The organism is Yersinia sp. Marseille-Q3913 (assembly GCF_963892745.1).
In the GTDB taxonomy this organism is placed as follows: domain Bacteria; phylum Pseudomonadota; class Gammaproteobacteria; order Enterobacterales; family Enterobacteriaceae; genus Yersinia; species Yersinia bercovieri.
Window position 1 is genome coordinate 135,610 of sequence record NZ_CAWQAF010000011.1, and the last position, 57,671, is coordinate 193,280.

Below are 57,671 nucleotides of genomic sequence, written 5' to 3' on the forward strand. Positions count from 1 at the left end.
ACCGCTGTTCGCGCCACTGACCGCTAAATCGCCGCCGTTGATGTTCAACGTGCCCGTGCCAGTTAAGCCGCCTGTCGCAGTAGAGGTTCCGCCCGCCGCCAGATTCAGTGTGCCGCCAGCGATATTCAGGATGTTGCTGTTGGTCAGTACCCCGGTGCTGCTCAGTGCGCCGCCCGTGCCCAGAGCCACTGTACCGGCGTTGGTCAGTGCGCCTACCGTTTGCGTGTGGCCGTTGATGTTGGTTTGGGTATTCAACACTGTATTTAAGGCCGAAGTTGCCCCCAGCGCGTTATCGCTGCCCAGATTCAAAATGCCGCCATTCACTGAGGTGCTGCCAGTGTAATTATTAGTGGCATTGCTTAGTGTCATTTCGCTGTTATTAGTGCCGATAATCAGATTGCCGGCACCGATCAGTTGTGCCACTAAGGTGTTATCAGCATTCACCGCACCCGCAGAGGTGAGGGTCAAACTTTGCCCTAAAAGCAGCTCCAGTTGTGTCAGCATGGTGGCGATACTTAAGCCGCCACCCGCCCCCGTCAGCGCATAGTCATACAGCGCCTGCGCCACTGTATTACCCCCCTGAACCACGCCCTGACTACTGTCATTGCCCAGAGCATCACCGACAACATTTTGCAAGGTCAGTCGCGCCAACTCCTGCACATTCAACACATTGCCGCTGTTAATTAACTGAGCTGAATTGCCGGTATCCTGATCAAGCAAATTCCCGCCAGTACTCAGCGCGGGATCGACTCGAATGATGCTGTCATCCGTCACTGCCAACGTACTGGTACTGATTAAGCTCCCAGTAGCAAATGCGGCTAACCCACCGTTGAGGACAAAATTACCGATCGCCTGATTGCCACTATCCACTGCTACGGCAGTCCCCGCAGAAGCCACCAATGAAGCATTGCTCAGTGCGCTGGTATTCGTACCGCTCAGGTTAAAGATACTGTTTTGCATATCTACCGTACCGCCAAAGACGGTGCCAGTATTAACGCCAAAATTGAAGGTGTTATTGGTGGTATTCACGATATTCAGTATGCCAGTACCGGTCAGCGCATTATTAGAAACCGGCACTCCATTCAGGTTTAATGTGCCATTCAGTTCAATTGCTGTAGTACCCAACTGATTACTGTTGCTGGCACTTAGGATACCGCCCTGATTTATCTGCCAATCCCCGGCAAAAGCACTGGCCTGACTCAACAAAACATTGGCCCCGCTATTGACGATGGCCGAGCCATCCCCCGCCGAGACATGGCCTAAAGAAGCATTTAGCGTGCCATTGAAAGTACTGCCAAATAGCAGATCACTGGTGCCGTCAATATTAATGGCTCCACTACCGATATTAGTGTCAGACGCCAGCGTAATCTTGCTATTAGCCAGATTGATATTGGCAAAACCTTGCAGGGAAGTATCTGCTGCCAAGACATCCGTCGAGGCATTGATGTTCAGCGTATTGGTCCCAGCACCTGCATTCAGGGAACCTAAATAGGTACTGCCCAACGCCATGTCATTGATAGTAAAAGTATCATCGCCCGCACCGGTGCTAATGGATGAGACTTGTGCACCATTTTGAATCGTGACGCTATTATTCCCGGACCCCAAATTAATTGCGCCATTACTTTGCGAATTGCTTCCCAATAGCAAAGTATCATCACCGGCCCCCGTGGTTAATGGGCCGTTTAATATTCCATTATTATTGATGATGTTAGCTGCAGAATTAGCGAATGTGACAGCGCCACTTAGGCTACCGTCGTTGGTTAATGTATTCGCCGCTGTCCCGGTGAAATTAATCGCCGTCGCCCCTGTCGCGTTGATCTGGGTATTGGCGCCAATGGTGGTTGCCGTCACTACACCATCGGTCACCTGCAATCCGGTCCCTAGGCCGGGGGCCACGGTAATATTGAGATTGGCACCAGAAAGATCGACCCCACCGCCGCTGGCGTTTATCCCGATGCCATTGCCGGAAACATTGATATCCAATGCCGCCGGATTCAGGGCGCTGATCGCCGCGTTAGTCGTCGCAATGCCGTTACCTGTTCCGGTGACATTAAGGATGTTACGGCCATTGGCACTACTGGCGAAAGTCAAACCGTCCAGATTATTTAATGCCGTGCCGTTCGCGGTGTTAAGTGTGACGTGGCTCAATGCCAGATTGACACCCGCCGCTTTTGAGAAAGCAGCCCCTGAACCATTGAGATTCAAAATTAAATCAGCCAATGCATGATTACCACTCACGCCAGCAAATGTCAGCCCGGTCGCAGCCCCCGTGGTGGTGATAGTCCCTCCCACCAACTTCAGCAACGCATTAGACAGAACGCTAATCCCTATCCCAGCACTGGCATTGATAGTACCGCCGGTATTATCAACTGTAACCGTTTGCGCTGCACCAGCAGTGGCGCTTGAGGAGAGCGCAATACCTGCCGTAGAACTGTTAATAATGCCTTTATTCACGACATTAATTGTTGCTGTGCCGGTGCTAGTTGCGGATATCCCGGTTGCGGCAGTAATGATCCCTGCGGCTTTGTTTTCCAACAGAATCTGACCCGCAGTCGCCCCTGTACCGGCATGACTAGCAGAAATACCCGCGGTGACTGCATTGATGATGGCACCTGAGCTGATATATACCCCAGCGATATTTGCCGCACCGGTTTTGGTTGCCAAAATACCGACACTGCCAGCACCAGATAGATTAATTTTCGAACCGGCGGCCAGGTTATAGATGACGTTACCGTTTTGAGTCACCCCATTCCCCATCCCTCCGGTATTGCCCCCTCCCACGTTAGTCAGGCCATTACCCGTGGTATAAGCATTACCCGCAGTATTAGCGAGCTGTAATAGCGCGCCGCTACCAAAACCAGTAGAGGAGTTATAACTACCAATCTGAGCACCGTTATTACTCGCGCCAAAAACATTCTGATCGGAATTTAACACAAATTTAGCGCCATCTGCCAAGGTATATTGGTAGAAGCCATTCCCCAAAGACCCATTGGTTAATTGTGGTGTCGTAATGGAAACATCCGCTGTGCTGCTAAAATTGATTTGGCTGTTGGCGTTCGCTGAGTTGGTCCAGAATACTGCTGGGAAGCTACCTGTGGTTGCCGTTAAAACAAATTTGCCTGTAAATTTAATGTCGCTGGCCTGTGCCAACTGATGGTTAGTACCAAATGTTAAGGTGATAGGATTAGTAAAATCACCTAAAACCAACTGACTATTTAAGTTCGCTGCACCGCCTGCGCCGATCCCCCCCAAAACAGCCAACATACTGTCGGTCACGCTGCCAATATTATTAATAATAATATTAACCGCACTGGTACTCCCATCCATTTGGATGACGGTATTTCCTACTGCCGTTGAGGAGGTGAGTGCCGCCATATTGGATAAGGTAAAGGAGCCTGCTTCACCACCCCAAGCGGCGTTAGTTTGAGCATTAAATATAAACGAGGAGGTCCCTGTTATCAGCGAAAAACCACCGCCATCAATTACGAGATTTTTGCGGTTACTGGCGGCTTGGTTAACAGCGACATTACCGCTCATCGTAATATCGTTCAGTAACAAAATAGTGGTTGCAGTCCCACTGGTTAACGCCGAGTTAAATTGGGCGACAGTGTTTACTGCAACACAGCTAGACCCCATTGCAGCACAATCTGTGGCACTGATAGCGAAAGCTGGTTGAACACCCAACACCCCCATCACTACAGCAGCTAAAAGACTTATTTTTACGGAGGTAAATTTACCGAATAGACAGGAAGAAGATTGAGAGATTGAAGTCTGGCGGGTTGTTTTTGATTTTAGTTTCCCTTTGGCAAATTCACCTACCGCAACCCATATATTCAACGACACATTCCAGATAACTTTAAAAATTTCATTCATATAGGTCCTTAACAAATAAGTATTTGCTAATAAAAAGCATTAAAAAAACGCATATCTCTAGCCATATAACAGAAACAAATCTGTTATATAACGATTTGATAAGTAAGCGATTTCCTTATCAAAATAGAGAAGTGACAAGCAAGCTGCAAATCACATTGATAATAAAATTGTTTCATCATCGTATTTTATATAAATGGGAAGATAAAAGTTATCTATCACGCATTTTGTTAGCACTCATTATTTATACGGATATTTAGATATTAGAACAAGATCTCGTCAGTGAAGAAATATTTCGCAATAAGTCAATTAATAAAAATTAACCACTTAAATAATTATTAAACCAAGAATTAAAACCCAACAATGGCAGAGTTTTGAACTTTAAAACTAAAGCGGCGTAATTATGTAGCCATATGTTTTTATTTCTATTTTTATAAAAAGAGAATATTCCCGTAATTGCTGGGAATATTCCTACATAATTAAAAATATCATTCCTACAAAACATTCAGAAAATAACTCAATCAGATCTTTTAATTTAGAAAAACAGACACACCACGGCCTACATGAAAATAGAAATGAGTTATATATCAATACGTTACAAATAATAAAAATAATCGACAGAAGATAGCTCGGGAAAATGACATTAGTTATATTGACTAAATAAGTAGTCTCACAGGGCAGATGGCCCCGTTTTTATACCAAACCTAAAGGTATTCGGGGCATATTAAAATTTCTGGTTCGTCGAGCTCGATAGGATCTATTTTTTCAGCTGTAGTGTGGTCATGCAAGTTTGGCTCTCGGCATGGGTAGCAAAAGGTGATACTGCTTTAAGGCCCTGATAGCTCACTTCAATCGTCCCTTCGGTATTACGCGGTAACCACACACCAATAAAGCCATTTTGATAACTGGTTAGCTTATCCTGCATGATCACTTTCCCTGCCTTATCGGTAATCTTGACATCGAATGTCGTCTCCGCCATTTCACCACGGCAGCCGGACAAACTGTGATTAAAGCAAGGGTGAGTTTGGTTCACAAAAGGCGCAAATGAGAGATAAAATTTATCGCCCAGCGGGAAAGAGAATTGCTGTTGTCCATCAAATAATATCAGTTCGCTGCCCGTGATTGAGGCCGAATAAGGCAAAGGCCGCGCTTGTTTCGACTGATCAATGGCCTCAATCATCTGCTCAGTGGTTTTTCCGGCTAACCCCTGCTGAGCCAGAAATTTATTCTGGGCGGTGGCGGTGGATTGCGCGGAAGCAAAATGGCTAAACGTGATTGCGGCTAAAGCAACAATCGCCAACCGGGCAGCGGAAACGAAGGTCTTATTCATTGTGAGGGTCCTGTCGATAAGAGTCATAACATCAATATAAGTCACGATAATCTAAGCCCTCCCCTAAGGGGAGGGTCAAAGACAGATTTGAATAGAAAGGTAAGTGATTGTATAGAAATGGTTTTTATTGATTTAAATCAAATTTTAACCCTGATATTCCACACAGTGCTGATTAATCGATATCAGGATGTTGAGCAATAAGATTTTTACGCTTCTTCTCCAGCTCAGCGATTTGCTGATCAATATCTTCAATATTCTGTTCGATATTGTCATGGTGCTCCTGCAATATCTCTTTAGCTTCTGCCCGATCAGACGCAGCTGGCGTCGCCCCTTTCAGCGGCTTATTCGCTGTCTCCTTCATAAATATCCCAGTAACTAGCCCAATAAGTGCCACCACCATCAGATAATAAGCAGGCATAAAGAGATTTTGCGTGGTTTCAACCAACCATGCTGCTGCCGTTGGAGTCAGGCCAGCAACCAGCACCGAGACATTAAAAGCGATAGCCAAGGCGCTGTAGCGAATATGGGTGGGGAACATAGCCGGTAATATTGAAGCCATCACTCCGGTAAAGCAGTTAAGCAAAATAGCTAAAATCAGCAAGCCACAAAATATCAAACCGATAACGCCGCTATTAATCAGGATAAAGCTGGGGATCGCGAGAATAAACAGCCCGACACTGCCGAAAATAATAAAAGGTTTTCGGCCATATCTATCACTCATTAATCCCATGACTGGCTGGACAAATAACATCCCGAGCATGATGGCAATAATGATTAAAACGCCATGATCTTCTGAGTAGTGCAGGCTATGGGAGAGATAGCTCGGCATATAAGTCAGTAGCATGTAATAAGTGACATTGGTCGCAATCACGATGCCGACGCAAATAGTCAGGTTCTTCCATTGCTTGGTGAGGATCTCGCGGAAAGAGACTTTAGGTGGCTCGGCAATGCTGTTGCGCGAATCACTATCAATTTTATCCACATGCTGTTGGAAGGTCGGCGTCTCTTCGAGCGCATGACGCAGGTAGATACCAATCAGTCCTAATGGCGCAGCAATAAAGAATGGGATCCGCCATCCCCACTCAAGAAATTTGGCCTCGCCCACAATACTGGAGATCAGCAGCACCACTCCGGCCCCTAAAACAAAACCGGCAATAGAGCCAAAATCCAACCAACTGCCAAGGAAACCGCGTTTTCTGTCCGGTGAGTACTCAGCAACAAAAATAGCGGCTCCCGTATATTCGCCACCGACAGAGAACCCCTGCGCCAGTTTTGCCAATAACAGCAATATCGGTGCCCAAATACCTATCGAGGCATAAGAGGGGATCAAACCAATACAGAAGGTACTGACCGACATAATAATGATGGTGACAGACAGGACTTTTTGCCGCCCATATTTGTCACCTAATGCACCAAAAAATAGGCCACCGAGGGGGCGAACCAGGAAAGGAACGGAGAAAGTGGCCAATGCGGCGATCATCTGGAGACCGGGGTCAGCGCCGGGGAAAAATACCTGACCAAGTGCGAATGCAACGAAACCATACACCCCAAAATCAAACCACTCCATGGCGTTGCCCAGCGCCGCAGCGGTAATCGCTCTCTTCAATTTGGTATCATCAATGATGGTAATATCATTGATTTGCATCGGTTTAACACTCTTTCTTCTGAGTCCCATTTTTCTTCCTTATTTACTCTGTAGCTCCACGATATAAAGCCAAACCCATTGATAAATGGTAGTACCGATTAAGGGTTAAAAACTTTATTGTAGGTTTATAAGAATAGTTGTAAATAGAAGAGATGTGTAGGGTAAGTCGGCTATAAAACAGTAGAGTGGCTAATTGAATCACATCAAATTAGCCACAGCTTTGGCTTGCAGACATTCACCCGCATCATCCCCCAATGCCACCTGAGATTGGTGCACTAGGCAATTTAATAGTATTGGTGACATGGGTTAGCGCACAGGATTGGGCGGGGATCGCAAAACGGCTGATGACACGGCATTTCTTCGCCACCAGAATCAAATCCTGATTGCGCATGATTTTGCTTACTGCCGCCGCCATGGAAGCGCCTTCAATCGCCAGGAAGAACCAGATATCCCTATCAAAGCAATTTAACGGTAATAGTGCGGTCTAGGGCTAAGGCAAAGTTTGTACCAAATACGGGACACCCGCTAATTCGCGGATATACACGTACTTTTTATAAAGGAAATAGGTGCAATAACAGGAGTGAGGTACTGCTTATATGCATTTTCCGCGCTGTTTCGCGGCAGATGCACAAAGATGCAGCAGGGTCATTCTGGCTTTTCAGTGTGCTTGAAATCGATCAGCTTTCCTCTTCGCACAACAATGTCGCCCTCAATCATCATCTCTTTCACCATTTTATGGATCGCACTGCGGGATATATGATTCCTGGTCAGAATATAGCTATATATTGAGGTTTTCCTGCGGGTTGCTTCGTCCATTTCCCAGATATGTTTCAGATGCTCATTAATGATGCCATAGGTGTTCTTCTGCAAGATCATGTGCTCACGTTTGAAATATTCCTGCACTTGATCGGTAAGAATATCAAAAGCATGCATCCATAATTCATTACTATTAAATAACAGGCAAGCCTCACTGATTGAGATACCCCACATCTCACACTCAGTATTACAGCGGACATAATGGCTTTTAACCTCACTTTTCATTTGAGCCAATCCCAGCATAAAGGGGGCATCTTTGGTGATAGTGAGAACATCATCGTTGTAGCGATAGAAGGAGACACAACCTGCCGACAGAAAATAGATAGTGTCGTTATTTTTAAAATCAACACGTTGATTTTTCTTGAATTTTACATAGTGCGATGATTTGTGTTTTTCTATCTCATGACCAATAAACCTGGCCGTCTCTGATAATTGCTTATTCATTTAAGCTACTGCCCAATTTAATTACACTCATGATGGAGTATAGTAATTATCATACATTTTAATAAAATATTTTTCTATTCTTGAATAATAGCCAGAGTTAATCAACTGCCGAAATAAGCCGACATTGCTGTGAAGATGTTAACCTATAGGTGAATCGTTTTTCCTGAGCGCTTATAATTGCTTCGATATTATTTATTTGCTGATGTATATCAAGCAAATTGGCATTACTCTTTAACGCCAGTCGTTTCATGACTGCCCGTTTATGTACACTGACCGTTTTAGGATCAATAACCAGTTGGCGCGCAATATCCTTAACCGTCAGCCCCATGCAGTAGAGCTTCAAAACTTCACACTCCCGGCGGCTCAGACTGTTTTCCATAGTTAATCTTGTAGCTTCGACTCCTTTGACACCTTCCCAGTAACAGGTAAGGCACATGATATTGATTATCAGTTTTTTTATTTTTTCGGTGAAGTCGCTGGGTGAAACAGTGCCCGAAATAATATGAGCATCAAAACAGAGTGGCACTCTTCGCAGCCAATATTCAATATTGATATTATTGACGATCAATACCGCGTGACAGCACTCCCTGGAAAAAAAATCACTGTGCAATAAAAAGCCCGATGTCGATAAATCAATAATTGTTATGCTCCCACCACAATAAATACCATTTAAGGGTATTGATTTTATCAACTCATTAACACCTGCCGTTAAATAAGCATCCTGACTATAAACCCTGATTTTCATTCTTACCTTTGCCATACATTTCATATTAATAAAATATAATTTCTATTTCTGTAGACTAATTTTATGTCATTTAATTTGTGCTGGGAAAACATTAAAAAATACAGGTTATGTGTATTAGTGGACATTTTTTGATCTCCGCCATTGCCCGGATAGACCTAAAGAGGAAATCGTAACTGAATGAAAATAATCTGTTTTTGTCTTTGATGGGTTCTGACTTTAACAATCAGGAAATAGATAACTCACAGGGAGTGACCGAATTTAGATCAGAATAATTAAGTATTCCCCATCATAGAATATCTATAAAAGAGTGATCTTTATTCAACCAACCCCAGATGAACAGCGCCCTTTCCGACACTATTCATCCGGGGAGTGATTTTAGTGTTGCGAACCTTCATCCGAAGGCTGTTTGCGGGATTTGGTCCACTCCCGCAGCCGTTGAATATGCAGATAGAGCGCCGGAATAAACATGATCCCCACCGCAGTCGCCATCAACATGCCGCCAAATACGGTAATACCGATAATTTGGCGGCTCATCGCCCCGGCACCGCTGGCGAAAACCAGTGGCATCACGCCAAGAATAAATGAGATTGCCGTCATCATCACCGCACGAAAGCGCTGCCTGGCCCCATCCTGCGCGGCCTCAGCAATACTGGCCCCCTCCTCCCGTCGGGCTTTGGAAAACTCGACAATTAAGATGGCATTCTTGGCCGCCAGCCCAATCAGTAGCACCAACCCGATTTGCGCATAAACATCATTGGCAAAGCCCATCGCTGACAACCCGGCCACCGCACCACCCACGGCAAATACCACCGAAAGTATCACCACCAGCGGAATGCTCCAGCTCTCATACTGGGCGACTAAAAACAGATAAGCGAATACCAACGCCGCCAGATAAATAAGCATCACCTGCCCGCCGGTTTGCTGCTCCTGCCATGACATGCCACTCCAGCTATAGCTGTAACCTTGCGGTAAATTCTGCGCCAACAGGGCTTCCATCGCCGCCATGGCCTGCCCCGAACTGGCACCCTCTGCCGCCGAGCCGCTCACCGCAACCGATGGGAACTGGTTGAAATTACTGATAAATGGTGCACCGACTGACGGCGTCAGGGTGACCAAATTAGCCAAACTGACCAGCGCCCCATTATCACTGCGCACATTCAAGCTATTGATCTGCGCCGTGCGCTGGCGAAAATCCATATCATTTTGCAATTGCACGCGGAACATGCGGTTGTTCAAGGTGAAATCACCGGCATTCATCCCACCGAGCGAGGTCTGCAAGGTTTGGAAAATGCGGCTAACCGGCACCTGTAGCAGTGCGGCGCGGTCACGATCAATGCTCAAATTGGTTTCAGGTACTGAGGCGCTGAAGGTGGTAAATACCCGGCTCAGTTTCGGGTCCTGATTGGCGGCAAAAATAATCCCCTGACTGACCTGTGCCAGCTCTTGCGGTGATTGGCCCAGTAGCGCCTGAATGCGCAAATCAAAGCCAGAAGCACTCCCCAGACCGGCAATCGCCGGTGGGTTTACCGCCATAATCATCGCCGACGGAATGGCCGCTAAATTGGCTTGGATCGCAGCGAGCACCCGATCAATGTGTGGGCGCTGGCCCCAAGGTTTGAGCATTACAATGGCAAAACCTGCATTGGGGGCGTTGTTACCGCTGAGCAGACTGAAACCGGTGATTTTGATCACATCCTCGACGGCGTCGTTGGCAGTCACCTGTTGGTACATCTGATCCATGACCGTCTGAGTCCGATTCAGGGAAGCCCCATCTGGCAGCTGTAAGCTGACAAAGAAGTAGCCCTGATCTTCCTCCGGCAGAAATGAGGTCGGCAAGCGGGTATAGCCCCACCAGGTTGCCAGCCCTACCAGCAACAGCGCGGCAATACTGAATACTGCGCGGCTGCTGATACGGCCCGTCAATGAGACATAGCCATCACGGGCGCGATCCAGGCCACGGTTGATGCCACCAAATACCCCAGTGGTCGACAGCGTTCGCCGTTTCAGCAATAGCGCGCACAGCGCCGGACTGAGGGTTAACGCATTGATACTGGACAAAATAACCGCCGCTGAGAGGGTAACGGCAAACTGGCGATACAGCTCACCAATGATCCCCGGCAAAATGGCTATCGGCACGAATACTGCCATCAGCACCAGTGTGGTGGCGATAATCGGCCCCGCTATCTGGCTCATCGCCTGTTTGGTGGCTTGCGCTGGCGTCAGATCCGGGTCATTCGATAATAAGCGCTCGACGTTTTCCACCACCACAATGGCATCATCCACCACGATGGTTAGCGCCAAAATGATAGCGAACAAACTGAGGGTATTGGCTGAATAACCAAAGACATACAGCACAGCAAAGGTGCCGAGCAAGGAGACAGGAATTGTCAGCGCGACAATAAATGTCGCCCGCATACTTTGCAAAAACAGGTACACCACCGCCAGCACCACAATCAGGGTCAGGGTCAGTGAAAGGGCTATCTCATGCAGTGTCGCGGTGACCGGCAGGGTGGAGTCATAGTTGATTTCATAGGTCAGATCCGAGGGGAAGGAGGCCGACAGCCGCGCCATCTCATCGCGCACCCCATTCGCCACATTTAGGGCGTTGGCACCGGGCACCGGGTAGACCACTAAAAAGGCTGATTCCGTCTGGTTTTGCGCCGCACTCACCTGATAGTTTTGCGCCCCTAAAGCCACGCGCGCCACATCACCCAGACGAATCATCCCGCCCTGAGGATTGGTGCGAATAATCACATTGGCAAACTGCTGTGGGTCAGTCAGTCGCCCCTGCCCACTGATGGTTAAGGTCTGCTGTTGACCGGGCATCGACGGGGATGAGCCGATCTGTCCCGCCGCCGCCTGCACATTCTGTTGCTGTAGTGCGGCGACAATATCTTGCACGCTGACATTCAGCGACTCCATGCGTTGCGGATTCAGCCAGACGCGCATACTGTAATCGCGCGCGCCAAACACCTGCACATCACCGACACCATTAATACGCGCAATCGCATCACGCAACTGAATACTGGTGTAGTTGCTGACAAACAGGGCGTCATGAGTCTGTTTCGGCGAAAAGACACTGACCCCCAGCAGCAGGTTGGAGGCCCGCTTGCGCACTGAAATGCCGTTTTCATTCACTTCTGCCGGCAGTTGGGCGCTGACCTGAGAAATACGGTTTTGCACCTCAACCGCCGCCATATCGGGATCGGTGCCACTGGCAAAGGTAATACTGAGCTGATAACTGCCGTTATTGGCGCTGGTCGACTCCATATACAGCATATTGCTGACGCCATTGACCTGAGCCTCAAGGGGAGAAGCGACGGCTTGCGCCACATCACGAGCACTGGCCCCCGGATAGACGGCACTGACAGAGACCACTGGCGGCGTGATGTCGGGGTATTGCTCCACCGGGATCACATGCAGTGACACCCAACCGACAATGGTGATCACTAAGGCGATAACAATGGCAAACTTGGGGCGACGGATAAAGAAATGCAGCATCTGGCCTTCCCCTTAGTTCGCGGTCAGCGGTGTAGCAACCGTGGCGTTGACGGTCATGCCGGGGCGCACATGTTGTAGCCCCGCCACAATCACCCGCTCGCCTACTTTCAGGCCATCTTTCACTGCATATTGCTGCTCAAACTGCTCACCGAGGGCCACTGGCCGCACCTCAACTTGATCCTTATCGGTCACCACTAACACAAAGTGGCCCTGCTTATTCTGCTGTAACGCGGCAATGGGTATCGCCATCACCGATTTTGCCGTTTCTGCCGCCAGCGACACATTCACTACCCCACCGGGCAGCAGCAAATGCCGTGGATTGGCAAAACGGGTGCGGATCGTCACAGTGCCGGTCTGCTTATCGATTTGGTTATCAACGGATTCAAAAACGCCGCTGTCTGGGTACTGCTTGCCATTCGCCAGTTGAATACGTGGCGTGAAATTGCCAAACGCCAGTGTCGTATTATCAGCGGGGGTTCCCGCAGCGGATAACTGATAGGTCGCGGTGATGTAATCGCGCTCATTGACCGCGATAGCCACACGGATCGGATCAAGCTGGACGATACTGACCAAAGTACCGCTGGCGGGGTTAATCAGGCTGCCGACATTAAAGCGGCTGTGACCAATTTGGCCGCTGATCGGGGCGGTGATTTGGGTGAAACTGAGCTGTAACTGCTGAATTTGTAAGTTGGCCTGCGCCTGCGCCACCGCAGCACGGCTGATATCCCGCTGCGCCTGCGCTTCATCAACTTCAGCCTGGCTGACTGAGCGATTATTGCCTAACCGTTGCAAACGGGTGAGATTCACCTGCGCATGGTTGGCACTGGCGGTGGCGCTATCGAGCTGCGCCTGCGCCTGAGTGACTGACGCCTGATGCAGCGCGGGATCAATCTCATACAGCAGATCCCCTTGCTTAACCATCTGCCCCTCGGTAAATAGCCGACTGGCAATAAAACCTTCAGTGCGCGTTGTCACATCCACCGCTTGAATGGCTTCCACTCGCCCAAGATATTGCAGCGCAGTATCTGGCGTGGCAGAGGTCACCACCGCCACAGTCACTGCGGGCAGCGGCGTGTCGGCGGCCATCGCGCCGAATGTGCTGAAACTCAAGAACAGCGCAATAATATAAGGGGTCAGAGTGCGTCGCCGAGCAAATCGGATTTGCTGCACATCAGCCATTATCCTGTGACGAATCAATTTCAGTGTGGGCATGGTGGATTATTCCTTACTCTCGGCAGGATAATGTGTTTGAGTTCGGCTTTAATAAAGCTTCGCGGGATTAATAATATTCTGATGTCACTTTAACGTCTTAGGGTAAAAATTCCTATCACCGCCTGATGAATATTCCTCCACATCACACCGCCCGTAGATTAAACAGGTCATACCTCTATAAGATTAAGTCGATAATAATATAGGCTTTTTCTGAATTCTCTCTTTTTTGCTGAAAAAAGCAGCATCTGGACATCAAAATATTCTAAGCTCAAATTATATGTACACAGAAATATGCTAGCTTGTATTGCCTCAGAGTCATCGCTTCCTGCTGATTAAAAAAACGTTTTCATCATACTCACTATCAGCCCGAACTTCGTCAGTGCTAAGGGAATTCACCATGACAGACTCCAAGTGGCCGGAAACACGGGCAAAAGGGGACAATGTTTTCTTCGCGAAACAAACTTTACAGGCCATGGCCCTGTTAGTGGGAGCAACCATTATTATTGCTGCGGTGGGCATCATCTATATTGCCTCGCAGTTGAATGAGCAAGCGCAGTCCCAAAGCCGCTTTCTGGTAGAGAAAGCCTGGCAAATGCGCCAGGACGCCATAAAAGTTCGCATCAAAGATAATGCGTTTTGGGGCGATGCTTACGAGCATCTGCATGTCAAAGTGGACCCTGAATGGGCCTATGTCAGCCAAAATCTGGGGCCATCGCTGTATAACGATTTTCGTTATGAAGGCGTTTTTGTGGTTGATGGGCAGGGTAAAACCCGCTACTCCGTCATCAAAGGGCAGTTGGCGAATACCAGTTTGCCGGATTGGCTCGGCGAAGATATTACGCCCATTATTGATGTGGCACGCCAGCGGGCTGAACAACAATATATCGCGACAGAAACCATTGAAGTGGCTGGGCAGCCGGTGATCGTGGCCGCCGCGGCCTTAACCACCGGCAGTGACCCGCGCGTTAAATCAATCGCCGGTGCACCTTCTGTTTTAGTTTTTATCGATTTTCTGACCCAAACTGAGCTAAATGCCTTAGGCGAAGATTATGGCATCCATCAACTGCGCCCCCCTCGAGACAAAGAGGATGCCACCTCCAGCCCGTCAGTGCCGATATCCTCGAATGATAACAGTGCACTGGCACTGCACTGGAACCAAAATATGCCGGGGGCGCAACTGCTCAATATCTTGCTCCCGCTTCTGGCGCTGGTTGCACTGATCCTAGGGCTATCCGGCTGGCTGGTACTACGGCGTGCGATGTCCGAAGCGCAGATTGCCGATGAAAATAGAGCCGCCTTGATAGCCAGCGAAGAGCGTTTTCGTCATGTCGCCGAATCCGCCACCGACTGGTTATGGGAGACCGATGCCAATCTGCGCATCACCTATCTGTCTCAGCGGTTTTTAACCATTACCGGATTAAGTGTGGAGCAGTGGCTAGGGCGTAATCTGGACTCGCTGCTCAATTGCGACATTATTCCGCTCCGCTCCTGGCTGCAACATACCCATCTCACCGAGTCGCGCAATGAGCTGCAATGCACCTATTTCTCTGCCCAAGGCGAGAAACGGATCTGCCGTATTTATGCCAAACCCATTATCAAAAATGGCGAAACCATTGGTTTCCGTGGCACCGCATCGGATATCACCCGAGAAATAGAAGCGCAGGAGCGTATTCAGCACCTCTCTTTGCATGATGCGCTGACGGGTTTACCTAATCGTCTGCGAATGAAAGAGTTTCTGGAAAATAAGCTGCGAAATCTCGCCGCTGCAACACACCCGCTAGTCATTCTCAATGTTGATTTGGATAAATTTAAGCCGGTTAACGACACCTTCGGTCATATTGTTGGCGATAAGGTGCTGCATCAAGTCTCTGAGCGGCTAAGAAGTTGTTTGCGCGATCAAGATCTGGTGGCCCGTCAGGGGGGAGATGAATTCATTCTGATTATTACCGGCCTCTCATCCATCAAGGAGATTGAGCAGCTCTGCGCCCGCGTGATTACTCACATCGAAAGCCCTTACGTCGTCAATGATCAGGATATTTATATCAGTGCCAGCATCGGCATTGCGCTGGCTCCACAGGACTCCATGCAGGCCGAGGAGCTATTGCGCTTTGCCGATATTGCCATGTATGAAGCCAAAAACAGTGGCAGTAACCACTGGAGTTTCTACTCCAGTGAGATGAATGATCGGCTAATGCAGCGCAGTGAACTGGAGCGATTTTTACGTCAGGCCGTCAAACACAACGAATTCAGCCTCTATTACCAGCCGCGTTACCGCATCGAAGGTACGCAACTTACCGGTGCCGAAGCTCTGGTGCGCTGGAATCACCCGGTACTGGGGCTGCTGATGCCGGATCAATTTATTGCGCTGGCAGAAGAGACCGGGCTTATCACCTCAATCAGCGACTGGACCATGTTGCAGGCGTGTCAGGATGCCTCCACATGGCATCCGTCACTGATTGTTTCGGTCAATATTTCCGCCATTGAATTTCGTAGCCAGCGCCTGATCGAGCGGGTGCGACAAGTGCTGCTGCTTACCGGGCTACCCAGTCATCGACTGGAGCTGGAGATAACCGAGCGGATCATGATTGAAGATGCCGACGGGGCATTTAAGACCATGACGGCGCTCAAAGCCCTTGGTGTGCGCTTATCGATGGATGATTTTGGCACCGGCTACTCATCACTAAACTATCTGCGCCGCTTCCCGTTTGATGGGCTGAAGATTGATAAAAGCTTTATTGATGAGCTGGCTGAATCACATGAGGGGCAGTCGATTGTCGAGGGCATCATTAATCTTGGTCACGCGCTCTCCATGACAGTAACGGCAGAAGGGGTCGAAACCGAGGCACAACTGGGCTATTTACAAACACTGATGTGTGATGAAGTGCAGGGTTATCTATTGGGCAAGCCAATGAGGCTGCATGATTTATCGGTGCTTATCCGCAATGCCTATTACGACTAACTCCCGCGCCACCTAATACCGCTCAGTCTCGGGGCAATGACTATCGCCCAGCAACGCCACGGGCAGCCACAATCAGTGCTTGCCCCAAAGCTAAGCCACCATCACCAGCAGGTAGGCGCTGCGGCAGCAAGAGCTGGAAGTCGCTCAGCTGCGCGCAAAGCAACTCGCGCAGCAGTTGGTTGTGCAGCACGCCGCCAGAAAAGGCAATGGTATCAATGCCAAAGCGCTGAGCGGCCTGACGTGCCAGTGCGGCAAAGCCCTGCGCCAGCGCAAAGTGGAAAGCATAAGCCCGCTCAGCCGGAGAGGCATCATAGGCCAGCCATTGCTGCCAAAAGGTGGCTAAATCCAGTTGATTATCACGCAGTGGCAGAGTGACCGGCGGGACGGATTGGGCACTTCGCCCTGCCAGCGCTTCCAGCAAGCAAGCCGCCTCCCCCTCCCAGCTTATCGACGACGGAACAATATGCAGCGCAGCGGCGACCGCATCAAATAACCGCCCAGTCGAGGAGGCCAATGGCGCATTGATCCCGCGCTCAATGGCTCGCGCCAACACCGCCCCTTGCGGCTGCGCAATTGCCGCCGCTTCGGGTAACGACTGCCAGTGCGGAACAAAACGCTGCAACTGTGCTAGCAGGTTGCGCCACGGCTGGCGGGAGGCCAGATCACCACCGGGCAGCGCCACCGCAGGCAAGCCGCCCAGATATTCACAGTTGGCATAATCCACCAGCAAGCATTCACCGCCCCACAACTGCCCCTCAGCACCATAACCCAGCCCATCCAGCGCCAGACCAATCACCGCCCCGCCATCTCGCGGCCAGCCATGCTCTGCCAGACAAGCCACCAGATGCGCATGGTGATGCAGCACCGCCACACAGGGAATATCCCGCTGTGCGGCCCACTGTTTACCCAATTGGTGACTGACATAAGCGGGGTGGGCATCCACCACCACCGCCTGCGGAGTGAAGTGGTAAATCTGGCAAAACAGCGCCAAAAGCTGCTGCTGTTGCTGCGCGATATCGCTATCCGCCAGATCCCCCAAGTGCTGGCTTAAGACCGCGGTGTGATTGCGCAGCAGACAAAAGGTGTTTTTCATGTCAGCGCCCAGCGCCAGGATCGCCGGCTGTTGGCTAAATCCCGGAGGTAATTCACAGCTATCCGGCACGTAGCCCCGCGCACGGCGTAGCATTTCAGCCCCTTGTGCGGTGAAACGTACCAGTGAGTCATCAGCCCGCTGCACAATTTGCCGATTGTGTAACAGCCAGTGATCGGCGATATCACTCAGGGCGCTCAGGGCTTGCTCATTACTGAGCGCCGGAGGCTTGCCACTGCCATTGCCGGAGGTCATCACCAGCGGGCGCGCCACCTGTTGCAGCAACAAATGTTGCAGCGGATTGGCCGGTAGCATGACGCCAATTTCAGCTAATTGCGGCGCGACTGCCGCACAGAGCGGGCTGTTGGGCTGTTTCGCGACCAGGACAATCGGAGCCGCTGGGCTGCGCAGTAATCGGAGTAGTGCGTCATCATCAGCGCTTTGCACGCAGCGAGTCAGCCACTCCTCACTCGGTAGCATCACCGCCAGTGGCTTAGAGGGCCGCTGCTTGCGCCGTCTTAAACGGGCCACCGCAGCGGTATTAGTGGCATCCACCGCCAGATGAAAACCGCCCAAGCCTTTGATGGCGACGATCTCGCCCGCCAGCAGGGCTTGCGCGGCCTGCTCTAGCGCACTGAAGCCATGGGCCACGGCTTGCCCATTCGCCCCGCTCAACCATAGTTGTGGGCCACACGCCGCACAGGCATTGGGTTGGGCATGAAAACGACGATCGGCGGGGTAGTCATATTCTGCCTGACAAGCAGCACACAGCGGAAATTCGCCCATGGCGGTATCTGGGCGATCGTAGGGCATCCGGTGGATAATGGTGAAGCGCGGTCCGCAGTGGGTGCAGTTGATAAAGGGGTACCGGTAGCGACGGTCAGCGGGATCGTTCATTTCATGCAGGCAAGCAGCGCAGGTTGCCGCATCTGGCACAATTTGGGTGTCCATCTGCCCCGCCCCACTGTGGTGGATCACAAAATCCAGCGGCGGTTGCCCCCAGTGATAGGGGGTGGGGGTGATGCTGTCGATCTGCGCCAATGGCGGGCACTCTTGCGGCAGCGCACGCAAAAAGTCGGCCACCGCTGCGGATTGCCACAAGTGAATAGTGACGCCAGCGCTGTCGTTACTGACATCACCCCGCAGCCCGTAGCGGTGGGCAAGCTGCCAGATATAGGGCCGAAATCCCACCCCCTGCACCTTGCCTTTTACCCGCAGACAGAGGCCGTTTGTCTCCACATCACACTCCCACTGATAGTTAACTCTCTGCCGCTTAAAGGACTTCGGGATCAGCATATCCGGGGAAGCGGTTCATCGAGCGGCAGATCCAATCGCCGCGAGACACCAAACGCACCACATAAACGCACCTGTTGGCGTTCGGTTACTTGCCCGATCACTGCGGCATCAAGGCCCAGCGGATGGCGATGCAGTGCGGCCAATACCGCCTGTTGCGCCTCAGGGGCGACCACCAGCACCAGTTTGCCTTCATTGGCAAAGTTGAGCGCGTCCAGCCCCAGCAGTTCGCAAATCCCGCGCACCGCCGGTTTTAGCGGCAAATCCGCTTCGTTGATCTCCATGCCGCAACCACTGGCGGCGGCGAATTCATGCAAAATTGCGGTGACCCCGCCGCGGGTTGCATCACGTAGCGCCCTCACCCCCGAAATAGCACGCAGCGGCGCAATCAAGGGGGCCAGTAGCGCGCAATCACTGATAAGCTCCGCTTCCAGCCCCAGACCTTCCCGCAGGTTGAGGATGGTCGCGCCATGATCACCTAAGGTGCCGCTGACAATGATCCGATCGCCGGCGCGGATCATTGCGGTTCCCCACTGGATCTCGGCGGGGATCACGCCGATGCCGGTGGTGTTGATAAAGATCTTATCTGCCGCCCCGCGCTGTACCACTTTGGTATCGCCAGTGACTATCTGAATGCCCGCCTGCTGTGCGGTAGCGGCCATCGACTGCACAATACGCTCCAGGTCAGCCATCGGCAGACCCTCTTCCAGAATAAAGCCGCAGGAGAGATAGCGCGCCGTCGCGCCACTGACCGCCACATCATTGGCGGTGCCGCACACTGCCAGCTTGCCAATGTCGCCACCGGGGAAGAAGAGCGGATCAATGACGTAGCTGTCGGTCGAGATGGCCAGCCGATCCCCTTGCGCCACCAGATCCGCCAGCGCGATACGCGCCTGATCTTCCCGCTCATTCAGCGCTGGGTTAGAAAATGCCGTCAGAAACAGCGACTCGATCAAGCTCTGCATCGCCCGACCACCACTGCCATGGGCCAAGGTAATCTCTTTGTTATTCATTATGTTGTGGCCTGATTTGTCGATTTTGATAACCAATATTTATAGTTCAGAGACTAGCGGGGCGACTGCACCGATGGGCGCTCCGGCGACTTACGTCGCTACGACCCATTCGGCACATTTCCCCGCCGGTCAGCGTTGCCATAACTCTGATATCGAAAACTATCGATATTGATAGTAAGCGGAGCAAGCCCCCTCGGAGGAGACCATCAGCGCCCCAAATGCATTTTCTGGTGTACATTCGCCGCCGAATAGCGGGCATTGATCTGGCTTGCAGCGGCCGGTCAACACCTCGCCGCAACGGGATCGCGGATCATCGGCGACCCGCTGCTGTTGCGGGTTGAAGCGCAACTCGGCATCGAAAGCCTGATACGCTGGGCTTATCTGGACACCGGAGTCGGCTATCTCGCCCAAGCCGCGCCATTCACTGCTGGCTTTGGTGGTAAATACCTCTGCCAGTGCCTGTTGCGCCAGTAAGTTGCCACTGTCCGGCACAATGCGGCGATACTGGTTTTCCACCGTGCAGCGCCCGCTGACCTTCTGCTCCAGCAGCATCACCAGCCCTTGCAAGATATCTAGCGGTTCGAAACCCGTGACCACCAGCGGCTTACTGAATTGATCGCAAATAAAGCCGTATGGCGTGGTGCCGATCACCATGCTGACATGGCCGGGAGCCAGAAAGCCGTCGATGCGCACATCCGGCTGTTGCAGCAGGCTGCGCAGAGTGGGAATGATGGTGATGTGCTGGCAGAACAGAGTGAAGTTGCTCAGCCCGAGCCGCCTGGCCTGTTGCAGGGTTAAAGCACTGGCGGGCATGGTGGTTTCGAAGCCCAGGCCGAAAAACACCACTTCCCGCTCTGGGTTTTGCTGTGCCAGTGTCAGGGCATCTAGCGGCGAGTAGACCACGCGAATATCCGCGCCGCGCCGCTTGGCATCTAGCATTGAGCCATTACGCCCCGGTACGCGCATGGCGTCGCCGTAGGTGCAGAAAATCACCTCCGGATGGGCGGCAATTTCAAGGCAGCTGTCGATACGCCCCATCGGCAACACACATACCGGACAACCCGGCCCGTGGACAAACTCTAGCCCGTCCGGCAGCAGTTGATCGAGGCCAAACTTGAAGATAGCGTGGGTATGACCGCCGCACACCTCCATGATCTGCAACGGCAAGTGCTGTTGATCCGCCAGTTGCGGCAGTAAGTGTTCGATCCGCGCCAGTAAGGCGTTCACCAAGGCGGGATCGCGGAACTCATCAACGTAGCGCATCACCAGCCCCGCTTACCATATCGTCCAGATCCAACCCAACCGCCTGCATATGGGCCAGCGCGGCCAGTGTTTGCCGGGCTTCCTCTTCATCGAGCAAGCTCATGGCGAAACCGACATGCACCAATACCCATTGGCCGAGTAGGGCCGCAGGTGATCCATCGCACACTAGCGCGATATTGATCTCACGTTTTACGCCGCTCACTTCCACCCACGCCAACTGGTGGATATCCTCACCGACAGCCACAATTTTACCGGGTACGCCTAAGCACATCGCTGCGCCTCCAGCCACTCCAGCCACAAGTCCATCCCCTCGCCGCTACTGGCGGACAGGGCAATCACCTGAATGTTCGGGTTCACCTGGCGGGCATAGGCGATGCACTGCTCAATATCGAAATCCAGATAGGGCAGCAGGTCGATTTTATTGATAATCATCAGGGTGGATGCAGCAAACATATGGGGGTATTTCAGCGGCTTATCTTCACCTTCGGTCACTGAGAGCACTGCCACTTTATGGCGCTCACCCAGATCAAAGCTGGCAGGGCAAACCAAATTGCCAACGTTTTCAATAAATAGCAGGCTGTCATTGCTCAGACCCAAGCGGTGCGCGGCATCATGCACCATCTGCGCATCCAGATGGCAGCCTTTGCCGGTATTGACCTGGATCGCCGGCACCCCAGTGGCACGAATGCGCTCGGCATCGTGGGTGGTTTGCTGATCGCCTTCAATCACCGCGCAAGGCACCTGCCCTGCCAGCCGTCGCAGGGTGGTGGTCAACAAGGTGGTTTTGCCGGAGCCGGGGCTGGAAACCAGATTCAGCGCCAGAATATGTTGCTCAACAAAATGCTCACGGTTATGGCTGGCTAAATGGTTATTTTTGCTGAGCACATCTTGCTCGATTTGCAGCAAACGGCGCTGACCCATCCCCGGCGCATGGCTACCGGCCTCACCCTGCCCGTAATGCAGCCCTTGCTGATCGGCATGTAGCTGCGGGGTAAAAGGCTCCACGGCGGGCGCATCAGTGTCGTCGGGTTCAGAGAAAGTCAGCGGCTCAGGGGCTTTGTCATGCTCAGGGCCTTTGCCATGATAGTGGTGATGGACATCGCCTTGATGGTAGTAATAGTGGTGATGGACAATGACTGGCTGTGTGCCTTTGGCGACATATTTGTGTTTATGCTTATGCTGAATGTTTGCCGCCTTGGTATCACTGTCGTGCTGGTCATGATGGTGGTCATGATGGTGGTGGCCGTCATGATGGTCGTGGTGGTGACTGTCATCGCCCTCGATTTTTCTCTCGCCGCTGGCGCAACCACAAGTGGTACACATAGGAACTCACTCCTTCAGAATTATTCCACTTCTATCTGTTTCACCTGCAAATTGCCGCCACTCTCTACTTGCAGAGCATGGCTGCCGCAATGCGGGCACCCGGCATCGTGCCGTTCAATCTCTACGCTGGCGCTACACTCCCAGCACCAAGCCATTGCCGGCAGGTAACTGAGATGCAGTTGGCAATCGGCGGCCAGTGTCTGGCGGCTAGCGACATCAAAACTGAATCGCAGGGCGCTCTCTTCAATGCAAGAGAGCGCACCAATCTCTAGCCATACTGCGGTTATCCGTTTGGCACCGTGGCGCTGCGCCTGCTGTTCAATCAGCTCTAGCGTGCTGAGGCATAAGCTGATTTCATGCATGTTGATTCTTTATTTGGCTAACTTTATTAAACAAAGCTCGCCGCCGTGGATTGGCAGGGCCGTCGGCATCTACCACCGGCAGTGAGAGCGCCATGCGCGCACTTTGCTCTGCCAGTTGCAGCGCCCGTTCCGCACTGAGGGTGGTATCCAGTGGCGACATCAGCGAGCGACTCAGGTATTGGCCACAGCCCGCCACTTCGCTGACGGTAAAACCGATGGTGCCGCAAGGTAGCGCTAGCATCAGTCGCTCGCCCACAGCGCGGCGCTGCCAGCTTTGATCTGGCCCCGGTAACACCACTAAACTCAGCATCCACGGCGTCAAGAGCGCGCCAATCCACTGCTGCTCAAATAGCTGAAATCCACAGGCCCGCAGTGGGATGTGGTCACGGTAAAATGGCAAACCGCGCATCGACTCAGCGGCTATCTGACCAAAGCGGCTCTCCAGCAACGCCGCCGGATTGTGTTGATGGCCGGTAATCACATCAGACATGACTCTCTTCCCGTCGGTTGAGGGTGACGCCACTGGCCCGCAGCGCCGCCAGGATCTGTTCCAGTGCCAGTTCCATTGCTTGCGTCACGGTCGAGGTCAGGCCGATCCCCGGTGCCAGTGACTCCGGCACCACGCCCACCAGTGTCAGTTGGCGCGGGAACTCATCAGTCAGTTGCAGTGCCATCAGCACATCACATAGCCCCAATTGATGGGGCGACACTTTGCGGCTAAACATGGCGGGGATCTCTTTATCACGCAGCACTGCGACACTGCCCGGCGGCTGGCCGGTTAACACCGCATCAGCCACAATCAGATGATCGCGATCTGCCATCGCCTCCATTAGCTCCAGACCGGCCGTGCCGCCATCCAGCACTTCGACGCCCGCAGGAATGGTAAAGCGCTGCTCCAATGCTTCCACCAGACGCACTCCCACCGCTTCATCGCTAAGTAGCAAATTACCTATACCTAATACCAAAATCCCCATCACAGCACCTTGACTTTGGTCACTTCGTTGCCCGTTGTATCAACAATATGTACAGCGCAAGACATACACGGGTCGAATGAGTGAATGGTTCGCACCACCTCCAGCGGTTTGGCGGGATCGGCAATCGGCGTGCCCACCAGCGCTTGCTCGTAAGGCCCCGGTTCGTCGTTATAGTTACGTGGCCCGGCATTCCAGGTGGAGGGCACCACCGCCTGATAATTGGCGATTTTGCCGTCCTTGATCACCACCCAGTGCGACAACATGCCGCGCGGTGCCTCTTCAAATCCGACACCACGTATTTCCCCAGTCAATGGGATATCCGGCTTGATAAAGGTCTCCACATCACCGGTGCCAATATTGGTGACCAGTGCCGTCCATTGCTGCGCCAGCGTTTCATGTAGCACGCAGCAATGCACCGCACGCCCAATAATGCGGCCCAGTGTTGAAGGTAACTGTTCGGCAGTGATCCCCTGCCCGCTGAGCTGTTGATAGGCCGCGCCAATATCGCTGAAGTGCTGCTTGGTTGGCCCATGGTCTGCCGCCATGCCGCACATCAGCCACGCCAGTGGCCCCACTTCCACGGTTTTGCCGTAGAAGGTCGGCGCTTTGACCCACGAATATTTGCCATCTTCCTGCCAGCCGGTGTAATTCGGGTTGGTTTTACCCTCCCATGGCGCGAGCGGTTCGTCGTCCTGATACCAGGCGTGCTTGCCGCTTTCGGCAATGCCTTTGATCAGGTAAGGATCGTTGTGATTAGCAATCGGGCGGAAACTGCCATTTTCCAAATACCCGCCCGGCAGCAGGAAGGTTTCACCTTTGCGATCTGTCGGTAGCTCCGGCACGCTGAGGTAGTTATCCGCCCCTTTGCCCAGATGGAGCCAGCCCGGATAGTGAGCGGCGATCACCGCCGTATCCACCTTGTAAACCTGCTCGATAAAGCTGCCCAGACGATCAATGAAGGATTTCACCAGCATCAGGCGCTCCAGATTGAGCACGCTCGGCATATCCAGATTGATCGGGTTAGCCACGCCACCTACCGCAAGATTCTGAATATGCGGGGTTTTACCGCCCAAAACGGCCACAATGCGGTTAGCATCGCGCTGACACTCCAGTGCTTGCAGGTAGTGCGCCACCGCAATCAGATTCACCTCTGGCGGCAACGCCATCGCCGGATGGCCCCAATAGCCGTTGGCAAAAATACCCAACTGCCCGCTGGCAACCAGATCTTTGATTTTCTGCTGCACGCGGGTGAACTCTTCGGCGCTGTTCAATGACCAACTGGATAGGCCGCTCAACATGGCGGCTGCCTTTTGTGGCGAGGCTTGCAGCGCAGAGGTGACATCCACCCAATCCAGCGCCGACAGTTGATAGAAGTGCACGATATGGTCATGAATGCTATGGGCCGCCAGGATCAGGTTGCGGATATGCTGCGCGTTAACCGGCACTTCCATCCCCAGCGCGTTCTCCACCGCACGCACCGAGGCGATGGCATGAATGGTGGTACAGACGCCGCAAATGCGCTGCACAATCATCCAGGCATCGCGCGGATCGTTGCCCTGTAAAATCTCCTCCATGCCACGCCACATGGTGCCGGAGGACCAGGCCTTGATCACCTTGCCATCCTCAATTTCGCAGTCGATCCGTAGGTGTCCCTCAATGCGGGTGACGGGATCAATGGTGATGCGTTGGCTCATGCTTTACCTCTGTTTGATTACTCTTATGTAACTGTCCGTGAGCGGGAAGCACCGGCAACAGCCGAATCAATAAAATGTAGGCGCAGACCTCAATGGCGACGAAGCCGATTGAGATCAAAATTTCACTGGTGGTGGGGAAGTAGTTGTAGCCACCGCCGGGGTTGAAGGCCAGCAACGAGTAGTTGAGCCGCCACAGTGCCGCGCCGCCAATCATGCAGAGCGCGCCGATAAAGAGTAAGCGGCTATCCTCTCTGGCGCGCCGAATACGGAAGATCAGCAGCGGCAGGGTCATCAGCACGATTTCGGCCCAAAAGGCGATGGCGTAGCGGTCAAAATGCCACAGATAATCGGTTTTATGGCGCACCATGACTTCACCGAGGCGCAGCAGCACAAACAGCAGCAGGAACAGATCTATGATGGTGGTTAAGCGGGTGAACAGCGGCGTTTCATTGGCCCCTCGCCCGCGCAATCCCGCCTGTACTAAGGATCCTTCGAAAATGACAATCGAGAAACCCAGAATGGCGGCAGTCAGCAGGGAGAACAGCGGCAGCATCTCATAACTTTGCCACAGGGGGTGGATCTTGGCGCCCGCAGCAATCATCAGTGACCCCATGGAGGACTGATGCATGGTGGGCAGCAGCGCACCGAGGGCGATGATAAAGAACATCACTTTGTTCAGCCGCTTCAGCGAGACTTTCCAGCCGAGACGCTCGAACAGGGCGGGCGCAAACTCCAGCGCCATCACGCCGATGTAAATCGTCATACAGACGGCGGTTTCGAACAGCACCGAGTTGACGTTGAAATAGCCGGGAATGAAGAAGTAGGGCAGGTTCCAGTAGCGGCCCACGTCAATGGTGATCGACAAACCGCCGAGCGCGTAGCCAAACAGGCTCGCGAGCAGTGCCGGGCGTACCAGCGGGTGATACTCACCACGGTTAAACACGTAAACCGCCCACGCCAGCGCCCAGCCGCCACAGGCAAGACCTGTGCCGACCAGTAAGTCGAAGGCGATCCAGATCCCCCACGGGAAGCCGCCATTCAAATCACTGACAGACCCCAGCCCAAGCACCAAGCGCTTGCCTATCAGCAGCGCGCAGAGCACCACAAAGGGCGCTAACAGCATCACTGGCCAACTGACCAGCCACCCACCCAGTGGACTGGATTTATGCATCGTCATCGCGACTTTCCTTTTTGTTCTGCGTCTGCGGCTTACCCTGGCTCTGTGGCGGCTCCTGACTATCATCTTCTTTGCGCTCATCGCGGGTATTGCGATGCACCAGTGCCGTGACACCCGCCAGTACCGCCAGCGGTAGGATCATGCCTTTGTACAGCGTATGCTGGACATGCTCAGAGCGCGCGCCAGTCGCCAGTTCTGCCAGTGGCGGCAAATCGAGTTTCTCGGCCGGGATCCCCGCCAGCACCAAGACCTGTGTGCCGCCGCCCTCTTTTTCACCATAAACGTGCTGATCATAGTGGGCGACCGGGTGCTCGTAGGGGTCGTTGGCACTGAGTGTTTGACGCGGGAAGCGGTAGTTTTCACCCGGTTTCAGGGTCAGCCGCCGTTGCGCCTCAGACAGCAACTCCTCACGGGTGCCGAATATCACCGCACCGGTTGGGCACACTTCGACACAGCCGGGTAGCCCGCCTTTGTCCAGCCGCTCCACCCCTTTCTGATTGCACAACTCACATTTGTGGATCTTGCCAAAGGGGTTGTCGTAATCATATTTCGGCACATTGAATGGGCAGCCGACCATGCAATAGCGGCAGCCAGTACAGACATTGGGGTCATAGTGGACGATGCCGGTTTTGGCATCTTTGCGCAGTGCACTCACCGGACAGACAGAAACACAGTTGGGATCAACGCAGTGCATACACTGCTTTTTGATATAGGCGTAGCCGTCTTCCAGCTGATCTTTATGGATCCCCGCGCCGCTGGTCCACACCTGAATAATGTTGTTGGTGTAGGGGCTAAGTTTGTCATTGTTTGACCAGATGGCCTCACCACCGGCATAGGTTTCGCCATGTTCGGCAAACTCACTATGGTTGATCTGCTGGCATTTGCTCACACACGCCTGACAACCGACACATAACGTGGAGTCATATAACATGCTCAGCGCACCGGGGATCGGTGGCCGATTTTGTACCTCAGCTCGCGCACTGGGCGAAAGCCCTGCCAGCAGCACGCCGCCAGAGGCTAATTTGAAAAAGTGACGTCGGTTCACGGCTACTCCTCCCGCGATGAGTGATCGTCATCTTTGCGGCGCTGTTTCTGTTGCCGCCCCAGCTCACGGACGGTCATCAGGCTAACGCCCGCCACCAATCCCACCACGCCGCCCAGCAGTGCCGTCGCCGTGGTCGAAACCTCGCCGCCTTCCGGATTATGAATCAGCGGTTTTTCAGCGCGCGGTGTGGGATTTTCCACATTCGCCAATTGGGCGATGCCTTTGGTGAAGCCAATTCCCTCTTCATTGCAGCCGTAGCAAGGATGCCCGATACCCACCGGCCAGATGCCACCGCCGACATCGCAGAACTCCAGTGTCGGGCAGTTGCCATAAGTCTCTGGCCCTTTACAGCCCAAGTGGTAAAGGCAGTAGCCCTGCCGGTGACCTTCATCGCCAAACTGGCGCGCAAAGCGGCCGGCATCAAAGTGCGGACGGCGCTCGCAGTTTTCATGGATCAAGCGGCCATAAGCAAAGGTTGGGCGGTTCTTGGCATCCAACGCGGGTGGCCGCTGGAAAGTGATGATATGGGCGACAGTCGCCAGAAAGTTATGCGGGTTGGGTGGGCAGCCGGGGATATTAATCACCGTTTTGCCGGGCAGTGCGTCTTGCAAACTCACCGCGCCAGTCGGGTTGCCGCCAGTGGCAGGCACCCCCCCCCAGGCGGAGCAGGAGCCAATGGCAATAATCGCCGCTGCATGTTCCGCTGCTTCGCGGATATGCTCGACAATGGGTTTGCCCGCCACCATGCAGTAAATCCCGCCATCTTTCAGCGGGATAGAGCCATCGACCACCAACACATACTTCCCTTTATACTGTTCGATAGCCCGGTGCTTATTCTCCTCCGCTTGCTCACCAAATGCCGCCGACAGCACTTCGTGATACTCCATCGAGATGACACTGAGTAGTAGATTCTCAATGGTGGGATGGGTTGAACGCAACAACGATTCAGTACAACCGGTACACTCCTGCGCACCAATCCAGATGACCGGTGGCCGTTGCGGTGAGCTGACCGTGTTAGCAATTTCAGCGGCAGCCTTACTGCTAAGACCCATGGTGGCAGCCAGTGCTGCACAAAGCTTCATAAAATCACGACGGTTAACGCCATGCTGGGAAAGCATGTTTTTTTCCCCTGTCATTATTATTCCTCTGTTTATACCCTTAGATAAAACATGGTTTTAGTGTTAATAGTTTGTAACCTCACCAATTTAATTAAGTTGATCTTTATCAATGGAAATTGATTGAATGATTGAGGGGGGAATATCTGTGAACTAAAACCGTTTCAGCAAAATATTTCATTTGCCAGAAAATAAAAAATCTGTCACGCGATACCCGCGAATAATATCGGTGAAACTCAATATCATTTACCCAAAAACATAAATTGAGTTAATGACTTTAATGGCAGGTTACTTATTTTAGTTTTTTAACTATGAATATTAATTTCATAAGTCGGGAAATGAAAACAGATAATGTCAGCCCCGGGAAATAACTCGTTATAGGTATATTGAGTCGATAATTTAACCTGCGACAGAGCCAGATGCGCTGCCGTCATCACCTTACTGGGGTTAGTCGATAACCCATCAGAGCGGTAATATCATGCCCAAAGGTGGCACACGCGGCCCCCTCGCCAATTCAGCCCAGACACATAACCATTAATCTCACTCACCAATATCGTAGTTAATTGTATATTTTGTGTTTTAATCAATTTATTGGTAAATGAGTCGTGCTATGATTTGCTTACCGGTCACTATTCAACCGGTTAGGCAGCAAATGAGCGAATCCCGATGAGCTTACTCCAGTAAGTGATTCGGGTGAGTAAGCGCAGCTAACACCGCTGCAACTTCAAGGGAAGGGTATCACCCAAACTAATTGGAGTTGCAGGTAGGCAGCAAACGAACGAATCCCGATGAGCTTACTCTAGTAAGTGATTCGGGTGAGTAAGCGCAGCTAACACCGCTGCAACTTCAAGTAGGAAGGGTCCGCTATGAAAAAATCATTCATTGTTGCTGCTATAGCCGTCGCCACACTCAGTGGCTGCGCCAATAATAATTCACTTTCGGGCGATACCTTCAGCAGTTCCCAGGCGGGTCAAGCCCAATCAGTCACTTACGGCACCCTGGTTTCTGTTCGCCCGGTCACTATTCAGGGTGGGGATGGAAATAATATTGCCGGTGCGGTCGGTGGGGCTGTTGTGGGTGGCTTTTTGGGTAACACCATTGGTGGTGGTACTGGCCGTCGTCTCGGTACAGCCGCAGGGGCAGTTGCCGGTGGCGTTGTCGGCCAACAAGTCCAGAGCATGATGAACCGTAGCAGTGGGGTTGAACTGGAAGTCCGCCGTGATAATGGCACCACCTTCCTGGTGGTTCAGGCGCAAGGGGTGACACAGTTCCATGCGGGTCAACGGGTGACTATTGCCACCAATGGCAATAGTGTCACTATCACGCCACGATAATTTTTGGCGTGACAAATAGCGACATTCGATGGGCGTTAGCAGGAGTAGCATTATCAAATCGAATATCGCCAATAAAAAACACCGTCCAGCCCTGAGGTTCGAGGGTAGGCTGGACGGTGAAAAATAAGAGTGTCACTGTTCGACTTTTTTGACCGCCGACTTCACGACATTCTCACCGTGGTTGCCAAAGAACTGATATAGGGTGTCCGACGCTGTTTTGGTTAAGACCATAATTTCGATACGTCGGTTACTGGCCGCTAAAGGCTCTGTTGGGGTCAGTAGCATCTGATCCGCCATCGCATTGATTTGCAGCACTCGCTCCTCACTCAATCCGCCTTTTACCAGCGCTTTATGCGCCATTAGTGCCCTTTCGCCAGATAGATTCCAGTTGTTATACAGCACCTGATCACGATAACGGGATGCATCGGTATGACCGGTAATAATGATTTTATTGTCCATTTCATTAAAAGCCGGCGCCAGTTCAGCCAGTAAGCGACTGAAGAATGGGGTCAATAACGCACTGCTGCGCTGAAACATATCCCGCTGCTTATCATCTTGAATCAAGATACGTAGCCCTTGCGGCACCATCTCCATTTTCAAGTTAGATTGCGCGTCGTAGGTCGAGGTGATTTGCATAATAATGCGCGATAACTCTTCCATCTCTTTACCCGACTTATCCACCACCTCTTCTAATGATTGCTCTGGCTTTGGCACCTCCACTGCAAGGTTACTTTTGGTCTCTTTGGCCTGTTCGTGACCATCAATGCTGTCGGAGAACTTGCCGCCACCACTCTTACTTTTGGAGGGGATCGAAATATAGGATTGCTGTTCAAAAATGGTTTCGCCATTCAATTGCGCCACAATTTCTTGTCGCTCCTCCTCGGAGACGACCCCAACAATCCACAACACCATAAACAGTGCCATCATCGCCAGGGTAAAGTCAGCAAAAGCGACTTTCCATGCCCCGGAATGCCCACCACCATGTTTTTTTCTGGCAGCTCGTTTGACAATTGTAGTTTGACCCTCTCTGGCATGACTCCTCATTACGCGCCTGCCATCATCAGTTTGCTAATCCAGGAGTCCAACGTGGCAAAGGTCGGTTTACTCTCCAGCGGTAACATTTTGCGGCCTGCATCGACAGCCAGTAGTGAAGGTTTACCCGCGACATGATTAACCAGTACCATGCGCACACACTCAAAGAATGCCAGCTTCTTTTTCATCTCCTGCTCCATGGCATTGGCCATGGGGTCCATCAGGCAATAACAGATAAATACCCCAAGGAAAGTGCCGATCAAAGCAGCAGCTACTTTGATGCCAATCATCGCAATCGAACCATCAATGGATTGCATCGTAATAATAATACCTAATACCGCAGCGCAGATCCCGAAACCAGGCATGGCCTCTGCTGTACGATGAAAAGAGCGCGAAGGTACTAGCAACTCCTCTTCCACGGCGGATAACTCTTGTTCTAATATCCCTTCCAATTCGTGCTGGTTAATTTTCCCCATCGCCATTAGGCGGAAGTTATCAGAAATAAAGGTCACTAAATGGTGGTCTTGTAAAATAAGGGGATAGCGTTGAAATAACGCGCTATTTTCTGGTATTTCAATATGCTCATCCAGACGTTTTAAGCCACCTTCATCGACCATTTCCAGCAACTCATAAAGCAGCATCAATAGTTGTTGCTGAAATTCAGCACTATATTCACTCTTACGTGTTACCGCGACAATTTGGTGCCACATCTCCTTGAGCACATAACTAGGATTCGCTAATATCATGGCACCAATACCGGAACCAAAAATAATAATAATCTCACCTGGTTGCCAGAAGGAAGATAAAATTCCGCCTGACATGATATACCCGCCAATCACACATACCATAATGACCAACAGGCCAAATAACTTCTGCATAACACCCTCGATAATTTAAAAAAACAATTTAATCTTCTGAACTAATTTCTTATTTAGCTGACAGATACGCGCTTCTGTCAGATCTAATACCTGAGCAATTTCTTTCATGCTCATCTCTTGCTGATAATAAAGATGTAGAATCATTTGCTCTCTTTCATCAAGTGAGGCAATGGCATGATTAAGATTATCTTCAACAATAATACTTTCGTCTAACTGCCGACTCTGCAAAGCATCGGTAGGCGTCTCCAATGAGAGAATATCGTCCAGACTTTCCATCGCACCAGCACTCTCCAATAATAGATACTCTTGGTACGCCTCCGCCGTCAGTTGTAATTCTGCTGCTATCTCTTCAAAGCTCGGTTCATGGCCTAATCGTCGTGCCATCTGCCTAATAGCTTCATTGGTTTTATGGGTTTTCTGCCTTAATCGGCGAGGGCGCCAATCATGTTCGCGCAGCTGATCCAATACTGCGCCACGAATACGATGAACAGCATAGGCGGCAAATTGCCCATCAGGATGACCATAGCGGCGCAATGCCTCTAATAGCCCCATCAGAGCAATTTGCTGCATATCCTCCTTGCCGATAACGCTGTCCGCCTGAAATGAAAGTTGCCTGACAATACGTTTTACCAATGGTAAATACGCCTCCAGGTATTTCCCTTCTTCCACAGGGGTCAACGATAAGTTATCGCTAGTTTCTATTATTGCCATATTGATTACTGGAATACCATTCGGCTAATCACCACATCATCAAATGGCATTGGTGCATTCAATTTTTCAAAGTCAACTTTATATTCGTTCATTAGCTGACGACGCAAATCAACAATAGAGGTATGACGCACTGCCTGATAATCCATACTAGAAATTAAATTAACTGTCGCGGCCCGAATCACTGGCACCATCGCAATCACTTTCTTAATATCATCATCATCACCAGTGGCAATACCTAATTCCAACTGCAGATAACGCTCGCTATTTTTATCTTTCAGCGTAATGATAATATTTTTAATTTCAACAAACTGTACTGCTTTATCACCACGTATAAATGATTTGCTGACAGTAACAGGTTGGCTGTTGGCTTTGTTAAAAATAATATCACGGCAGAATACAGCCATTGCTGCGATCAGGGCAATTAATAATAGAATTACCCACTTTTTCTTGCTGTTCATTTATAGTCCTTTATACCGTGATTAGAAGCGTACCATCATCGGTACTCATCTCTATTTGAGTGTCAATATGTTGTGCTGCCAGGATATCGGCTTGCTGCTGTTGGCTCTGCTGCTGTTGTCGTTGCTGCTGCTGGCTATTGGCCGAGATTTGCACCTCTACCGCCGTCGTGTTTTGCCCCATCAACGTTTGGCGCAGCTCCGCACTGCTCTGTTGTAATGCCCGATAGACATCCCCTTGACTCGCATTGATATGAACCTGCAATTTTCCTCCTTCCATATGCAGTGAAATATCAATCTTGCCCATGTCCGGTGGATCAAGACGAATGGTGGCATGTTGCACTTTACTCTCAACTTGTAATTGCAGACGTTCGCCCAGTGCGGTGCGCAACTGCTGCGGCCACTCTTTTTGATTGTTGGCTAAAACCAGTTTATTTTCAGCATGTTGTGCTGCGGCGGTATGACTCTCAGTGTTGGCAACAGGAGTCATCGCCGCAGGGATCGCGCCAATCCCCCCCTCGGCCATCAAGCGAACTGCCGGTTGTTCACTAGTCACCGCCGCCGGAGGCACGATATCCAGCCTTGGGCCGATGGATTTCAGCAAATTTATCAGTGGCGATGACTTATCTTCCCCATTTATTGGCAATGGCTCCGCCACCGAGTGGCTATCTGCCAATGGCGTGCTGTGGGGGAAAGGCGCAATAGTCATTGGCGGCGTACTTTGCGCCCCCCTACTCTGCCCATAAGGCTGCAACAATACGTCCAACAACTGCTGGTTCTGTTCATCCGTCGACGGCAACAGGGGGTCATCACCACTGTGACTGCCGCCACTGCCATCATGGCCATCAAATCCCACAATCAAGTCCATCACCACCGATGGCCGTAACGAAATGGGCTGATGGGGTTGCCATGCCTGCGTGAGTGTCGCGTCAAAGGTGGTCAGATCGTTTACCCCACCCTCATCGGCACTGCCCGCGATGGGAGCAGTCCCCGGTTGCGCCACGGATACCAATTGGCTGTCAGCCTGGGCAAAGCCAGATAGTGTAATCACCTCAGCCTCTCTTCTTGTGCCATATCCTGATAGGCGGAAATCGCCATCGCCGCGTAGGCGGTAATGCCTGGTTGCTGCTGACGCATTTTGGCTAATTCAGCTTTTATCTGCTGTTTTTTCAGACCGCAACACTGATAAGCATGTTGAAAAGCCAGCTTCAACTGCTTTAGCGCCTCTTGCTGTGGTGCAGAGAGCGGCATCCCTGCCTGACTCGTCAATAGCTGGGCGATATCCTGGTTCACCTGCTGCACCTGCTGCCAATTCTGCTGATGAGTCGCCCGCGCCAGCGCTGTGGCTAATTTTTCAACCAATGTGATAGCGAACATGCCTACTCCTCTCTGATATCTTGCCAGGCGAAATAGAGTGGCTGCAAAACAGTCTCCACCTCGTCAATTAATTCAACGGAGAGTTTTGAGCTGGCGTCATATAAGCGATAAACACAATAGTCATAGATTTTTCTAAATGTGTTTGCCAGTTCAAATTCACCATCAAAATTTAATGAACTGGTCATCACATTAAGAATATCGATGCACTTATTGATGCTACGCGCCTTATGCATATAACGCTGATTAATAATATGCCCCTTCGCTTTAATCAACTCATCATTCAAATGACTAAAAAGCGTCAGCATTAATTGCTTTGGCGAGGCAGCAATAATCTGCGTAATAGTGTCACTCTCCCCATAGGGGTCTTGATTGATTTCGTTATACATGACGCCCTCAGCTATTTTTCTTCTCTTCAAAATCAAACATATTGAGCATACCTTCCATCTGCTCCATTACTCGCTCCATCTCTTTTAACTTATCCAGATTAACTTTAAGTGCCGATTCATATTTAGCATCAAGCTTTTCAGCTAAGGTTGATAATTTCTCTTTTTCATCATCAAGCTTATTTTTCTCTATCTCCAGCGACCACTTATCACCCGCCAAATGCGGTTTTAACAATGCATCAAATTTACTGATCAACCCATCTTTGCCATTAAAGAACTCATTTAATACTCCAGGATCTTTTTCAATGGCGGCTTGTAGCTTTTTATTGTCAACACTCAGTTGACCCTTCTTATCAAAAGTGAAACCAAAATCACTTAATCGTTTTCCATCAATAGGTTCGATAGCCAACCGATTAATTTTAGCCGACAGACCCGAGGTATAAGGATTGGGGTTATCCTTATTATATTTCACCACCTCTTTGATGGCATTATAGGCATCAGCAAACTTCTTCACTTGTGCCTCTGTGGCACCCGTGTCCTGAACAACATTGATCGTTAAGGGGGCGTCACCGGTTTTATGGGCTTGAGTCAGGGTAATTGCGGCATTATTTATCAGGCCATCAAAGGTATTGCTGCTGCTGGCTAGCTCAACCGTGGAGTTCTCACCGCCCAATTTAACTTTGGCATCCTTAGCCTGGGTAATATCCTTTCCGGTAAACAGGTTGGATGCGGTAAACTCTATTTGATTCGCCAGCCCGGTGTTATTACTTTTCAACACCAGCAACTCCTCCCCATTAATCCGGCGGACAGTGGCACTAACCAAATTATCTTTGCTGGTAGCATCACGATTATCTGCATGTTGATTAATGGCATTTGCCAGCTCTGCAACGGTATTAATATTTGAGAAATCAATCGACAGCTGCTGACTCCCCACTTTCAGTCTATGGTCCCCTTTTTCGGCACTGATTTTGCTATTACTTAATCCCTCCAGTGCTATTTCATGGGCACTGGCTAATTGCTCCACAAATAGGCTAACCGAATCGGCTTTAGCATAATGTTTAATTTCAACCGTGGCTATTGCTGGTTGAGTGATGGTGGCTTTACTTTTTACCACGCCACTGCCGTTATCACGAATACTCGCTAACACCCCATTAAATTCGGTTAAGCCAGCTTTGGTTTTCTCAATAAAATCCAGTGCAGTGATATTTTTGCTCTCTTTGCTCTTAAAATTATTAAACTCATAGAGATACTGCTTATTGGTCGCCTGGGTGGCCAGGTCATTCAGATCCATATCAAATAACATATTACCCACTCCTGATTTTTCTTATATCAGTATTAAGCAAAATGCGTGCCAATATTTAATTGTTTGATTTTACTTAATATTTTATAATTAACGGAAATTTATCTTCCCCTCGGGGAAGCGGATACGGGAACCGGGACTAAAAAAATACCGCCATTACAGCGGTATTATTTTCATCATCAATGAGGGTTGATAATTAGTTATTTACGTTAACCAGGGTGTTGATAATGGTTGAGGTGATCTCATAAGACTGTTTCACCGCCGCCATGGCCGTCACGTTGCGCAGTTTAGCCGCCGCGATATTGCTGGTCTCTTCCATATAGTCGGTATCGCGAGTGGCACCAATAGCCTCTTCAGTTTTGTTGATAACCGTAGATTGCATTTCGCTCTGCGCCTGCATGGAATCCATCAGTGCCTGAACTTGTGAGTTCATCTCATCGAATGACAGTGCCAGTCTTTCCAGTGCTACGGTAGCATCCTGAGATTTCACGTTATCTGTGATTTGCAGATTCATTGCGCCGCCATAATCAAAGGCAGGATCATTCTTCAGCGTAGCTAACTCATCTTTGGCAGTAGTCAGTTCGCCTTTAGCCACTGTAGCAATACCCTTAATGGCAGTTACTGTGTCAGCCTTAGCTGCTGTAGTGGCGAAATCAGCGGCATTGTGTGTTTGTGCCGCAAATGACGCGTTAGTAGCAAGTTCAGCATCATCACCCGTCACTGTGGCCGCTGTAAACGTACCCAGACCAGCAAGTGTCACGGCATTAGTAGCCGTGAAAACAGATCGCATGCCCGCATCGAAATTACCAGCGTCCAGCGGTGCTACTAATCCTGCTACTGCTGCTGCTGCATTCACTTCTTGATCCACCAAAGCATCTATTGCACTGTACTTTTCTTCAGCAAGAACAACTTTTTTCAATGCATCATAGTATTTTTTTTCAATGCTGCCAGCATTGCCAGCTTCTAAAGACTTAGTTCCTTTAGCTGAGATACCTTCCATCAGATTCTTCAACTGCTTGCTGAAATTTGCTTCCATTGGCGTGGAGTTTTGTGTGCCGGTCTGGAAGACTAATTTCCCATCCAACTTGCCATCTTTTGCCAGCAACTTCTCACCGTTAAAGGTGGTATTGGTAAAGACGCGCTCTAACTGCTGGCCCAGGCTGCTGAACTCTTCCTGATAGGCGGCACGCTCGGAAACGCCGTTCGCCACGTTAGTTGCCGCAAAGGCTTTCTCTTTCATCTGCGTCAACAGGTCGTTCACTGACTGGAACGCGCCCTGAGCAATACCCAACATGCTGGTGGCTTTCTTGATGTTAGTTTGGCCCACTTTCAAGCCAGAGACCTCACGCGCCATTTTACCGATGATTTGTGTATCCGCCGCAGACAACTGCTTAGTGCCTTTACCCATATTTTGGTGAGAGGCGGACAGTTTAGAGTGAGCTTTATCCATAACCAAGGTGGAGGACATTGCGGTGGTGTTGGTGTTCATTGAAATTGCCATGCTACTTTAACTCCTGAATTCCGATGCTACCTGTTAGCTCCGGTGGTATCAGAAATAAGCGGCACAGTCATAGATGAAATTAAACCTAAGGGTTAATTTTTTCCCAGAGAGATCTTTTTGCTTCTACTTAGATCTATTTCATCTATACATTAGCTATGCATTAGTTATATTGATAACAATGAAGCGCAACAGTAACGGCACAGCAAGCCAAAAAGTTAAATTATTATTTTATAATAGCGATTAATTATTCACTTATTAGCCATGGCATCACACTCCAAGGGAGGCTGGCGGTAATACCCCTAAAATATCACCTACTAATATGTTCAAATAGAGCCTGCCCGGCAGGATAGAAATGAACTTACTAATTTATTGATTATTTTCCCCACTTTAGTTAATAATACCGTCGCCTAAAATGTTGGGGCATTGTGCTTTAGTTTGTTAATTTTCTAGGAAATATTCCTATTAATTAGCCTATTAAACTGAAAAATCTCACCAAAATATTGTAATCGTCTACTGCAACTCTAGGTTATCATGGGTGATTCAGATCATTCTTTATGGATGTGTCAAAAATAAAATATGAAAAACTGCACTTATATAGTGAACAACTGGTCAATTGACCTGAATTCCGGTTTTATTACTCACCGAGAGACGCAAGAACTAAAACGTCTTGGTGAGTATCAATTAAAACTGATCACCGTTTTGCTAGAGCATGTCGGTGAGATTTTATCCCGTGATGAATTAACCAATCTGGTGTGGAAGCGCCGAGTGATTGGTAACAACAGCCTGCCAAATGCTATTCACACCCTGCGTGTGGCGCTGGGAGATGAAAACAAGCAGCAACGTATCATCCAAACTATCCCGAAAATGGGCTATTTATTAGATCCGACATTCTGCGAAATCATTGAAGAGATAACAGCAGAAGAGGTGGCAGAACCCGCTGAACTGTTTGCCAGCTCGACAGCAGTGACAGATCCTATTTCACCACCCAAAATGGATATTATCGCGCCAGTGCCAGATACTCACCAGGATGCATCCCTGGCGGGTCAAGTGCCGATAAGCGGTGAATCTGCCCCCACCACAGAAATAGCGCCATCACCCCCGGTAGCCAATAGTTCCACACCAGCAGTGATACCCATAGTCATCAATAAGCGGCACTTTTTGGGGTGGCAAAATCTGATCATTGCCCTGCTGTTAGCTGCTATTGTTATCGTCAGCTTTAGCTATTTTTCGCGCAATCGCCAAGAGGGGCCGCTATATAGCGCCATCCCACAAGAGCAAGGAATATACAGCAATATTAATATTTTCCAGTTAATCGATACCAATTTATCGCGGCAACCGGATGAAAAACTGAATCAGCGAATAAAGGACACTCTCTATACGCTAAATAAGCAGCTCAAAGATAGCGATATCCATATTGATATTTACTATTACGTATCGCTACGGCGGCTAGATCTCACCTTTATGACAGAGAATAAATGCGTTCAAAATCAGCTAAACATGACGATTTACCACTGGCGGCAAGACAATCAGTTACTGAATAATTTAATTTATCGTGAGATGGAGAGAAAAATTAATGAGATGGATAACTGTCAAAAATAGCGCATTGCTATCCCTATTGGCGCTTTGCCTGTCGCTGGCGGCTTTCGCGGCGTCAGAAACTGAAAAAAAGCAGCCGCTACAGCAGGTTCAGTTAGAGCTAGGCGTCTATGATTTACTCTCGCAGCAGAAAGAGATCTACAATGTGCGGGTTTCTGCCACACAAAGTGGCTACATCACCACGATAACCAATCCAAACGACAATCGGTTTATTTTCAAGGGGAAATTTACCGAGGAAGCAGCAAGATATGGGCAATTAAGTTACAACTACAGCCCCATATTTTTTAATAATCCAACGTCTGGGAAAATGATTGATGGCGTACTGGATTATATTACCCATAACACCATTTTTATGACCTCAATGGTGGTGGAGGGCCGCCCACTCATGGTCGGGCAAAGCGGGATTTTTCTAGGGGAGAAGTAAAGGAGGAGTGAGCGTAATCATGCCTCCTTTACTCTGGTGCCGTCTCAGTTAACGCCTACCCGTTGATGACTCCCCCAGTACATTTTTTACCGTCGACATCTGCAAGTTGCTCATAATATGGCTCATTCTTGTATGAGCGGCATATTGCTGCTGGCTGGTGCGTAATTTTTGCGCCAGCGCTGTCGACGCCGCTAATGCAGATCCGGGCTGCTCGAAACAACTCAGGCTACCAATTTGTGCACGAACCTGGCTTTTGTGCTCATTGATTTGTTGTAGTTGCCCGGTGAGATGCGCCAGTATCCCTTCAAAGGTGCTGTTACTTCCGACTGCATAGGGTTGTTTGATGATGCTCATCAAGCGATTTTCTCGGGTCACTTCAGCCTGCATAGAGAGTGGCTTAAAGCTATCAGCGGCGAAACGCTTTCCTTCACCTTTAACGGTCATATTCTGACTAATACGTGGCCAGCGAGCTTCATCAACAGTAAAGTTTATTTGCCCCTGCTCCCCCACTTTGCCATGGATACCTAAACGCCCCAGCCCCCGATTTAGCTGCAATAGGTTCTGTTCTGGCGAGCCTTTAGAGTGAAAACGCACCGCAACCAATTCACCCGCGTTATCCGCCACAGAGAAAAGTACCGTTTCTGCTTGAGACGATTGCAGCATTTTACGCGCACTGTCTAACGTAAAATTCACCGATGCCACTCGCTCAGGAGTGGCATTAAGCTGGCTATCTATCGTTCCGACTGAATTTTCTACCCGGTTCTGTAGCCAGTGGCCGGTTTTATTCGCTAATTGTCGCACTTCAGTATCAAACTTGCCCTGAATGACGGCGCTGTGTAGTTGCGATATTTGCCGCTCGGTTTCCAACAAATAGTCATCTGCCAGTTGCACCGCCGTTAATTGCTGATTGAGCTGTACGTTGTAGCGCAGTGGGCGGTTGGAAATAAGCGGTGAATCTGGAAAGTCGGGGTGCTCTCTCCGCACACTCTTACTGACTACCCGAGACACCCCTTCATGATAAAATGGCTTCGTGCTCGTAATACTTGCACGACTCCCTTGTAGGCTATTGAGTCCTAACGACATAAAATTTTTAGCTCATATAATTAAAAATAGAGAGTTGTGACATTTTGGCATGCGTCTGCATAGTGCCTTTGATTGCATTCCTATATTGCTCCATTTGCATAAATAACATATATCGCTCAGTTATCTCCATGCCGACCAGATTTTGTCCAAATTTAATATTTGAATCCTTTATCTGTTTCTGCGCAGTTTGCAAAATAGCAAGATTCTCTTTGCGATTGATGAGGTCACCGGAGATACTGTCCAACTGATTGGCCGCCCCCTCAACAGACTTCAACATATTTTGTATATCTGCTGGTGTCGTGGGCGTCACTGGGCCGGTTTTTAATGTGGTACATAGCTCTTTTAAGTCACTGAGCACCTTCATTTTGTCATTTCCAACAGAGAATACTTGATGTAACAGGACAGTATCTTTCTCTGTTACACCATCACCCACAATATTTTCTCGGATTGATTCGTTGCCGTGATAAACATACTGATTTAGAGTTGCATCAAATTCCACGGGCTTAGTGCTGGTGTCTGTTCCTGAATACAGATAGCGCCCCTCCATGTTTTTTTTATTTAACATGGTCACTAATGAATCCATTTTAGATTCAATGCTCTGAACGAAGCTCTTAATGTCATCAGGGCTATTCGTCGTCGGGGCCAGTTGGATTAATGTTTTCTTTATCGAATCTAATAGATTATCCACAGACTCAATATTCGCCTCTTGCAACTCTATATTGCTTTTTACGCTATTTAAGTTTTTTCCATGCTGTTCAATTTTAAGATTTTCACTCTCAACTTGCAAAAATAGAGTGCTGGCGATAGGATCATCCGAAGGTACATCCACCCGCTTTCCGCTGTTAAATTGCTCATTCATTTTATTAATTGTTGCCATGTTATCGGCAACAGAATTTTTTATCATACTGATCTGTGATTGGGTACTGATTCTCATAAGCACGCCCTCTTTAAGCGGTATATTAAAAATTAATTAAAACAGTGCTAATAAGTCAGAGAATAACTTATTACCCATGTTCATCACACGCATGTTTGCTTGATAAAGGCTTTGGTATTGAATGAGACTTTCACCTTCCTCATTCATACTGACACCAGTAACACTTTCACGTTGTGCTGTTGATAATACCATCACATCTTTTGCTGCACTTAATTCGTTCTTGTTTAGCCGGCTTTCAATGCCCATGTCAGATACCAGTGCAATGCAACTATCATCAAGACTCATGCCCCCTAAACCTGTCAAATTTTTACTCTTGGTATTAATTAACTCAATGGCATTTTGGTTATCACCTATTGCTTCACCACGTTTTGCCAATGCTATTTCATCAGGTTTGATATCAGTAATTTGCAATGCGCCCTTTGGGTTGGCGGGATCATAGATAAATAGATCGGCGCCAGAAACTCCATTGAGATCATCCCCTGCATTTAATGTGCGATTAAATTCAGCAGCAAACTCTTCCGCTATCTTATTAATGTTGTCTTTTGTCTCTTTCAACAAGCCAGACTGATAATCATTAATGCCACCCAGTAATGAACCACACGAACTATCAATATCAAAAGTACTGTTGGCAAACTCTAATTGTAACCCAGAAAAGTTACCCGCCGTCGTATTCGACTTGAGAACCGAGGGCAACATCCCATCAACCAATGGCTGACCATCTTGTAAAGTCAAATTCAAATAGCCACGGTCACTATTTGTCACTTTCACATCAATAAGCTGACTCAGTTCTTTTATTTTCTGTTCACGTTTATCTAAAAGTGCATTGGTGTTACCACCAATATAAGTTAACTCTTCAACTTTCTTATTATAGCCAGCGATGTCTTTTGACAAAATGTTAATTTGTTCAATAACAATATCGCGCTGCTTATTAATCATCGTGCTTTGGTCATCAACTTCACGATTTGCATTGGTGAAGCGCATCGTCAATAATTTAGCATCATTAATAAGTTGCTTACGCAGTGATGTACTATCGGGCAAAGTACTTAATGATGACAATGAATTATAAAATTTATCAAACCCGGTGGTTAAGCTGGTGTCACTATTAGCAACGGCTATTTCAAGTTTATCCAGGTAGCTGTTCTTGCTCTCGTAATAGGCATGGTTGCTGATGGCATTCCACTCTTGCCTCACCAAATACTCATCAGATATGCGCTTAATACTATCAACCCGGACACCATCACCTGCATTAAGGTTATCAGATGATGTATGAACGGAGCTTTGTAGCACCTCTTGACGTGAATATCCTTTGGTATGGATATTGGCCAGATTCATAGAAACAGCAGACATGTGAGCCTGTGCTGACTGCATTCCGCTAAATGCGGTCTTAATAAAATTCATTCTCTTCCCTGCCGTAATTATTAAGTGATAATTGCGCTTTAAGACCAACAAGCGGCTATTTTTCAGCCAGACTTAAATAGCCGCCCATTGGTAGGTTATTTATTCCCCAACTGCTGGATCAGCAAGTGAGCAATGCCGCTACTGCGCTGCGAAGCTAAGGTAGAGGCCAGCTTATCGTCGTAAAAATCCCGCATCATGCGCTGTTGCTTGCTGTTGAAAGGGTCGTCATCAGCGGCCAGTGCTTCGGCAGATTTGCGCATTTGCTGTAATAGTGCGCGCATAAATAGCGCCTCAAACTGCACTGCAGCTTGCTCCAGATCTTGTGGCCGCAAATCGCCGGAAAAACTACCCGGCATCACCGGGGCTGAATTATTGATAGCTTCAATCATTGCGTTATTATCCTTAAATCACCACCAGTTCAGCATCCAGCGCACCCGCTTCATGCAAAGCTTGCAGTATCGCCATGATGTCGTCGGGAGAAGCACCTAAGCTATTGATGGTATTGACGATGCTGCGTAAGCGCGTCCCTGTTGGCACCAGCACCATTTGATTGCGCCCTTTGGTGACCTGGATGTCACTCTCTGGTGTCGCCACGGTTTCGCCCGCCCCTAATGGATTGGGCTGGCTGACATTGGTTTTCTCGCGGATACTGACCGTCAAGTTGCCGTGAGAAACCGCCGCCGCACGCACAGTGACACCTTCGCCAATCACCACAGTTCCGGTGCGCGCATTAAACACCACCCGTGGCGATGGCTTGCCCGCATTGATTTGTACGTCCTCCAGCAGTGACATAAACGCCACCCGCGCACCGGCATCCATTGGCGCATTGACCATCACGTTAGTGGCACTTTGCGCTACCGCCGTATTGGCACCGAATGCCCGGTTTAGTGCCAGTGCCACATTGTTGGCCGACTTAAAACTTGGGCGTTTCAGGTTAAGCATCACCTGACTGTTGCTTTGGAAGTCGCTGGGGATCTCGCGCTCAATAGTGCCGCCATTGGGAATGCGCCCCACTGTTGGCGTGTTGACTGTCACGCTAGATCCGCTGTCACCTTCAGCTTTGATGCCACCGACGATCACATTGCCCTGCGCCAAAGCATAGATTTCACCATCAGCACCGCGTAGTTGGGTCAATAGCAGTGTGCCGCCGCGCAGACTTTTGGCATCACCAATGGAGGAGACGGTGATATCAATGGATTGTCCGCGAGCATAGCCGGGCGGCAAGGTGGCGCTGATCGCCACCGCCGCCACATTCTTCACTTTAGGGTCCATTTTCTCCGGCAGTTGCACACCAAACTGGCGCAGCATGTTCGCCATTGACTGGCCGGTGAATTTCACCTGGTTTTTATCGCCGGAACCATCCAGGCCTACCACCAGGCTGTAACCCACCAGTTGGTTGCCGCGCACTCCTTGAATGTCCACCAGCGATCCCAATGGTTGAGCCATGGCCGCGGGTAGGGCGAACCACAAACCCAGTAGCACAAAATAACGTCGTAACATGTTGGCTCCTGCCTAAATAGGAAATAGCGGGTGGTTAAAGAAGCGCGTTAACCATCCGGCTGAGTTGGCGTCACTGAGCGCACCACGACCTGCATAGGAGATGCGGGCATTGGCAATACGTTGAGAAGAGACGGAGTTATCCCGCTCAACATCATCGGCCCTGACCAAACCTGTGACGCGCATATACTCATCACCCTGATTGAGGGTCAGCCATTTTTCGCCACGAATGACCAGTACGCCATTGGGCAAGACCTGATGCACCGCCACGGTAATAGAGCCACGTAACATATTTTGCTGAGCTGAGGTGGCATTACCGTCAAAATTACGTTTACCGGATACTGAGCCACCGAACTTATTCAGTTTTTTCCCCAGAACTTCAGGGACACCCAAGCTCATGTCGTTCTTTTTGCCAAAGTTGGTTTTAGCCTGCTTGCTCGATTGCGTGGATTCATCCAGCTTAACGGTCAAGATGTCACCCACTCGATAAGCACGCCGATCCTGTAACAGCGACCAGTTGTATGCGGGCTGAAACAACCCGCCTCCCTCTTTTATCGTGGTTGGCTGTACCACATTGACTGGGGGTGCAAAAGCCGCATCGTCTTTATGCACCAACAACGCTGGGGATTCACACCCAGTCAATGCCAGCACCACCGGTATTAATCGTAAAAACCTTTTCATTCATCATTCACTTTTTAACGGAGGATGCTGACGGTTACAGCTTCTGAGTCACAAATTTCAGCATGTCGTCAGCGGCAGAGACCATTTTGGCGTTCATCTCATAGGCCCTCTGTACGGTGATCATATCGACCATCTCCTCAACCACTTGCACGTTCGACCCCTCCAGTGAGCCATGTTCCAACTGACCAAAGGCCTCTTCGCCCGCGACCCCTTCCACCGCAACACCGCTGGCAACAGTCTCTTTATAGAGGTTGCCGCCCACGGCCTCCAGGCCGGCCGGATTAATAAAATTAACCAGGGTAATTTGCCCCAGTTCGACCGGCTCCGTCTCCCCACCAACGCGGGCGCTCACCGTGCCGTCTTTGCCGATGGTCAGATCCTTGGCACCAGCAGGCATTTCGATTTGTGGGATCAGTGGCATACCTTGCGCATTAGTCAGGACGCCATCGGCATTGATCGATAAATTACCGGCACGGGTATAGGCCAGGCCGCCATCGGCGGTTTCAATCTGGAAGAAGCCCTGACCGGCGATCGCCACATCAAATTCACCTTTGGTGACCTTGATATTGCCGATAGTGAACTGTTTTTGAGTACCGACCACTTTGACGCCACTACCAAACTGAATACCATTCGGTGTGGCATTGTTTTGATCCAGCGGTGCGCCGGGAGTGCGTTGGTTTTGGTAGAACAGATCTTCAAACACCACACGGTCACGTTTAAAACCGTCGGTATTGACGTTAGCCAGGTTGTTCGAGATGGCATTCATCTTGGCATCTTGTGCCGCCAAACCGGTTTTACTGACCCATAAGGCTGGATTCATTATTGCTGCTCCCTAATTTTCATATCCATAAAATAAGTTTGTGCGGTCGCTGTGGTAGCTAAGGCCACCATTAGCTACCACGAATCATTCGGTTACCCGTTTGGGCCAGATCTTCGGCCACTTTCATCATTTTGATCTGCGCCTCAAACTGGCGGCTGAGGGCAATGCTGGCGGTCATCTCACTGATGGCAGAGATATTGCTGCTTTCCAGATGTCGGCTCACCAGTTGCACACTCTCATCGCGTGGTGCTGCACCACGGCGGTTTACCAGTAAGCCACGGTTATTTTTAGTGAGCTGATTGGTCGGAATATCCACCAGTTTGATGCGCTCAACCTCCGCCGGCACCTTGATCCCCCCCTCCTGCGGAATGATGGCAATAGTGCCGTCATCGGCCACAGATAATGAGGAGTAAGGCGGTAACACGATCGGGCCACCATCACCCAATACCGGCAAGCCATTGATGGTCAAATCACCGTCAGGGCCAACACTCATCTGACCGTTGCGGGTATACACTTCACGACCACCACTGAGCACGGCAATCAGCCCGCTGTCTTTAATGGCGACATCAAGATCACGGCCGGTTTCCTGCAAACTGCCGGTGGTCATATCGACGCCCGCCATTTGGCTGAATACCGCCACGCGGCTGTTATAGCCACTGCCCGGAACGGGCGTCGCGGTGGCACGCTCCAGATCAGCGCGGAACCCTTGGGTATTAACATTCGCCAGATTATTGGCGTGAATTTGCTGCTGCATCAGGCTGCGGTTAGCGCCACTGACGGCGGTGTAGATAAGCTTATCCATTACAGCACCTGGAACAGTGCATTCATCATGCTGTCATTGGTGCTGATGATTTTGGTATTCGCCTGATAGTTACGTTGTGCGGTCATCAAGCCAACCAATTCGGCGGTTAAATCCACATTGGACGACTCCAATGCCCCGGCTTCGACGTTACCTAGCAAGCCCGTCCCCGGCGCCCCTAGCAGGGCTGCGCCAGATTTGCCGGTTTCACTCCAACTGGTGCCATTTTTAGTGGCCAGGCCATTTGGATTGGCAAAGTTCGCCAGTACCAGCTTGCCTTGCAGCATTCTTTCGCCATTGCTGAAAGTGGCATATAGCGAACCATCACTCTCAATGCGCTCACCATTTTTGCTACCGGCGGTATAGCCATCACTTTTATTTTTAGTGGCGATAAAAGCACCATTGAATTGCGTGCTGCCGCTGTAATTGATATCAATGCTGTAAGCTGCCGCCCCCGTAGGGGAGAAGTTACCGCTAAGGGCTGTTTTTTGGGCCGTCGCAGGATCTAGCACGCCATGCTGATCGAATTCTAAAGTATGTGCTGTACCCACCCGCACACTGTCGACGGTGTATTCCACCTTCCACTCACCCGCCGCCTGCTTAATAAAATATTGGCTCAGCGCATGTTCACGGCCTAATGAGTCATAAATCGTCGAGGTCGTACTGAAGTTAAAACTGTTACTGTCGGTAGGGGAAAAGACTGCAGTAGTGGGCACATTGGCTGTAGCTTGAATATTTGCCATCAGTTCCAGTTTGCTGGACGCTTTGGCAGGAATGCCGGCACTGTTGACCTGTAAATCGGTAATGATACCGGTTTGTAAATTCCCTAAGGCATCCGCCGGATAGCCCTGTAATTTCAGGCCAGCCGAGTTGACCAACTTGCCGTTATTATCGGTATCAAACGCACCAGCACGGGTGTACGCCGTGTCACCAGCACTGTCTTTCACCACAAAGAAACCGCCGCCAGAAATAGCCAGGTCCATGGCTTTGTCAGTGCGGTTGATTGACCCCTCTTTACTGATACTTTGTGATACACCAGTCACTGCGACACCTAATGGCTGAGACTGTGCATACATAGATCCAAACTCCGTCCGACTCGATTTGTACCCTTTGGTGGCCGAGTTGGCGATATTATTACTGATGGTATTTAACTGTTCGGTCACGGCACTCAGACCGGTATTGGCAATACTGAAGCTCATAATAAATTTCTCTTATGAATTAATTGGTTAAATTTAGCGTTACGACGTTGGGTCAAATCCCAAACTGTTTTATTTTGCTGTAGGGCACATCACCCACACCGGCGACGTTCAATTGCGCCATCCCACCCTGCTGTGGAATACGCGCACTGCTAACCACACCAGCCAACTCCAGCGGAATAAATTTTTCCCCACTGCTGCTCTCGGCACTAATGTGATATTTGCCCGGTTTGAGATTCTCTTTAGCGGGATTGATGGTGAAATTGACGTTACCGGCAGGTCGCTCGCCTATATTGATTTGATGCTCCTGCCCCATTGCGTCGGTCAGATAAATCATCACGTTGCTGGCGGCATGTTGTAACTGCAGTCGCCCACTTTGATTCTCTTTACCCAATGTCAGGGTGCTGCTTTCAACCATCACCTGCTGCCCCACCAGATTGGCGGTCGCCATGGCCTGCATTCTCTCCATCTGCACCGTATTGTTTTTAAGCATTTTGGCCATGTTTTCGGTGGATTGAACCTGCGAAAGCTGCGCCATCTGGCTGACGAACTCGGTGCCATCGGTAGGGTTCAGTGGATCCTGATTCTGGATCTGCGCCACTAATAACGTCATAAACTGATTATTAAGCTGTTCGCCATTTATCATCCCGCCCTCAGGCGTTAATGGATTGTGACTACCGCTGCTAAGTAAACTTTTGCTGTCATTAACATTCATGCTTAACGCTCTCCTAGCCTTAATACACTCTGCTGCATACTTTTTACACTGTTGAGGACTTCAACATTGGTTTCAAAGCTGCGTGATGCCGACATCATGTCAGCCATTTCCGCCACCACATTCACAGCCGGATAAAAGAGATAACCCTGCGGGTTAGCCAGTGGGTGATTTGGTTCATAACGCTGTACCGAACCGCCGGTTTCAACCACGTCCAACACTTGTACCTGAGCACCATGCAAACCACGGGGGTTGGCTGCGCTGCGGGAGGGATAAACTGCCGAGAATACCGGGCTGCGGGCCTTGTAAACATTCGCCGCCGAAGTGGCGGGTGACTCTGCATTTGCCAAATTACTGGCGATGGTATTGAGTCTGATCGTTTGGGCGGTCATGGCAGAGCCTGATACCCGATAAATATTGTTAAATGACATCCTTATTTCCCTTCAATCGCTTGTTTCAAACCGGCCAGTTTCATATTGAGAAATGACAAACTTGTTTGATAATCAAGGGTATTTTTTGAAAATTCTGCCTGCTCAACATTCAATGCCACTGTGTTGCCATCTTGTGATGGCTGATAGGGCAGCCGGTATTTCATTTGAGGTGATAGCAGCTGTGCTGACACCACTCCCCCCTGTTTTGCTCGTTGCATTTCAGCGGCAAAATCAATATCTTTAGCCTGAAAATTTGGCGTATTCACATTCGCTAAGTTGGCCGATAGCAGCTCTGCTCTGGTAAGTCGAAGCTGCATCGCCGCAGGGTGTATCCCTAACGATTTCTGAAAGTTAATGCCCACAAAATACGTCCTGATTTGATGTTAAAACGCGATGATTGCACGAAATCACACTCAATAATGCAAACAACGTGCCAGGTTTATAACATCATGAATAGTATTGTTTTTTACTTATTTTCACTTCCTAAAGGGAAATATTTCTTCCCTTTATCAAAACCTTTTTTCATCCGCCCCCTATGTGGGCTGTTCTCCCTTTGCATTGGCCTTATTTCGCTCTCTTCGGGTACGGCTTACAGTGCTGAAATAAGCGCTCGAAAGCAGATTTATGCGCAAGCATTGCAAGCTGCCAGCGCCGATATCAGCCAAACCGCCAAAAACAAAAACTGGCAGGGCTATAACGTAAAAATGAATATTTTTATTCCGACAGAAGGGAGCAAAAATAAAACCTGCCTCAATGAGCTAACAGTGGCAGCGCCGCTGAATGGGCAGCGTGATTTATCGCGTTTGCGCTATGACATTAGCTGCCGTGATGGCGTGGGCTGGGAAGTGGCGGTGACTGTAAAACCTGATATTTATCTGCCAGTATGGGTGGCGAAAAAACCCCTTGAGCGGGGGATAGTGGTGGCACCGAGTGATATTGAATTGAAGAAAAAGAACATTGCGACCACCCAGAGTGGCTACATCACTAACCCAGACGAGATACTCGGTTTCACCGTCAAACGCCGCATCCGCCCCCTGCAAGTGGTTATTCCCTCGCAATTGGAACAGCCGGTTTTAGTCACCCGAGGTCAGCAGGTGCTAATGATTGCCGAGCAAGATGGCATTGAAGCGAAAATGCTCGGCGAGGCGCTAAAAAATGGCCGCAAAGGTGAACTGATCAAAGTGAAAAATCTTAGTAGCCAACGGACCGTCACTGCGATGGTCGATGATATTGGCAAGGTCAGGATGCTTGGTATTTGACCACAATAAGTTAATTTTTAACCCGGCTGTGACGCTATATCAGGTTGTGGATACCGATACTCAGAATAATTCGACAGACTTGGATCCACAGCCCATTAACTGACGATAAGGTGACTTTATATGGAAATTAATGCACATCGGCGGCAGGCGGTAGTTGCCACGCCAACCGCCACAACAGAAAACTCCCAGGTTATTCAGCCTATTGCCCCCGTTAAGGCCATGGCAAATACTCCGCAACATGGAACCGTAGCGGGTGAATTGCACGCCAAATTACAAGCGATGCCGGACATTGATAGCGAACGAGTTGCTGCCATCAAAGCCGATATTCAGGCTGGGAAAATCAAGCTGAATACCGCAGAAATTGCCAAGGCGATGCTCAATTTCCACAGGAGTTAACGGAACCATGGGACCCACCCAGAATATTCAGCAGCAGAACAACGTGAAGCAGTTGTTGGTTGCAATCCAGGAAGACCGCAAACGCTATATTGCGTTGGAAAAGCTGCTGATAAAGCAACGGGAGCTGATGATTAACCGTGATATTGAAGCTCTGAATGCGCTCAATTTACAGTTGACGGAGCTGTATAATATGATTGATAAAACAGCCAGTGAGCGCAGGATGTTAATGCAGGAGCTAGAATTACCTGCTCATAAGGAGGGGATGCACTTATTGTTATCACGTTTGCCGACACATTATCGCGAACACGCTGGTGCACTATGGGCTGATCTTCACTTACGGGCTGATGCTTGCCGCCAGCAAAATCACCATAATGGTATGTTGCTTACTATGCAGATGAATATCTTGTCCTCTTTGACGGAGAGCCATTCAGATTTTCTTTATGCAGGTTAACTCGCTGTTTTTACTTTTATTATTAAGGCTGTGCAATTACTCTTAACACAATTATTTTAGGTAACACAACTATTTTAGGTTTTATGAGATACACTCATCCGATCAAAAAATCGCCATAGACTCTTTTATGCTATGGCGATTTTTTATTGGGTTAATAACTGGCTTAGTGATTGGGATCTAATCAAGTTTCACTGCCTCCCCCGCTGCCAACACTGTGCCGCCAAACTGTCAGTGATTTTCTGCTCACGCCGCCCTTGCTCCAGTTGGCAGAATTGCTGCTGCTGCTCTAGCACCACAGCGACAATTTTTTCCCGACAGGCCTGTCGCTGCAACTGAACCTGTAGCTTGTCCGCTTCAATATCCGCCAGTATCTGCTCCTGTTTTTGCCAATCAATGACACGCTGAATATGGCGCTTATAGTGCGCATTATTGACCATCTGCAAAGCGCCGAAGGTCGGGGGAGTCTCTAGGTCGGTGGTTGATGGAAAGCGCGTTAACGAAGTGAGTGCATTGATATTATTCTGATAGCGCTGACACAACCGTTTTTGTTGTGCCAGTTGACTGGTGGCCTGATTGAGCGCCCGCTGGCGTAGCTGCTGTAACTGCTGCAAGGTTTTAACCATCCGTTGTTCACTCATAGCCTACCTCAGATTGCGGGTACAACCTATTTAGCTGTTCCAGCGTTGCCGGGAACAGCGCCGGTTGATCCACTTCCTGGCGTAGGAAATCAGTGATCGCCGGATAGTACTGCACGGCCCGATCAGCCATAGGATCTGCACCGGGCACATAGCCACCCAGCGGGATCAAGGGTTTAATCTCCATATAATCGGCGTAACTCTGTTTCAATAAGCGGGCAGATATTATCTGTTCGCGTGAGGTAATTTGGTTCATACAACGGCTGATCGATTGCCCAATATCAATGGCAGGATAGTGCCCCGCCTCAGCCAATTTCCGGGTTAATACAATGTGGCCATCCAATACCGCTCTGGCACAATCGACGATCGGATCTTGCTGATCATCCCCTTCCGCCAGCACAGTATAAATGGCGGTCATGGTGCCGCTGCCATGGCTGTTTCCGGCACTTTCTGCCAGTCGGGGAATAATGCTGAAAGCAGAGGGCGGGTAACCTTTGGTGGCGGGAGGTTCCCCCAATGACAGGGCAATCTCCCGCTGGGCCATGGCATAACGGGTCAGTGAATCCACCAGCAACAGCACATCTTTGCCTTTATCGCGATAATAAGTGGCGATGGCGTGGCACAGTTCGGTGGCTTTCATGCGCATCAGTGGAGACTCATCTGCCGGTGCGGCGATCACGACCGATTTTGCCATGCCGCTGGCCTGCAACGAATGCTCGATAAACTCCTTCACCTCGCGACCACGTTCGCCAATCAGCCCGACCACCACCACATCCGCTTGGGTGTAACGGGTTATCATGCCAAGCAGCATACTTTTACCCACGCCACTGCCTGCCATCAATCCCACCCGCTGCCCTTTGCCAATGGTGAGCAACCCGTTGATCGCTTTAACCCCCACATCTAAAGGCTCGCTAACAGGTTGGCGCTGCAAGGGGTGGATTTGCGGCAGATGTTGCTGCAATGGCGTATCCCCCCCCAATGCCCCTTTATCATCAATCGCTTCGCCTAAGCCATTCACCACCCGACCAAGCCAGCTATCACCGATCAGCAGTTCGCCGTCCTGTTCACAGGGGAATACCCGTGCGCCGCCGATCAAGCCATCGGGTGACTTAAAGGGCATTAGATAGGTTACTTCCCGGTCAAAACCAACAACTTGCGCATCAATAAAAGTCTCTTCAGCACTCTCGATGCGGCAACGCTGCCCAATAGCCAGCCGGCAGCCGACACTTTCCAATAAAATGCCATTCACCCGCACCAGTCGGCCAGCAACTCTGGCGAGACTAATGTTATCAATGGATTTCAGCGCGTTATGAAGTGCCGCTAACTCACTCATCTGTTTGATCCGACTGGTTATCTTGATCCGGCAGTAAGCTGTTCTTTAGGGCATCAACGCATTGATCCAAACGGTGCTGACAACCGACATCAATTTCTGTGGTGTCAGTCACCACCCGGCACTCACCGCTGGCCATCTCTGCATCCGCCACCAAGCCCCACTCTTTCACCTTTTCCGGCGCCACATCATTGATACGGCCAAATTCGGTAGGATTAAGGTACACTTTCAGTTGTGTCGGAGCGGCGGGTTGGGCCATCAGCGCCTCTTCAACCAGCGCCAGTAACTGTGCCGGTTGCAGGGCCAGTTCGCAGCGAATGACCTGACGAGTCACTTTTTCCACCAATTGCAGCAGCTCATCGCGGCGGCGGGTTTCATAAGTGCGCAAATGATCATGCATCTTCGCGACATAACCGGTGAATGGTTCGATAGCCTCATTAAAGCGGCTGCTTTCAGATTGACGCCCCTCGATCCGCCCTTTTTTTAGCCCCTCTTCATGACCGAGGCGAACCCCCTCCTGGTATCCCTCCTCTTTGCCATCGGTCAGCCCCTTATTAAACCCCTGACTGACCCCCTCCTGAAAACCCGCCATCAGCTGCTTTTGGTATGATGCCGGATCCAGGGCTAACAGATCATCAGAGGGTAGGTTTTGGCGGATTTTACGTAATGGCGGGAACTGATGAACCCGCACTTTCATACCACTGGTACGTAGGCTGCTTTTTGTCGACATTACCTTACTCCATGGTTTGTTCAGCAAACAATTGCACCTGGATCTCTCCCGCTTCTGCCAGTAGTCGTACCCGCGCCATGATCTCTTTACGTACATGTTCTACACGACTGATCGGCACAGGCCCCATACGATTCGTCGCATTTTGCAACTGCTGTATTTGGCGTTTGGGCAACACATCGTAGATAGACTGGCGCAGCATCGGCTCGGTGCCTTTCAGTGCCACCGCCCAATCACTCATCGGGATATCATCCATCAGGCGTTGCAAGGTGGCTTCACTTTGGCGGCTCAAGATAAAGAACTCATACATCTCATCTTTCAGCTCATTCAAGATCTCTTCATCGCGCTCACCCAGTTGTTCCAACAACTGTTGCTGGTTACCGGGGATGCGATTGACAATATTCGCTGCTTGCTTAATTCCTATCACTTTGGAGCCGTGCTCCGACAGCACGGCCACACCGCGTTCAATCAGACGATCCAGTTCTTCAATCACATCGCGGTTCACATCATCAAGCTTGGCAATGCGGTATAACACGTCATCCTGGCGGCCTTTATCCAGATAGCTCAGCACTTCCGCTGCAACATCTGGGGGTAAAAATGCCAAAAAAACAGCCTGTAATTGCAAGTGCTCCTGTTCAATCAGCGCCACCAGCTGCGGTGTTCCTACCCACTGCAACCGCATCATGCGGTGGCGAATTTCATCGCCATAAATACCATTAATGACACTTTTAGCGATATCACTGCCCAACGCCTTGCTCAGAATCTCTTGCAGGTAGCTGCGGGATGCGCCGTTAATACCGCTTTGTTCACGATAATCCACAAAGAAATCATCCAGTGCCTGCCGTGCATGGGTCAATTTGACGCCATGTAGGCGGGACATCGTCTGACTGACACACACCACTTCTTCACGACTCAGTTTTTGCATCACCGCCGCCGCCGCTTCTTCACCGATGCTCAACAACAAAATCCCGGCCTGCTCCAAACGACTGCGTACTTGGCTTGAGGTAGACGCAGCAGGGAGGTCATCGCTGATAGCGGTTTCATCACTCTGATTGGGGCTTAATTCGTTCATTATTATTAATCCATTGTTTAATGACTTCGGCGACACGTTCAGTTTCTGACTGAGCCAGTTGTTGCAAGTAGTTGACTTTGGTCTCCAAACCAGACCCTTGCGGTGGCAAGTTATCCTCCTGCTGGAATGACGCGCCAGAGAGCGGCGATATGACCGGTGGAGGGCTTGTATTCGTGCTATCCAATGGCGCCGGGCTATCACTGCCTTTTTCCGTTGCGAGCACTAATGGGCGATGACTCGGATCATTGCGCAATAGTCGCTTGATCAATGGCCGCACGACAAAGAGCAGGGACAGCAGCGATAACAAGCCAATACCCAGAATTTCAGCCCAACGATGCGTGATTGGATCTTTCCACCACAAGAGTTCAGGTTCATGAATCAGGGTTGGCGCACTAAAGGCCAGCATATTCAGTGTCAGAGAGTCGCCCCGCTTAACATCAATGCCGGCGGCATCTTCAATCAGGCGCTTCAATTCGCTCAACTGCTCTGGGGTCCATTTCTCCAGTGCTGGTGCAGATTTATTCAAGATAACGGCTACCGTCATCTTCTCCAGCTTAAAACCCGGATAGCGGACATGGCGGATATCGCGGTCATAGGCATACTTGCGTTGTGCCTGGCTGCGGCTAGCAGTGGGCGCTGAGTTTGCGGCATTGAGTTGAGCAGCAGGCTGATTACTCAGGGAACCCGGTATCCCCATCGCCATATCCTCATTGCCATTTTCCTGCTGGATGTGCTCATCACTAACACGGGGTTCTGTGCCATAGCGCTCCAGTGTCTCTTCAATGCGACTCAAGTCCAGCTGTGTCGCCACACTGATGCGGTAATTGTTTGTACCGACCACGGAACTCAATAGATTGGCAATACTTTTCTCGGTAGTGCTCTGCAAGTAATCGGCTAATTCAGCCCCACTCTTCACACTCGCCATCCCCTTGCCGTTGGCCTGATAGGCTTCTGACAACAGCTCACCATGCTGATCAACCACCCTCACATTGGCGGCTTTCATTCCGGGGATACTGCCCGCAACCAACTGGACAATCGCACCCACTTGATCCGTTTTCAGTATCTGGCCATATTTCAAGCGCAGCACGACCGATGCACTACTTTCAGAGCGATTACTGATGGCAAAGGAGCTGGCTTCACTCATACCTAGGTGAACACGCGCATAATCTACGGCGGTTAATGCCATGATACTTTGCGCTAACTCCCCCTCCAGACTGCGTTTGTAGCGCACATTTTGGATAAACTGGCTACTGCCCAGCATGGTTTCTTTATCCATCAGCTCATAACCGGTCGGCAAAGTGGCTGTAATGCCTTTGCCTGCCAGCAAAATGCGGGCTTTACCTAGCTGTTTTTCGGCAACCAATATCTGACCGTTATCCGGATTAATACGATAGGCGATGGCCTCACCATCCAGCACCTCGACGACCTGCGCCACCGGAATATTTTCCTGTGAGCCAAACAGTGCCGTGTAACCTTGCGAACTACGCCAAAGGCTCAAAATAATCGCCCCGCTGACCAGAATAGCCACCGCGCCCATCAAGATGCTTTTTTGATTATCACCCAACCTAACGGTGGGGATTTTTTGCTTAATTTTATCTAACACCGATTTACCTTACAGCGCAGTATTCATGACTTCATCGAGCGCAGTGGTAAGCTTGTTACGCACCTGCACCATCGCAGAGAAAGCCACACTGGCTTTCTGACTTGCTAGCATCGTGCCTGTTAAATCGTCACTGATGCCCATATCCATGGCGGTCTGCTTGTCGCTGGCCACATGTTGTAAATTATTCACGCTATTAATCGCGCCATTGAATACGTGGGAAAAAGAAGCGGAACTGGCCTCCTTTCTCTGAACAAACAAACTACTACCGGCAGGCTCAGGTAATATTGTGTTGAACTCAATACGGTTGCCTGCCATGGCTGCCATCTGCTGCATTTCCGCTATCATGGGCAATTGCAGATTGGGCATAGTGATAGCCCCAATTTTATCCATCATTTTTTCCTCTTATGAGTAACACTCGATATCGATACCATCTTCGCGCATATTGGCTAATCGGTATCGCAGCGCTCGCGGTGTAATACCTAAAAATGCGGCCGTTTTGGATTTACTTCCCTTGTGTCGTTGCAGTAAATCCACGATATATTGATATTGTGCCAAGCGACCGCGCAATTTAATGTTACCTTCACCATCAGTAGGCTTCACACTTGAAACAGAAAAGATCGGCTTATTTTCTGCCACTTTATTTTCTGTTGACGTGATTTCATCCGCAGCAAATAGACCTAAATGTGGAATATCTATCAAACCGTTATTACTCATAATGATCCCTCGCTGAATAACATTTTCCAATTCACGGACATTTCCCGGCCAAGGGTATGTCTGTAACTCAT

General features: G+C 50.0%; 53 protein-coding genes and 2 pseudogenes (1 of these 55 running past the window's edge). 7 read left to right on the top strand and 48 right to left on the bottom strand.

Annotated elements, in window-relative coordinates:
* From AACW11_RS05665 to AACW11_RS05700, 8 genes and pseudogenes are all read right to left on the bottom strand, one after another.
* Positions 1-3,873, bottom strand: a 3,873-nt coding sequence (locus AACW11_RS05665) for an ESPR-type extended signal peptide-containing protein (RefSeq protein ID WP_283047657.1), incomplete at its 3' end; no start/stop codon positions are given.
* A gap of 754 nt (positions 3,874-4,627) precedes the next feature.
* Entirely contained in the window at positions 4,628-5,200 is a 573-nt protein-coding gene (cueP, locus tag AACW11_RS05670; protein ID WP_212584000.1) for a copper-binding periplasmic metallochaperone CueP, read from the bottom strand.
* Between the two features lie 172 nt (positions 5,201-5,372).
* Positions 5,373-6,875, bottom strand: coding sequence for a glycine betaine/L-proline transporter ProP (gene proP / locus AACW11_RS05675; protein ID WP_212584001.1), 1,503 nt, complete (start codon positions 6,873-6,875; stop codon positions 5,373-5,375).
* A 304-nt stretch (positions 6,876-7,179) separates the two neighbouring features.
* Positions 7,180-7,260, bottom strand: a pseudogene (gene eutB, locus AACW11_RS20810) (ethanolamine ammonia-lyase subunit EutB); the annotation flags it as partial.
* A 230-nt stretch (positions 7,261-7,490) separates the two neighbouring features.
* Positions 7,491-8,105 (bottom strand): helix-turn-helix domain-containing protein, encoded by a 615-nt coding sequence (locus tag AACW11_RS05685; protein WP_212584002.1) that lies wholly within the window; start codon positions 8,103-8,105, stop codon positions 7,491-7,493.
* A 97-nt stretch (positions 8,106-8,202) separates the two neighbouring features.
* Positions 8,203-8,865, bottom strand: coding sequence for a helix-turn-helix transcriptional regulator (locus AACW11_RS05690; RefSeq protein WP_249192682.1), 663 nt, complete (start codon positions 8,863-8,865; stop codon positions 8,203-8,205).
* A 360-nt stretch (positions 8,866-9,225) separates the two neighbouring features.
* On the bottom strand, positions 9,226-12,351 hold the full coding sequence (locus AACW11_RS05695) for an efflux RND transporter permease subunit (RefSeq protein WP_212584003.1): 3,126 nt from the start codon (positions 12,349-12,351) through the stop codon (positions 9,226-9,228).
* Positions 12,352-12,363: 12 nt separating this feature from the next.
* Positions 12,364-13,563: an efflux RND transporter periplasmic adaptor subunit gene (locus AACW11_RS05700; protein ID WP_212584004.1), complete on the bottom strand. Its 1,200-nt coding sequence runs from the start codon at positions 13,561-13,563 to the stop codon at positions 12,364-12,366.
* 397 nt (positions 13,564-13,960) lie between these two features.
* On the opposite strand from AACW11_RS05700, the gene AACW11_RS05705 reads away from it, so the two are divergent.
* Entirely contained in the window at positions 13,961-16,522 is a 2,562-nt protein-coding gene (locus AACW11_RS05705) for a bifunctional diguanylate cyclase/phosphodiesterase (RefSeq protein WP_212584005.1), read from the top strand.
* Positions 16,523-16,562: 40 nt separating this feature from the next.
* Here the strand turns inward: AACW11_RS05705 and hypF are convergent, their stop codons facing one another.
* The 12 genes from hypF to hybO form a co-directional block, all read right to left on the bottom strand.
* A complete protein-coding gene (gene hypF / locus AACW11_RS05710) occupies positions 16,563-18,851 on the bottom strand; it encodes a carbamoyltransferase HypF (protein WP_212584006.1) in 2,289 nt (762 codons plus the stop codon).
* Positions 18,852-18,901: 50 nt separating this feature from the next.
* Complete coding sequence (gene hypE / locus AACW11_RS05715) at positions 18,902-19,918, bottom strand: hydrogenase expression/formation protein HypE (RefSeq protein ID WP_212584007.1); 1,017 nt, start codon at positions 19,916-19,918, stop codon at positions 18,902-18,904.
* A 159-nt stretch (positions 19,919-20,077) separates the two neighbouring features.
* Positions 20,078-21,181 carry a hydrogenase formation protein HypD gene (gene hypD / locus AACW11_RS05720; RefSeq protein WP_212584008.1) on the bottom strand — a complete coding sequence of 368 codons (1,104 nt, stop codon included), beginning with the start codon at positions 21,179-21,181 and terminating at the stop codon, positions 20,078-20,080.
* On the bottom strand, positions 21,168-21,452 hold the full coding sequence (gene hybG / locus AACW11_RS05725; protein WP_212584009.1) for a hydrogenase maturation factor HybG: 285 nt from the start codon (positions 21,450-21,452) through the stop codon (positions 21,168-21,170). The genes hypD and hybG overlap by 14 nt, the downstream gene beginning before the upstream one ends.
* A complete protein-coding gene (gene hypB / locus AACW11_RS05730; RefSeq protein WP_212584010.1) occupies positions 21,443-22,504 on the bottom strand; it encodes a hydrogenase nickel incorporation protein HypB in 1,062 nt (353 codons plus the stop codon). Before hypB ends, hybG begins: the two co-directional genes overlap by 10 nt.
* Positions 22,505-22,524: 20 nt before the next feature.
* Complete coding sequence (hypA, locus tag AACW11_RS05735; protein WP_057648758.1) at positions 22,525-22,866, bottom strand: hydrogenase maturation nickel metallochaperone HypA; 342 nt, start codon at positions 22,864-22,866, stop codon at positions 22,525-22,527.
* Entirely contained in the window at positions 22,859-23,356 is a 498-nt protein-coding gene (gene hybE / locus AACW11_RS05740; RefSeq protein WP_212584011.1) for a hydrogenase-2 assembly chaperone, read from the bottom strand. The genes hypA and hybE overlap by 8 nt, the downstream gene beginning before the upstream one ends.
* The gene (locus AACW11_RS05745) at positions 23,349-23,840 is read right to left on the bottom strand and encodes a HyaD/HybD family hydrogenase maturation endopeptidase (protein WP_212584012.1); all 492 of its coding nucleotides are present in this window, start codon (positions 23,838-23,840) and stop codon (positions 23,349-23,351) included. Before AACW11_RS05745 ends, hybE begins: the two co-directional genes overlap by 8 nt.
* A complete protein-coding gene (hybC, locus tag AACW11_RS05750) occupies positions 23,840-25,534 on the bottom strand; it encodes a hydrogenase 2 large subunit (RefSeq protein WP_212584013.1) in 1,695 nt (564 codons plus the stop codon). The genes AACW11_RS05745 and hybC overlap by 1 nt, the downstream gene beginning before the upstream one ends.
* Positions 25,512-26,711 (bottom strand): Ni/Fe-hydrogenase cytochrome b subunit, encoded by a 1,200-nt coding sequence (gene hybB / locus AACW11_RS05755; protein ID WP_212584014.1) that lies wholly within the window; start codon positions 26,709-26,711, stop codon positions 25,512-25,514. Before hybB ends, hybC begins: the two co-directional genes overlap by 23 nt.
* Positions 26,698-27,756, bottom strand: coding sequence for a hydrogenase 2 operon protein HybA (gene hybA / locus AACW11_RS05760; RefSeq protein ID WP_212584015.1), 1,059 nt, complete (start codon positions 27,754-27,756; stop codon positions 26,698-26,700). Before hybA ends, hybB begins: the two co-directional genes overlap by 14 nt.
* 2 nt (positions 27,757-27,758) lie before the next feature.
* Positions 27,759-28,892: a hydrogenase 2 small subunit gene (hybO, locus tag AACW11_RS05765; RefSeq protein WP_212584016.1), complete on the bottom strand. Its 1,134-nt coding sequence runs from the start codon at positions 28,890-28,892 to the stop codon at positions 27,759-27,761.
* 845 nt (positions 28,893-29,737) lie between these two features.
* On the opposite strand from hybO, the gene AACW11_RS05770 reads away from it, so the two are divergent.
* Positions 29,738-30,205: an outer membrane lipoprotein gene (locus AACW11_RS05770; protein ID WP_212584017.1), complete on the top strand. Its 468-nt coding sequence runs from the start codon at positions 29,738-29,740 to the stop codon at positions 30,203-30,205.
* Positions 30,206-30,337: 132 nt separating this feature from the next.
* On the opposite strand, the gene lafU is transcribed toward AACW11_RS05770, so the two are convergent.
* The 9 genes from lafU to AACW11_RS05815 form a co-directional block, all read right to left on the bottom strand.
* Positions 30,338-31,249, bottom strand: coding sequence for a putative lateral flagellar export/assembly protein LafU (gene lafU / locus AACW11_RS05775; RefSeq protein ID WP_212584018.1), 912 nt, complete (start codon positions 31,247-31,249; stop codon positions 30,338-30,340).
* Positions 31,249-32,115, bottom strand: a complete 867-nt coding sequence (gene motA, locus AACW11_RS05780; RefSeq protein ID WP_212584019.1) for a flagellar motor stator protein MotA — start codon at positions 32,113-32,115, stop codon at positions 31,249-31,251. The genes lafU and motA overlap by 1 nt, the downstream gene beginning before the upstream one ends.
* 15 nt (positions 32,116-32,130) lie before the next feature.
* The gene (locus tag AACW11_RS05785) at positions 32,131-32,826 is read right to left on the bottom strand and encodes a FliA/WhiG family RNA polymerase sigma factor (protein WP_212584020.1); all 696 of its coding nucleotides are present in this window, start codon (positions 32,824-32,826) and stop codon (positions 32,131-32,133) included.
* Between the two features lie 5 nt (positions 32,827-32,831).
* Positions 32,832-33,284 carry a flagellar basal body-associated FliL family protein gene (locus tag AACW11_RS05790; protein WP_212584021.1) on the bottom strand — a complete coding sequence of 151 codons (453 nt, stop codon included), beginning with the start codon at positions 33,282-33,284 and terminating at the stop codon, positions 32,832-32,834.
* A 10-nt stretch (positions 33,285-33,294) separates the two neighbouring features.
* On the bottom strand, positions 33,295-34,332 hold the full coding sequence (locus tag AACW11_RS05795; RefSeq protein WP_212584022.1) for a flagellar hook-length control protein FliK: 1,038 nt from the start codon (positions 34,330-34,332) through the stop codon (positions 33,295-33,297).
* Positions 34,329-34,658, bottom strand: coding sequence for a hypothetical protein (locus tag AACW11_RS05800; protein ID WP_212584023.1), 330 nt, complete (start codon positions 34,656-34,658; stop codon positions 34,329-34,331). Before AACW11_RS05800 ends, AACW11_RS05795 begins: the two co-directional genes overlap by 4 nt.
* A 2-nt stretch (positions 34,659-34,660) precedes the next feature.
* The gene (gene fliS / locus AACW11_RS05805; RefSeq protein WP_054873026.1) at positions 34,661-35,044 is read right to left on the bottom strand and encodes a flagellar export chaperone FliS; all 384 of its coding nucleotides are present in this window, start codon (positions 35,042-35,044) and stop codon (positions 34,661-34,663) included.
* A 7-nt stretch (positions 35,045-35,051) separates the two neighbouring features.
* Entirely contained in the window at positions 35,052-36,344 is a 1,293-nt protein-coding gene (gene fliD, locus AACW11_RS05810) for a flagellar filament capping protein FliD (RefSeq protein ID WP_212584024.1), read from the bottom strand.
* A 193-nt stretch (positions 36,345-36,537) separates the two neighbouring features.
* Positions 36,538-37,842: a flagellin gene (locus AACW11_RS05815; protein WP_212584025.1), complete on the bottom strand. Its 1,305-nt coding sequence runs from the start codon at positions 37,840-37,842 to the stop codon at positions 36,538-36,540.
* Positions 37,843-38,418: 576 nt separating this feature from the next.
* Here AACW11_RS05815 and AACW11_RS05820 point away from each other — a divergent pair.
* Positions 38,419-39,441 (top strand): transcriptional regulator, encoded by a 1,023-nt coding sequence (locus AACW11_RS05820; RefSeq protein ID WP_212584026.1) that lies wholly within the window; start codon positions 38,419-38,421, stop codon positions 39,439-39,441.
* Positions 39,416-39,862, top strand: coding sequence for a hypothetical protein (locus AACW11_RS05825; RefSeq protein WP_212584027.1), 447 nt, complete (start codon positions 39,416-39,418; stop codon positions 39,860-39,862). The genes AACW11_RS05820 and AACW11_RS05825 overlap by 26 nt, the downstream gene beginning before the upstream one ends.
* 48 nt (positions 39,863-39,910) lie before the next feature.
* Here AACW11_RS05825 and AACW11_RS05830 read toward each other — a convergent pair whose 3' ends face one another.
* The 12 genes from AACW11_RS05830 to flgB form a co-directional block, all read right to left on the bottom strand.
* Complete coding sequence (locus tag AACW11_RS05830; RefSeq protein ID WP_212584028.1) at positions 39,911-40,945, bottom strand: flagellar hook-associated protein; 1,035 nt, start codon at positions 40,943-40,945, stop codon at positions 39,911-39,913.
* 7 nt (positions 40,946-40,952) lie between these two features.
* Entirely contained in the window at positions 40,953-41,879 is a 927-nt protein-coding gene (locus AACW11_RS05835; RefSeq protein ID WP_212584029.1) for a flagellin N-terminal helical domain-containing protein, read from the bottom strand.
* Between the two features lie 36 nt (positions 41,880-41,915).
* Complete coding sequence (gene flgK / locus AACW11_RS05840; RefSeq protein WP_212584030.1) at positions 41,916-43,277, bottom strand: flagellar hook-associated protein FlgK; 1,362 nt, start codon at positions 43,275-43,277, stop codon at positions 41,916-41,918.
* Between the two features lie 95 nt (positions 43,278-43,372).
* Entirely contained in the window at positions 43,373-43,666 is a 294-nt protein-coding gene (locus AACW11_RS05845) for a rod-binding protein (protein ID WP_212584031.1), read from the bottom strand.
* A gap of 13 nt (positions 43,667-43,679) precedes the next feature.
* Positions 43,680-44,777: a flagellar basal body P-ring protein FlgI gene (locus AACW11_RS05850; protein ID WP_212584032.1), complete on the bottom strand. Its 1,098-nt coding sequence runs from the start codon at positions 44,775-44,777 to the stop codon at positions 43,680-43,682.
* Positions 44,778-44,789: 12 nt separating this feature from the next.
* Positions 44,790-45,455, bottom strand: coding sequence for a flagellar basal body L-ring protein FlgH (flgH, locus tag AACW11_RS05855; RefSeq protein ID WP_212584033.1), 666 nt, complete (start codon positions 45,453-45,455; stop codon positions 44,790-44,792).
* A 34-nt stretch (positions 45,456-45,489) separates the two neighbouring features.
* Complete coding sequence (gene flgG / locus AACW11_RS05860) at positions 45,490-46,275, bottom strand: flagellar basal-body rod protein FlgG (RefSeq protein WP_212584034.1); 786 nt, start codon at positions 46,273-46,275, stop codon at positions 45,490-45,492.
* 70 nt (positions 46,276-46,345) lie between these two features.
* Positions 46,346-47,077 carry a flagellar basal-body rod protein FlgF gene (gene flgF / locus AACW11_RS05865; RefSeq protein ID WP_212584035.1) on the bottom strand — a complete coding sequence of 244 codons (732 nt, stop codon included), beginning with the start codon at positions 47,075-47,077 and terminating at the stop codon, positions 46,346-46,348.
* Entirely contained in the window at positions 47,077-48,273 is a 1,197-nt protein-coding gene (flgE, locus tag AACW11_RS05870) for a flagellar hook protein FlgE (RefSeq protein WP_212584036.1), read from the bottom strand. Before flgE ends, flgF begins: the two co-directional genes overlap by 1 nt.
* Positions 48,274-48,325: 52 nt before the next feature.
* The gene (gene flgD / locus AACW11_RS05875; protein ID WP_212584037.1) at positions 48,326-48,985 is read right to left on the bottom strand and encodes a flagellar hook assembly protein FlgD; all 660 of its coding nucleotides are present in this window, start codon (positions 48,983-48,985) and stop codon (positions 48,326-48,328) included.
* A gap of 2 nt (positions 48,986-48,987) precedes the next feature.
* Positions 48,988-49,413: a flagellar basal body rod protein FlgC gene (gene flgC / locus AACW11_RS05880; RefSeq protein ID WP_212584038.1), complete on the bottom strand. Its 426-nt coding sequence runs from the start codon at positions 49,411-49,413 to the stop codon at positions 48,988-48,990.
* Positions 49,414-49,415: 2 nt separating this feature from the next.
* Complete coding sequence (gene flgB / locus AACW11_RS05885; protein ID WP_212584039.1) at positions 49,416-49,775, bottom strand: flagellar basal body rod protein FlgB; 360 nt, start codon at positions 49,773-49,775, stop codon at positions 49,416-49,418.
* Between the two features lie 57 nt (positions 49,776-49,832).
* Here flgB and flgA point away from each other — a divergent pair, with 57 nt between their 5' ends.
* The 3 genes from flgA (at position 49,833) to flgN (ending at position 51,519) form a co-directional block, all read left to right on the top strand.
* Positions 49,833-50,672 (top strand): flagellar basal body P-ring formation chaperone FlgA, encoded by an 840-nt coding sequence (flgA, locus tag AACW11_RS05890; protein ID WP_212584040.1) that lies wholly within the window; start codon positions 49,833-49,835, stop codon positions 50,670-50,672.
* 120 nt (positions 50,673-50,792) lie between these two features.
* Entirely contained in the window at positions 50,793-51,068 is a 276-nt protein-coding gene (gene flgM, locus AACW11_RS05895) for a flagellar biosynthesis anti-sigma factor FlgM (protein WP_212584041.1), read from the top strand.
* Positions 51,069-51,075: 7 nt separating this feature from the next.
* Positions 51,076-51,519: a flagellar protein FlgN gene (gene flgN / locus AACW11_RS05900; protein WP_212584042.1), complete on the top strand. Its 444-nt coding sequence runs from the start codon at positions 51,076-51,078 to the stop codon at positions 51,517-51,519.
* A gap of 188 nt (positions 51,520-51,707) precedes the next feature.
* Here the strand turns inward: flgN and fliJ are convergent, their stop codons facing one another.
* From fliJ to AACW11_RS05935, 7 genes and pseudogenes are all read right to left on the bottom strand, one after another.
* Positions 51,708-52,157, bottom strand: a complete 450-nt coding sequence (gene fliJ, locus AACW11_RS05905; RefSeq protein WP_212584043.1) for a flagellar export protein FliJ — start codon at positions 52,155-52,157, stop codon at positions 51,708-51,710.
* Positions 52,150-53,487: a flagellar protein export ATPase FliI gene (gene fliI / locus AACW11_RS05910; RefSeq protein WP_212584044.1), complete on the bottom strand. Its 1,338-nt coding sequence runs from the start codon at positions 53,485-53,487 to the stop codon at positions 52,150-52,152. Before fliI ends, fliJ begins: the two co-directional genes overlap by 8 nt.
* A complete protein-coding gene (gene fliH / locus AACW11_RS05915; RefSeq protein ID WP_212584045.1) occupies positions 53,480-54,214 on the bottom strand; it encodes a flagellar assembly protein FliH in 735 nt (244 codons plus the stop codon). Before fliH ends, fliI begins: the two co-directional genes overlap by 8 nt.
* Before the next feature lie 4 nt (positions 54,215-54,218).
* Positions 54,219-55,283 carry a flagellar motor switch protein FliG gene (locus tag AACW11_RS05920; RefSeq protein ID WP_212584046.1) on the bottom strand — a complete coding sequence of 355 codons (1,065 nt, stop codon included), beginning with the start codon at positions 55,281-55,283 and terminating at the stop codon, positions 54,219-54,221.
* Positions 55,255-56,886: a flagellar basal-body MS-ring/collar protein FliF gene (gene fliF / locus AACW11_RS05925; RefSeq protein WP_212584047.1), complete on the bottom strand. Its 1,632-nt coding sequence runs from the start codon at positions 56,884-56,886 to the stop codon at positions 55,255-55,257. Before fliF ends, AACW11_RS05920 begins: the two co-directional genes overlap by 29 nt.
* Before the next feature lie 9 nt (positions 56,887-56,895).
* Positions 56,896-57,276, bottom strand: a complete 381-nt coding sequence (fliE, locus tag AACW11_RS05930) for a flagellar hook-basal body complex protein FliE (protein WP_212584187.1) — start codon at positions 57,274-57,276, stop codon at positions 56,896-56,898.
* A 12-nt stretch (positions 57,277-57,288) separates the two neighbouring features.
* A pseudogene (locus AACW11_RS05935) lies at positions 57,289-57,671 on the bottom strand (sigma-54 interaction domain-containing protein); its annotated part runs 691 nt beyond the window's last position; the annotation flags it as partial.

Coding starts and splice junctions, on each gene's coding strand:
- hypB (WP_212584010.1), bottom strand. CDS start 22,504: ATGTGTACCACTTGTGGTTGCGCCAGCGGCGAGAGAAAAATCGAGGGC.
- cueP (WP_212584000.1), bottom strand. CDS start 5,200: ATGAATAAGACCTTCGTTTCCGCTGCCCGGTTGGCGATTGTTGCTTTA.
- fliS (WP_054873026.1), bottom strand. CDS start 35,044: ATGTATAACGAAATCAATCAAGACCCCTATGGGGAGAGTGACACTATT.
- flgG (WP_212584034.1), bottom strand. CDS start 46,275: ATGAATCCAGCCTTATGGGTCAGTAAAACCGGTTTGGCGGCACAAGAT.
- flgK (WP_212584030.1), bottom strand. CDS start 43,277: ATGAATTTTATTAAGACCGCATTTAGCGGAATGCAGTCAGCACAGGCT.
- AACW11_RS05695 (WP_212584003.1), bottom strand. CDS start 12,351: ATGCTGCATTTCTTTATCCGTCGCCCCAAGTTTGCCATTGTTATCGCC.
- flgM (WP_212584041.1), top strand. CDS start 50,793: ATGGAAATTAATGCACATCGGCGGCAGGCGGTAGTTGCCACGCCAACC.
- fliD (WP_212584024.1), bottom strand. CDS start 36,344: ATGTTATTTGATATGGATCTGAATGACCTGGCCACCCAGGCGACCAAT.
- AACW11_RS05700 (WP_212584004.1), bottom strand. CDS start 13,563: ATGCCCACACTGAAATTGATTCGTCACAGGATAATGGCTGATGTGCAG.
- fliE (WP_212584187.1), bottom strand. CDS start 57,276: ATGGATAAAATTGGGGCTATCACTATGCCCAATCTGCAATTGCCCATG.
- flgH (WP_212584033.1), bottom strand. CDS start 45,455: ATGAAAAGGTTTTTACGATTAATACCGGTGGTGCTGGCATTGACTGGG.
- AACW11_RS05770 (WP_212584017.1), top strand. CDS start 29,738: ATGAAAAAATCATTCATTGTTGCTGCTATAGCCGTCGCCACACTCAGT.
- AACW11_RS05820 (WP_212584026.1), top strand. CDS start 38,419: ATGAAAAACTGCACTTATATAGTGAACAACTGGTCAATTGACCTGAAT.
- AACW11_RS05745 (WP_212584012.1), bottom strand. CDS start 23,840: ATGGGGATTTTGGTATTAGGTATAGGTAATTTGCTACTTAGCGATGAA.
- AACW11_RS05800 (WP_212584023.1), bottom strand. CDS start 34,658: ATGTTCGCTATCACATTGGTTGAAAAATTAGCCACAGCGCTGGCGCGG.
- hybC (WP_212584013.1), bottom strand. CDS start 25,534: ATGAGCCAACGCATCACCATTGATCCCGTCACCCGCATTGAGGGACAC.
- AACW11_RS05685 (WP_212584002.1), bottom strand. CDS start 8,105: ATGAATAAGCAATTATCAGAGACGGCCAGGTTTATTGGTCATGAGATA.
- fliH (WP_212584045.1), bottom strand. CDS start 54,214: ATGTCGACAAAAAGCAGCCTACGTACCAGTGGTATGAAAGTGCGGGTT.
- fliI (WP_212584044.1), bottom strand. CDS start 53,487: ATGAGTGAGTTAGCGGCACTTCATAACGCGCTGAAATCCATTGATAAC.
- flgF (WP_212584035.1), bottom strand. CDS start 47,077: ATGGATAAGCTTATCTACACCGCCGTCAGTGGCGCTAACCGCAGCCTG.
- AACW11_RS05920 (WP_212584046.1), bottom strand. CDS start 55,283: ATGAACGAATTAAGCCCCAATCAGAGTGATGAAACCGCTATCAGCGAT.
- flgA (WP_212584040.1), top strand. CDS start 49,833: ATGCAAACAACGTGCCAGGTTTATAACATCATGAATAGTATTGTTTTT.
- fliJ (WP_212584043.1), bottom strand. CDS start 52,157: ATGAGTGAACAACGGATGGTTAAAACCTTGCAGCAGTTACAGCAGCTA.
- flgD (WP_212584037.1), bottom strand. CDS start 48,985: ATGAATGTTAATGACAGCAAAAGTTTACTTAGCAGCGGTAGTCACAAT.
- AACW11_RS05705 (WP_212584005.1), top strand. CDS start 13,961: ATGACAGACTCCAAGTGGCCGGAAACACGGGCAAAAGGGGACAATGTT.
- flgN (WP_212584042.1), top strand. CDS start 51,076: ATGGGACCCACCCAGAATATTCAGCAGCAGAACAACGTGAAGCAGTTG.
- AACW11_RS05845 (WP_212584031.1), bottom strand. CDS start 43,666: ATGATTGAAGCTATCAATAATTCAGCCCCGGTGATGCCGGGTAGTTTT.
- proP (WP_212584001.1), bottom strand. CDS start 6,875: ATGGGACTCAGAAGAAAGAGTGTTAAACCGATGCAAATCAATGATATT.
- hypA (WP_057648758.1), bottom strand. CDS start 22,866: ATGCATGAAATCAGCTTATGCCTCAGCACGCTAGAGCTGATTGAACAG.
- lafU (WP_212584018.1), bottom strand. CDS start 31,249: ATGAGGAGTCATGCCAGAGAGGGTCAAACTACAATTGTCAAACGAGCT.
- AACW11_RS05815 (WP_212584025.1), bottom strand. CDS start 37,842: ATGGCAATTTCAATGAACACCAACACCACCGCAATGTCCTCCACCTTG.
- AACW11_RS05690 (WP_249192682.1), bottom strand. CDS start 8,865: ATGGCAAAGGTAAGAATGAAAATCAGGGTTTATAGTCAGGATGCTTAT.
- hybE (WP_212584011.1), bottom strand. CDS start 23,356: ATGTCTGATGTGATTACCGGCCATCAACACAATCCGGCGGCGTTGCTG.
- flgC (WP_212584038.1), bottom strand. CDS start 49,413: ATGTCATTTAACAATATTTATCGGGTATCAGGCTCTGCCATGACCGCC.
- motA (WP_212584019.1), bottom strand. CDS start 32,115: ATGCAGAAGTTATTTGGCCTGTTGGTCATTATGGTATGTGTGATTGGC.
- AACW11_RS05850 (WP_212584032.1), bottom strand. CDS start 44,777: ATGTTACGACGTTATTTTGTGCTACTGGGTTTGTGGTTCGCCCTACCC.
- hybB (WP_212584014.1), bottom strand. CDS start 26,711: ATGACGATGCATAAATCCAGTCCACTGGGTGGGTGGCTGGTCAGTTGG.
- AACW11_RS05825 (WP_212584027.1), top strand. CDS start 39,416: ATGAGATGGATAACTGTCAAAAATAGCGCATTGCTATCCCTATTGGCG.
- AACW11_RS05790 (WP_212584021.1), bottom strand. CDS start 33,284: ATGAACAGCAAGAAAAAGTGGGTAATTCTATTATTAATTGCCCTGATC.
- AACW11_RS05830 (WP_212584028.1), bottom strand. CDS start 40,945: ATGTCGTTAGGACTCAATAGCCTACAAGGGAGTCGTGCAAGTATTACG.
- hypD (WP_212584008.1), bottom strand. CDS start 21,181: ATGCGCTACGTTGATGAGTTCCGCGATCCCGCCTTGGTGAACGCCTTA.
- hypE (WP_212584007.1), bottom strand. CDS start 19,918: ATGAATAACAAAGAGATTACCTTGGCCCATGGCAGTGGTGGTCGGGCG.
- AACW11_RS05835 (WP_212584029.1), bottom strand. CDS start 41,879: ATGAGAATCAGTACCCAATCACAGATCAGTATGATAAAAAATTCTGTT.
- flgE (WP_212584036.1), bottom strand. CDS start 48,273: ATGAGCTTCAGTATTGCCAATACCGGTCTGAGTGCCGTGACCGAACAG.
- hybG (WP_212584009.1), bottom strand. CDS start 21,452: ATGTGCTTAGGCGTACCCGGTAAAATTGTGGCTGTCGGTGAGGATATC.
- AACW11_RS05785 (WP_212584020.1), bottom strand. CDS start 32,826: ATGGCAATAATAGAAACTAGCGATAACTTATCGTTGACCCCTGTGGAA.
- hybO (WP_212584016.1), bottom strand. CDS start 28,892: ATGACAGGGGAAAAAAACATGCTTTCCCAGCATGGCGTTAACCGTCGT.